This is a genomic window from Acidiphilium cryptum JF-5, from assembly GCF_000016725.1.
GTDB lineage: Bacteria > Pseudomonadota > Alphaproteobacteria > Acetobacterales > Acetobacteraceae > Acidiphilium > Acidiphilium multivorum.
This window is the reverse complement of the sequence record NC_009484.1, coordinates 3,149,680-3,204,924: the sequence shown is the minus strand read 5'-3', so window position 1 is coordinate 3,204,924 and position 55,245 is coordinate 3,149,680. Positions and strand designations below refer to the sequence as shown.

Annotated in this window: 52 protein-coding genes, 1 tRNA gene and 1 other RNA gene (2 of these 54 cut by a window edge); 22 read left to right on the top strand and 32 right to left on the bottom strand. The window is 68.0% G+C overall.

The features are described 5' to 3' along the window. The 9 genes from treS to ACRY_RS17145 form a co-directional block, all read right to left on the bottom strand. On the bottom strand, positions 1-2,875 hold the 5' portion of the coding sequence (treS, locus tag ACRY_RS17185; RefSeq protein ID WP_012040421.1) for a maltose alpha-D-glucosyltransferase. It extends 458 nt beyond the left edge of the window; only the first 2,875 of its 3,333 coding nucleotides appear in the window; the start codon lies at positions 2,873-2,875; the stop codon falls past the left edge of the window. Then, positions 2,872-5,940 (bottom strand): maltotransferase domain-containing protein, encoded by a 3,069-nt coding sequence (locus ACRY_RS17180; RefSeq protein ID WP_012040420.1) that lies wholly within the window; start codon positions 5,938-5,940, stop codon positions 2,872-2,874. Before ACRY_RS17180 ends, treS begins: the two co-directional genes overlap by 4 nt. 152 nt (positions 5,941-6,092) lie before the next feature. Then, entirely contained in the window at positions 6,093-7,574 is a 1,482-nt protein-coding gene (locus tag ACRY_RS17175) for an amidase (protein ID WP_012040419.1), read from the bottom strand. Positions 7,575-7,580: 6 nt separating this feature from the next. Further along, positions 7,581-8,516, bottom strand: coding sequence for a branched-chain amino acid ABC transporter permease (locus tag ACRY_RS17170; protein ID WP_007421722.1), 936 nt, complete (start codon positions 8,514-8,516; stop codon positions 7,581-7,583). Then, the gene (locus ACRY_RS17165; protein WP_007421721.1) at positions 8,516-9,403 is read right to left on the bottom strand and encodes a branched-chain amino acid ABC transporter permease; all 888 of its coding nucleotides are present in this window, start codon (positions 9,401-9,403) and stop codon (positions 8,516-8,518) included. Before ACRY_RS17165 ends, ACRY_RS17170 begins: the two co-directional genes overlap by 1 nt. A gap of 30 nt (positions 9,404-9,433) precedes the next feature. Then, positions 9,434-10,669, bottom strand: a complete 1,236-nt coding sequence (locus ACRY_RS17160) for an ABC transporter substrate-binding protein (protein ID WP_007421720.1) — start codon at positions 10,667-10,669, stop codon at positions 9,434-9,436. A gap of 21 nt (positions 10,670-10,690) precedes the next feature. Then, positions 10,691-11,383: an ABC transporter ATP-binding protein gene (locus ACRY_RS17155; protein WP_007421719.1), complete on the bottom strand. Its 693-nt coding sequence runs from the start codon at positions 11,381-11,383 to the stop codon at positions 10,691-10,693. Beyond that, complete coding sequence (locus tag ACRY_RS17150; protein ID WP_012040418.1) at positions 11,376-12,134, bottom strand: ABC transporter ATP-binding protein; 759 nt, start codon at positions 12,132-12,134, stop codon at positions 11,376-11,378. Before ACRY_RS17150 ends, ACRY_RS17155 begins: the two co-directional genes overlap by 8 nt. Before the next feature lie 159 nt (positions 12,135-12,293). Then, positions 12,294-13,298 (bottom strand): NADP-dependent oxidoreductase, encoded by a 1,005-nt coding sequence (locus tag ACRY_RS17145; protein ID WP_012040417.1) that lies wholly within the window; start codon positions 13,296-13,298, stop codon positions 12,294-12,296. 115 nt (positions 13,299-13,413) lie between these two features. Here ACRY_RS17145 and ACRY_RS17140 point away from each other — a divergent pair, with 115 nt between their 5' ends. The 3 genes from ACRY_RS17140 (at position 13,414) to ACRY_RS17130 (ending at position 15,811) form a co-directional block, all read left to right on the top strand. Continuing rightward, complete coding sequence (locus ACRY_RS17140) at positions 13,414-13,839, top strand: ketosteroid isomerase-related protein (RefSeq protein ID WP_012040416.1); 426 nt, start codon at positions 13,414-13,416, stop codon at positions 13,837-13,839. Positions 13,840-13,947: 108 nt separating this feature from the next. After that, positions 13,948-14,775: a UDP-2,3-diacylglucosamine diphosphatase gene (locus ACRY_RS17135; protein WP_007421715.1), complete on the top strand. Its 828-nt coding sequence runs from the start codon at positions 13,948-13,950 to the stop codon at positions 14,773-14,775. Next, entirely contained in the window at positions 14,759-15,811 is a 1,053-nt protein-coding gene (locus ACRY_RS17130; RefSeq protein ID WP_007421714.1) for a glycosyltransferase family 4 protein, read from the top strand. The genes ACRY_RS17135 and ACRY_RS17130 overlap by 17 nt, the downstream gene beginning before the upstream one ends. A 4-nt stretch (positions 15,812-15,815) precedes the next feature. On the opposite strand, the gene rplT is transcribed toward ACRY_RS17130, so the two are convergent. Then, positions 15,816-16,172, bottom strand: a complete 357-nt coding sequence (rplT, locus tag ACRY_RS17125) for a 50S ribosomal protein L20 (protein ID WP_007421713.1) — start codon at positions 16,170-16,172, stop codon at positions 15,816-15,818. A gap of 13 nt (positions 16,173-16,185) precedes the next feature. Then, complete coding sequence (gene rpmI / locus ACRY_RS17120; protein WP_012040415.1) at positions 16,186-16,389, bottom strand: 50S ribosomal protein L35; 204 nt, start codon at positions 16,387-16,389, stop codon at positions 16,186-16,188. Between the two features lie 264 nt (positions 16,390-16,653). On the opposite strand from rpmI, the gene ACRY_RS20455 reads away from it, so the two are divergent. Next, complete coding sequence (locus ACRY_RS20455) at positions 16,654-19,296, top strand: glycosyltransferase family 2 protein (protein WP_012040414.1); 2,643 nt, start codon at positions 16,654-16,656, stop codon at positions 19,294-19,296. Positions 19,297-19,354: 58 nt separating this feature from the next. Further along, positions 19,355-20,092 carry a phosphonate metabolism transcriptional regulator PhnF gene (phnF, locus tag ACRY_RS17110; RefSeq protein WP_012040413.1) on the top strand — a complete coding sequence of 246 codons (738 nt, stop codon included), beginning with the start codon at positions 19,355-19,357 and terminating at the stop codon, positions 20,090-20,092. 60 nt (positions 20,093-20,152) lie between these two features. Here phnF and phnN read toward each other — a convergent pair whose 3' ends face one another. From phnN to phnG, 9 genes are read right to left on the bottom strand one after another with little or no spacing between them, the layout of a single operon-like run. Next, positions 20,153-20,698, bottom strand: a complete 546-nt coding sequence (phnN, locus tag ACRY_RS17105; protein WP_012040412.1) for a phosphonate metabolism protein/1,5-bisphosphokinase (PRPP-forming) PhnN — start codon at positions 20,696-20,698, stop codon at positions 20,153-20,155. Continuing rightward, positions 20,698-21,363 carry a DUF1045 domain-containing protein gene (locus ACRY_RS17100; protein WP_012040411.1) on the bottom strand — a complete coding sequence of 222 codons (666 nt, stop codon included), beginning with the start codon at positions 21,361-21,363 and terminating at the stop codon, positions 20,698-20,700. Before ACRY_RS17100 ends, phnN begins: the two co-directional genes overlap by 1 nt. Next, complete coding sequence (locus ACRY_RS17095) at positions 21,356-22,477, bottom strand: alpha-D-ribose 1-methylphosphonate 5-triphosphate diphosphatase (protein ID WP_012040410.1); 1,122 nt, start codon at positions 22,475-22,477, stop codon at positions 21,356-21,358. The genes ACRY_RS17100 and ACRY_RS17095 overlap by 8 nt, the downstream gene beginning before the upstream one ends. Further along, the gene (phnL, locus tag ACRY_RS17090; RefSeq protein ID WP_012040409.1) at positions 22,474-23,169 is read right to left on the bottom strand and encodes a phosphonate C-P lyase system protein PhnL; all 696 of its coding nucleotides are present in this window, start codon (positions 23,167-23,169) and stop codon (positions 22,474-22,476) included. The genes ACRY_RS17095 and phnL overlap by 4 nt, the downstream gene beginning before the upstream one ends. Continuing rightward, entirely contained in the window at positions 23,166-23,930 is a 765-nt protein-coding gene (gene phnK / locus ACRY_RS17085) for a phosphonate C-P lyase system protein PhnK (RefSeq protein ID WP_012040408.1), read from the bottom strand. The genes phnL and phnK overlap by 4 nt, the downstream gene beginning before the upstream one ends. After that, the gene (locus ACRY_RS17080) at positions 23,927-24,760 is read right to left on the bottom strand and encodes an alpha-D-ribose 1-methylphosphonate 5-phosphate C-P-lyase PhnJ (protein WP_012040407.1); all 834 of its coding nucleotides are present in this window, start codon (positions 24,758-24,760) and stop codon (positions 23,927-23,929) included. Before ACRY_RS17080 ends, phnK begins: the two co-directional genes overlap by 4 nt. Then, entirely contained in the window at positions 24,747-25,829 is a 1,083-nt protein-coding gene (locus tag ACRY_RS17075) for a carbon-phosphorus lyase complex subunit PhnI (RefSeq protein WP_012040406.1), read from the bottom strand. The genes ACRY_RS17080 and ACRY_RS17075 overlap by 14 nt, the downstream gene beginning before the upstream one ends. 1 nt (position 25,830) lies before the next feature. Then, positions 25,831-26,394 carry a phosphonate C-P lyase system protein PhnH gene (gene phnH, locus ACRY_RS17070; protein WP_012040405.1) on the bottom strand — a complete coding sequence of 188 codons (564 nt, stop codon included), beginning with the start codon at positions 26,392-26,394 and terminating at the stop codon, positions 25,831-25,833. After that, on the bottom strand, positions 26,391-26,843 hold the full coding sequence (phnG, locus tag ACRY_RS17065; protein ID WP_012040404.1) for a phosphonate C-P lyase system protein PhnG: 453 nt from the start codon (positions 26,841-26,843) through the stop codon (positions 26,391-26,393). Before phnG ends, phnH begins: the two co-directional genes overlap by 4 nt. A gap of 624 nt (positions 26,844-27,467) precedes the next feature. On the opposite strand from phnG, the gene ACRY_RS17060 reads away from it, so the two are divergent. Together ACRY_RS17060 and ACRY_RS17055 are read left to right on the top strand one after the other, a co-directional pair. Further along, positions 27,468-27,543 (top strand) — tRNA-Asn (locus ACRY_RS17060). A gap of 65 nt (positions 27,544-27,608) precedes the next feature. Next, the gene (locus ACRY_RS17055) at positions 27,609-28,826 is read left to right on the top strand and encodes a TCR/Tet family MFS transporter (RefSeq protein ID WP_012040403.1); all 1,218 of its coding nucleotides are present in this window, start codon (positions 27,609-27,611) and stop codon (positions 28,824-28,826) included. Here ACRY_RS17055 and ACRY_RS17050 read toward each other — a convergent pair. Further along, positions 28,784-29,872, bottom strand: coding sequence for a glycosyltransferase (locus ACRY_RS17050; protein ID WP_012040402.1), 1,089 nt, complete (start codon positions 29,870-29,872; stop codon positions 28,784-28,786). The two genes, ACRY_RS17055 and ACRY_RS17050, sit on opposite strands and share 43 nt — an antisense overlap. Then, the gene (locus tag ACRY_RS17045) at positions 29,869-31,074 is read right to left on the bottom strand and encodes a glycosyltransferase (protein ID WP_012040401.1); all 1,206 of its coding nucleotides are present in this window, start codon (positions 31,072-31,074) and stop codon (positions 29,869-29,871) included. The genes ACRY_RS17050 and ACRY_RS17045 overlap by 4 nt, the downstream gene beginning before the upstream one ends. Positions 31,075-31,211: 137 nt before the next feature. On the opposite strand from ACRY_RS17045, the gene ACRY_RS17040 reads away from it, so the two are divergent. Genes ACRY_RS17040 through tolB form a run of 9 tightly spaced genes read left to right on the top strand, consistent with a single transcriptional unit; the run spans position 31,212 to position 38,273 of the window. Next, on the top strand, positions 31,212-31,961 hold the full coding sequence (locus ACRY_RS17040; protein WP_035187039.1) for a YebC/PmpR family DNA-binding transcriptional regulator: 750 nt from the start codon (positions 31,212-31,214) through the stop codon (positions 31,959-31,961). Positions 31,962-31,999: 38 nt separating this feature from the next. Further along, on the top strand, positions 32,000-32,503 hold the full coding sequence (ruvC, locus tag ACRY_RS17035; protein ID WP_012040400.1) for a crossover junction endodeoxyribonuclease RuvC: 504 nt from the start codon (positions 32,000-32,002) through the stop codon (positions 32,501-32,503). Next, positions 32,500-33,114, top strand: a complete 615-nt coding sequence (ruvA, locus tag ACRY_RS17030) for a Holliday junction branch migration protein RuvA (protein WP_012040399.1) — start codon at positions 32,500-32,502, stop codon at positions 33,112-33,114. Before ruvC ends, ruvA begins: the two co-directional genes overlap by 4 nt. Further along, on the top strand, positions 33,111-34,154 hold the full coding sequence (gene ruvB, locus ACRY_RS17025) for a Holliday junction branch migration DNA helicase RuvB (protein WP_012040398.1): 1,044 nt from the start codon (positions 33,111-33,113) through the stop codon (positions 34,152-34,154). The genes ruvA and ruvB overlap by 4 nt, the downstream gene beginning before the upstream one ends. After that, on the top strand, positions 34,151-34,651 hold the full coding sequence (gene ybgC, locus ACRY_RS17020) for a tol-pal system-associated acyl-CoA thioesterase (protein WP_012040397.1): 501 nt from the start codon (positions 34,151-34,153) through the stop codon (positions 34,649-34,651). Before ruvB ends, ybgC begins: the two co-directional genes overlap by 4 nt. Before the next feature lie 2 nt (positions 34,652-34,653). After that, positions 34,654-35,370, top strand: coding sequence for a protein TolQ (tolQ, locus tag ACRY_RS17015; RefSeq protein WP_007423683.1), 717 nt, complete (start codon positions 34,654-34,656; stop codon positions 35,368-35,370). Between the two features lie 2 nt (positions 35,371-35,372). Further along, positions 35,373-35,816, top strand: a complete 444-nt coding sequence (gene tolR / locus ACRY_RS17010; protein WP_007423682.1) for a protein TolR — start codon at positions 35,373-35,375, stop codon at positions 35,814-35,816. A gap of 53 nt (positions 35,817-35,869) precedes the next feature. Further along, positions 35,870-36,832 carry a hypothetical protein gene (locus ACRY_RS17005; protein ID WP_012040396.1) on the top strand — a complete coding sequence of 321 codons (963 nt, stop codon included), beginning with the start codon at positions 35,870-35,872 and terminating at the stop codon, positions 36,830-36,832. A 31-nt stretch (positions 36,833-36,863) separates the two neighbouring features. Beyond that, positions 36,864-38,273, top strand: coding sequence for a Tol-Pal system beta propeller repeat protein TolB (gene tolB, locus ACRY_RS17000; protein ID WP_012040395.1), 1,410 nt, complete (start codon positions 36,864-36,866; stop codon positions 38,271-38,273). A 116-nt stretch (positions 38,274-38,389) separates the two neighbouring features. Here tolB and ACRY_RS16995 read toward each other — a convergent pair whose 3' ends face one another. Continuing rightward, positions 38,390-39,499, bottom strand: coding sequence for a lytic transglycosylase domain-containing protein (locus tag ACRY_RS16995; RefSeq protein ID WP_012040394.1), 1,110 nt, complete (start codon positions 39,497-39,499; stop codon positions 38,390-38,392). Positions 39,500-39,672: 173 nt separating this feature from the next. On the opposite strand from ACRY_RS16995, the gene ACRY_RS16990 reads away from it, so the two are divergent. The 4 genes from ACRY_RS16990 to ACRY_RS16975 are packed head-to-tail and all read left to right on the top strand — an operon-like array spanning position 39,673 to position 42,733. Further along, the gene (locus tag ACRY_RS16990) at positions 39,673-41,094 is read left to right on the top strand and encodes a lactate utilization protein B (RefSeq protein ID WP_012040393.1); all 1,422 of its coding nucleotides are present in this window, start codon (positions 39,673-39,675) and stop codon (positions 41,092-41,094) included. Then, positions 41,091-41,795 (top strand): LutC/YkgG family protein, encoded by a 705-nt coding sequence (locus ACRY_RS16985; protein WP_007423231.1) that lies wholly within the window; start codon positions 41,091-41,093, stop codon positions 41,793-41,795. Before ACRY_RS16990 ends, ACRY_RS16985 begins: the two co-directional genes overlap by 4 nt. Beyond that, positions 41,779-42,327, top strand: coding sequence for a Smr/MutS family protein (locus ACRY_RS16980; protein ID WP_012040392.1), 549 nt, complete (start codon positions 41,779-41,781; stop codon positions 42,325-42,327). The genes ACRY_RS16985 and ACRY_RS16980 overlap by 17 nt, the downstream gene beginning before the upstream one ends. Positions 42,328-42,337: 10 nt before the next feature. Beyond that, complete coding sequence (locus ACRY_RS16975) at positions 42,338-42,733, top strand: helix-turn-helix domain-containing protein (protein WP_007424125.1); 396 nt, start codon at positions 42,338-42,340, stop codon at positions 42,731-42,733. Here ACRY_RS16975 and ACRY_RS16970 read toward each other — a convergent pair. Beyond that, a complete protein-coding gene (locus ACRY_RS16970; RefSeq protein ID WP_007424123.1) occupies positions 42,711-43,766 on the bottom strand; it encodes a cyclase family protein in 1,056 nt (351 codons plus the stop codon). The genes ACRY_RS16975 and ACRY_RS16970 overlap by 23 nt on opposite strands. Positions 43,767-43,910: 144 nt before the next feature. On the opposite strand from ACRY_RS16970, the gene ACRY_RS16965 reads away from it, so the two are divergent. Further along, positions 43,911-44,336: a GFA family protein gene (locus tag ACRY_RS16965; RefSeq protein WP_007424124.1), complete on the top strand. Its 426-nt coding sequence runs from the start codon at positions 43,911-43,913 to the stop codon at positions 44,334-44,336. Between the two features lie 51 nt (positions 44,337-44,387). Here the strand turns inward: ACRY_RS16965 and ACRY_RS16960 are convergent, their stop codons facing one another. The 3 genes from ACRY_RS16960 to ACRY_RS16950 form a co-directional block, all read right to left on the bottom strand. After that, positions 44,388-44,630, bottom strand: a complete 243-nt coding sequence (locus ACRY_RS16960) for a hypothetical protein (protein WP_007424122.1) — start codon at positions 44,628-44,630, stop codon at positions 44,388-44,390. A gap of 208 nt (positions 44,631-44,838) precedes the next feature. Beyond that, the gene (locus tag ACRY_RS16955) at positions 44,839-48,048 is read right to left on the bottom strand and encodes an EAL domain-containing protein (protein WP_012040389.1); all 3,210 of its coding nucleotides are present in this window, start codon (positions 48,046-48,048) and stop codon (positions 44,839-44,841) included. A 212-nt stretch (positions 48,049-48,260) separates the two neighbouring features. Next, positions 48,261-49,202 (bottom strand): AEC family transporter, encoded by a 942-nt coding sequence (locus ACRY_RS16950; protein WP_012040388.1) that lies wholly within the window; start codon positions 49,200-49,202, stop codon positions 48,261-48,263. A gap of 64 nt (positions 49,203-49,266) precedes the next feature. Here ACRY_RS16950 and ACRY_RS16945 point away from each other — a divergent pair, with 64 nt between their 5' ends. Beyond that, on the top strand, positions 49,267-50,166 hold the full coding sequence (locus ACRY_RS16945; RefSeq protein ID WP_007424119.1) for a LysR family transcriptional regulator: 900 nt from the start codon (positions 49,267-49,269) through the stop codon (positions 50,164-50,166). A 525-nt stretch (positions 50,167-50,691) separates the two neighbouring features. Here ACRY_RS16945 and gyrB read toward each other — a convergent pair. The 5 genes from gyrB to lexA all read right to left on the bottom strand — a co-directional run. Then, the gene (gene gyrB, locus ACRY_RS16940) at positions 50,692-53,130 is read right to left on the bottom strand and encodes a DNA topoisomerase (ATP-hydrolyzing) subunit B (RefSeq protein ID WP_012040386.1); all 2,439 of its coding nucleotides are present in this window, start codon (positions 53,128-53,130) and stop codon (positions 50,692-50,694) included. A 107-nt stretch (positions 53,131-53,237) separates the two neighbouring features. Then, positions 53,238-53,629, bottom strand: an RNA gene (gene rnpB / locus ACRY_RS18150) — RNase P RNA component class A. Positions 53,630-53,661: 32 nt separating this feature from the next. Beyond that, the gene (locus tag ACRY_RS16935; protein ID WP_007424117.1) at positions 53,662-54,324 is read right to left on the bottom strand and encodes an N-acetylmuramoyl-L-alanine amidase; all 663 of its coding nucleotides are present in this window, start codon (positions 54,322-54,324) and stop codon (positions 53,662-53,664) included. Beyond that, a complete protein-coding gene (locus ACRY_RS16930; protein ID WP_012040385.1) occupies positions 54,321-55,091 on the bottom strand; it encodes a TerB family tellurite resistance protein in 771 nt (256 codons plus the stop codon). The genes ACRY_RS16935 and ACRY_RS16930 overlap by 4 nt, the downstream gene beginning before the upstream one ends. A 53-nt stretch (positions 55,092-55,144) precedes the next feature. Continuing rightward, a protein-coding gene (gene lexA / locus ACRY_RS16925) for a transcriptional repressor LexA (RefSeq protein WP_007424091.1) crosses the window boundary here: on the bottom strand, positions 55,145-55,245 show its end. 595 nt of this gene lie beyond the right edge of the window; 101 of the gene's 696 nt are visible here — the last part of the coding sequence; its start codon lies beyond the right edge, outside the window; its stop codon occupies positions 55,145-55,147.

The window sequence follows — 55,245 nt, the reverse complement described above, 5'->3', positions numbered from 1 at the left end:
GATGAAAGTCGCCATGCACACGGGTCAGCAGGGTTCCGGCGCCCGCCTCGGCGAGGCGCCGCAATCGGGTTTCGATCGCCGTCCGCTCGTCGCGCAGGCGCCGGATCAGGCCTTGCGTTTCCGGCCCGGCCCGGTCGGCCATCTGTTCGACCGCGGCGACGGCGGCGTCCAGCTGGCCTTTCGCGCCCTCGGCCCATGCCGCGATCTCGGCCTCGCCGGCCCGTTCGGGCGCGAAATCGGGTCCGGTGCCGAACTGCGCGAGGACCGAGTGCATCTCCGCGAGGCGCCGTCCGATCACCGAGACGAAGGAGAGATAGCCGGAGAGCGGATCGATCCCGCCGGGGTCGCGGAGTTCGGCGTGAATCGCGCCATCGACCGCGCGCCCGAGGACATCCAGCGTCCACTGCCAGGCATCGCCCTGGTTGCGGACAAACTGCTGGACGACGATCAGTGTGCGCCGTTCGCCATCCGGATCGAGCCGCACGACTTCGCCCAGCAATGCGGGGATGTTCGCAAAGGACGCGTCGGTCAGAAAGCGGCTCATTTCGGTTTCGGGATGAATCCCGCGCTCCGTCCGCCGCAGGATCTTCATGACCGCGGCGTCGCCGACGATCAGGGAACTGTTGGATTGTTCGGCGGAAAAGCGGCGGATTTCCGCATCGTCGAGCGGCGGCAGGTCGTCGATCAGCGCGGTGGGTTCATAGCTGAGCCGGCCCGAGGCGAGCGAGATGCAGGATTTTGTCCTCAATCTGGCGATGATGTCGTGGCAGAAGCGGTCGACCGCAAATGCGTCCGTCAGATAGCCGACCCGGCGGTGCCGGCGAATGCGGGCCAAGGCGAGCTGCTGGACGATACTTGCAACCGGGCCGTCATCCCAAACCACCGCGAGCGGCAGGAGATACACATCCCCCCTCCCCTCGCCCGCGAACTCGACCTCGATTTCGCAGAGCAGGAAATCGTCCTCCGCCGTGCCGAGCATATGGGCATTGGCGATCGTCACGCTCCGGACATGCCTGTCCTTCGCGGCGAACCAGCGCCGCCGCTGGAGATAGGGCGGGAGAATTTCGGTCTCGAGACTGTGCCGGCTGTCGACGGCAACGAGGTCGGCGAGGCCGAGCCGCATGACGAGGGTGATGTAATCGGGCAGCGGCTCCGACGGCTGGATGCGCCAGAAGGGCATCGCCGCTTCGGTCGTCAGGCTGAACCAGTAGAATGCGAACGGCGGCAGGGTCAGCATGTAGGGAAGCTGGCCCACCGGCGGGAACGGCGCGCCGCCGATGAGGTCGAGCGGAATTCGGCCACCGAAGGCCGCGAGGTCGAGTTCGACCGCCTGGGCGGTGCGGGCGAGGTTGTAGACGCAGAGTATCGTTTCCTCTCCGCCGTCCTGATCGGTCCACTCCCGCACATAGGCGAGCACCTTCCGGTTGCCGGGATAGAGAAAGCGCAAGCCGCCGCGCCCGAATGCGCGATGCCGGCGGCGGACGGCGAGCATCCTGCGCATCCAGTTCAGCAGCGAATACGGATCCTTCGCCTGCGCCTCGACATTCAGCGCCTGATAGCCGTAGAGCGGATCCATGATCGGCGGCAGGACGAGGGCGGCCGGGTCCGCGCGCGAGAAGCCGCCATTGCGGTCGGGCGACCACTGCATCGGCGTTCGCACGCCATCCCGATCGCCGAGATGGATGTTGTCGCCCATGCCGATCTCGTCGCCATAGTAGATGACCGGCGTGCCGGGCATCGACAGCAGCAGGCCGTTCATCAGCTCGATGCGGCGCCGGTCCCGTTCGAGCAGGGGGGCGAGGCGGCGGCGAATGCCGAGATTGATCCGTGCCCGGCGATCGGCTGCGTAGGTTTCCCAAAGGTAATCACGTTCCTTGTCCGTAACCATTTCGAGCGTGAGCTCGTCGTGGTTGCGCAGGAACACCGCCCACTGGCAGTTTTCCGGAATCTCCGGTGTCTGGCGCATGATGTCGGAAATGGGGAAGCGGTCCTCCTGGGCGATCGCCATATACATGCGCGGCATCAGCGGGAAATGAAACGCCATGTGGCACTCATCGCCTTCGCCGAAATAGGGGCGGGCGTCCTCGGGCCATTGATTGGCTTCGGCGAGGAGCATCCGCCCGGGCGCATGGGCATCGAGCGCGGCGCGGATCTGCTTCAGGATGGCGTGGGTTTCCGGGAGGTTTTCGTTGTTCGTTCCGTCACGCTCGATCAGGTAGGGGACCGCATCGAGCCGCATGCCGTCCACGCCGAGATCGAGCCAGAAGCGCATGATGCCCAGCACTTCCTGCAGGACACGCGGATTGTCGAAATTGAGATCTGGCTGGTGACTGTAGAACCGATGCCAGTAATAGGCTCCCGCCACCGGATCCCACGTCCAGTTCGATTTCTCGGTATCGAGAAAGATGATGCGTGTGCCGTCGTATTTCCGGTCGGTGTCGGACCAGACATAGTAGTTCCGCGCCGACGAGCCCGGCCGGGCATGCCGTGCGCGCTGGAACCAGGGGTGCTGATCGGACGTGTGGTTGACGACGAGTTCGGTAATGACGCGCAAGCCGCGGCGGTGCGCCGCGTCGATGAAGCGCCGCAGGTCGCCAAGCGAGCCGTATTCGGGATGAACCGCGCGATAGGCGCTGATGTCGTATCCGTCATCGCGGCGCGGCGAGGGATAGAACGGCAGGATCCAGACGGCCGTCACGCCGAGTTCGGCGATATAATCGAGCTTTTCGGTCAAGCCGGCAAAGTCGCCGACGCCATCGTTGTTCTTGTCGAAGAACGATTTGACGTGAACCTGATAGATCACCGCGTCCTTGTACCAGAGCGGATCGAACATGTTCGCCTGGGGTCGAATGATCTGATCGGTCAATGATGTCATTTGCGAATCCTCCAGATGCTGAAGGGTAGTTCGCCCGGGTCGAAATCGACGACCTGCTGCCGCCCGTGCCAGGTGAATGCGACGCCGCGCATGAGATCTTCGAGATGCAGGGCATCCCGCCCGGAAGACCCGTAGCGTTCGAGAGGGAGGTCGATCCTGGTTGTCTGCCACTGGCGGGGATCGAAACTGATTGCGACCAGCACGATGTTCGAGCGATCGGGACTGGCCTTTTCGAAGCACAGGACGTTGTCATTATCGCAATCGATGAAGTGCACGCCGAGGTGGCTTTGCAGGGCCGGGTTCTGCCGGCGGATCCGGTTGAGCAGGGAAATTTCCGCCACGATATTTCCGGACCGCCCATAATCCCAGCTTCTGATCTGGTATTTTTCCGAATCGAGATATTCCTCCGTCCCTGGCGGCGCGGCGGCTTCGCAGAGCTCGAAGCCGTTATAGACGCCCCAGAGGCCGGACAGCGTCGCGGCGAGGGCCGCGCGGATCAGGAAGCCGGGGCGGCTGCATGTCTGCAGGAACGCGGGATTTATGTCCGGCGTGTTGACGAAGAAATGGGGACGGAAATAGTCCCGTGTCGATGACTGCGTCAGTTCGACGAGGTAATTTTTCATTTCGTCAGCGGAATTTCTCCAGGTGAAATAGGTGTAGGATTGCGAGAATCCGATCTTCGCCAGGCGGTGCATGATCTTCGGCCGGGTAAAGGCCTCGGAGAGAAAGATCACGTCGGGATGGTTCCGCCGGATATCGGCGATCAGCCACTCCCAGAACGGGAACGGCTTGGTATGCGGATTGTCGACGCGAAAGATCCGTATCCCCTCGCGGATCCAGAAGAGGACGATATCGCGCAAGGCATGCCAGAGCGCGGGTTGCGCGCCATCGGCGTAGAAATCGACATTCACGATATCCTGGTATTTCTTCGGCGGATTTTCGGCATACTTGATCGAGCCGTCCGGCCGCCAGTCGAACCATTCCGGGTGCTCGGCCAGCCATGGATGGTCCGGAGCGCACTGGATGGCGAAGTCCAGCGCGATTTCGAGGCCCTGCCCGGCCGCCGCAGAGATCAGGCGGCGAAAATCGTCGAACGAGCCGAGCTCGGGATGGATCGCGTCATGCCCACCCTCGGCGCCGCCGATGGCGTAGGGGCTTCCCGGATCGCCGGGATTGGCGACGAGCGTGTTGTTCGGCCCCTTGCGGTTCTTCCGGCCGATGGGATGGATCGGCGGGAAATACAGGACATCGAATCCCATGGCGCGGATTCGCGGCAATGCGGCGATCACGTCGTCGAAGGTGCCATGGCGATCGGCGTCGCCGCTCTGGCTGCGGGGGAAGATTTCGTACCAGCTCGCGAAACCCGCGGCGCGACGCTCGGAATCGATCGGCAAGGCGGGTTCGTGCCGTGCCAGGAAGCGACGCTCCTCGGCATCGCGCATCGCGGCGATGATGGCGGGCGCGGTCAGTTTTCCGACCTGCTCTCCGGGAGCGCAGCGTTCGAGTCCCGCTCGGCATTCGGCCAGAATGGTTCTGGCCTCTTCGCCGGCCCGCGCGATCGCGGCGTCCAGCAACTGCCGGCCTTCAACAAGCTCAAGCCGGACATCGAGGCCGGCCTCGTGTTTCTTCGCGAGCTCGTCGGCGAAGGTGCCGTAGCGATCCACCCATGCCTCGATGGTGAATTCGGCGCGGCCGATCGCGCTCAGCCCGAATTGGGCGCGCCAGCGATCGTTGCCGATGGCCGCCATCGGCGCGCGCCGCCAGGCTGGCTCGCCGGACATCCGCCAGAGCAGGTCGGCCGCGAGGCGGCCGTGGCCGTCGCAAAGGAGATCGGCCTCGACCGTCACGTCTTCACCGGCCATCCGCTTCACCGGAAAGCGCCCGCCATCGACGGCCGGCGCAATCGCCTCGATCGCGATGCGCGGCGCATCGACCGAATGGCGCGGGGATTCCGGTGAATGGTGGGCGGGCAGCGGCGAGGTCGTGAACCAGGCAAGGCCGGCGGCGTTCCATCCCTCGAGCGGGACCGGAACCGGCGCCGCGGCCCGGCCGGCCAGAAACGCATGCAGTTCGTGGCGATCGGGCTCGGCACCCGTTGGGGAGCAGGCGAGCGCCAGTCCGCGGCCATCGGCGCCGAACCGGGCGAACAGGGACGTTGCCGCGTGCGGCGGCGCGAGGCTGAAGGGCCGCCCCGCGAACACCTCGCGCTCGGTCCGACGCAAGCTGTTGAGCGCCGTCACGGCGGCGCGCTGGCGGGGCGGAATGGCGGCGTTCATCACCCAGGCCGTGCCGAGAAAGCCCGCGAGGGCGAGGCGCCAGTCCGCGACGGTTTGCGACGCCGCGAGCGGCGGCACGGCGAAGCTGGCCACGTTGCCCGCGCAGGCGATCCGTTCGAGATCGTCGGCGAGCCAGGCGGCCTCGCCATCCCACCAGCACGACGATGCGGCGATGTGATCGAATTCCCCGCCCACGAGGCCGGCGATCTGCGGCGGCGCCGCGCCGAAGGGGGCGGCGATGGCGGTCCAGCCCGGATTGCGCGCGCGCGCGTCGCGGTTCAGCCGCGCGGCCGCCGCCACCGGCATGCGGTGCGCGCCGAGCAGGCAGAGGCCGTCCAGACCGTGTTCCTGGAGCCGGAGGACCAGGTCGTTCCACCAGGCGTCCGGAACGCCATCCGCGCCGAAGCGGAACGCCAGCCCGTCGGCGGTGTAGGTGAACCAGCCGGGATGGCGCCGCACCAGCGCCGCGCCCGGCGCGACCTGATCGAGCCGGAGTTCGAGGCACATCGCGAGCCCGTGCCGCCTGGCCTCGCCCGCAAGCCGGGCGAGTGCCGGCATGGAGGGCCCGCCATCGGGCGCAATCAGCAGGGGGTCGAGCTCGGAGGCGGCGTCGCGCGACGGATCGGTGGCGAACGGCCCGCCGATCAGGATGGTATCGAACCCCAGATCCGCCGCATCGGCGATTTGCGTCGCGACATCGTCGAACGTCGCGCTCGCCAGGGGATCGATGCGGCGGATCGAGACGGGGGCGGGCGCCCGGTTCGCAGTCGTCGCGGCCGGCTCGTTCATGCGGCGCAGCTCCACTTGGCATCAGGCGAGGTTCGGTGCCCGCGGCGGCGCGATTCTGCCCGCGGGGACGGAAGCCGGCCCTCTGGTCATGTTACAGCCCTTCCGATGTGGGCCGGCAGAGGGAGCTGGTCAACCCACGAGACGGCCCGCCGTCAGATCGGCGGCGGTCGGCGTCCGGCCCAGGGGGCGGCCTGTTCGAGCTGCGCGGCGAGGCGGAACAGCGTCGCCTCGTCGCCGGAGCGGCCGATGAACTGCATGCCGATCGGCAGGCCGTCCGGCCCGTGATGCAGCGGCACCGACATTGCCGGCACGAAGGTCAGGTTGGCGAGCTGGGTGAAGGGGGTGCGTTCGAGGTTGCGGAAGGCCAGATCGTCGACCACGCCGGAGCGGATCAGCAGCCCGCCGGCGCGCGCGCGGCTGATCAGCCGGCTCAGCGCCTGGATGGCGGGCGGGGAGTCGAGCTCGCCGATCCGCGCCGGACCGAGTGCGGTGGTCGGGGTGAGGTAGAGATCGTAGGTTTCGTGGAAGGCGCCGAGGGCGCGGGCGAAGCCGTTCCACTGCTCGCGCAGCTCGGCATAGGCGCCGGCCGACATGGCGCGGCCGATCGCCGCGATGGCCCTGGTATCCGGGTGGAAATCGGACTCGCGGCAGCCGTGCCGGCGTTTCAGCGTGGACAGCATCGCGGCGACCTGGCCGTAATACATGCCCATGTAGCAGCGGGCGAGCAGGGTGCCGTCGATCGCGGGTTCGGCCTCCTCGACGATGTGGCCGAGCGACTCGAGGAGGTGCGCGGTGGCGCGGGTCGCCTCGGCGATCTCGGGGGCGACGCGGCCGCCGATCGGCGAGCGGAGCGAAAAGGCGATCCTGAGCTGGCCCGGCGCCGCGCCGAGTTCGGCGACGAAGGGCCGCGCCGGCGGGGCGATGACGAAGGGATCGCCGGGCGCCGGGCCGGCCAGGCAATCGAGCATGGCGGCGGAATCGCGGACGCTACGGGTCACGACATGGTCGGCCACCGCGCCGTCCCACACCTCGCCGGCCAGGGGGCCGGCGGTGACCCGGCCGCGCGAGGGCTTGAGCCCGAACAGGCCGCAATAGGCGGCGGGGATGCGGATCGACCCGCCGCCATCGGAGGCGCCGGCCATCGGCACGTAGCCGGCGGCGACGGCCGCACCGGCGCCGCCGGAGGAGCCGCCGGGCGTGTGCGCGGGATTCCACGGGTTGCGGGTGGCGCCGTGCAGCCGGGTTTCGGTGATCGCCTTCAGGCCGAGTTCCGGCGAGGTGGTGGTTCCGGCGATCACCAGCCCGGCGCGCAGGCAGCGCTCGACGTAATAAGCGGAACGGGCGGCGACGTTATGGCGCATCGCATGGGCGCCCATCGTCATCGGCGCGCCTTCGTAGTCGTGACCCAGATCCTTCAGCAGGAAGGGCACGCCGGCGAAGGGGCCGTTGAGGCCGGCGGCGATCTGCCGCCGGGCGCGGTCGCGCAGGTCGGCGGCGATGGCGTTGTATCGGCCATCGCACGAGTCGATTCGCGCCAGCGTCGCGTCGAGCAGTTCGTCCGGCGAGAGTTCGCCGGCGCGGATCAGCCCGGCAAGCGACGTGGCGTCATGATCGCGCAGTTCGTCAGTCGGCATCCCGCATTAAAGGGACAATTTGAGCCAGGAGGCAACTTCGCCGGCAACGCCGCGGCGGAACGCCAGCACGCAGGCGATGAAGATCGTTCCCTGGATCACCGTGACCCAGTCGCTGAAGCTGGCGAGGTAGTATTGCATCGCGACGATGATCGCCGCGCCGACCAGCGGGCCGAAGACGGTGCCGATGCCGCCGACCAGCACCATCAGGACGACGAGGCCGGATGTCACGTTGCCGACATCGGTGAGCGTCGCGATGCGGACGACCAGGGCATTCAACCCGCCGGCCACGCCGCCGAGGGCGGCGGCCAGGACGAAGATGATCCACTTGTAGTGCTCGACCTTGTAGCCGAGCGATATGGCGCGGTTCTCGTTCTCCCGGATCGCCTTCACCACCTGCCCGAAGGGCGAGTGGATCACCCGGTGCACGAAGAGGAACCCCAGGATGAACACCGCGAAGACCAGCCAGTAGATCTGCTTGTCGGCATGCAAGGGGATGCTGCCGAAGAGCGCGCCGCGCGGGATGTTCTGGATGCCGTTCTCGCCGCCGGTGAAGCCGGTGTCCTGCACGGCGAAGAAATAGACCAGCTGGGCGAGCGCCAGCGTGATCATCGCGAAATAGATGGTCTGCCGGCGGATGGCGAGCCAGCCGAACACGACGCCGATCGCGGCGGCGGTGAGGCCGCCGAGGAGAAGGCCGACCTCGGTCGAGGCGTGCATCGTCTGGATCATGTAGCCGGCGACATAGCCGCCCATGCCGAAGAACGCGGCCTGGCCGAGCGACAGCAGGCCGGTGTAGCCCATGAGCAGGTTCGCCCCCATCGCGAACAGGGCGAAGCACATCACCTGCATGACGAAGATCGGGTAGACGACGAACGGGGCGACCGCGAGAAGCGCGGCCATGAGAAGAAAGCCCACGGCCTGGGCACGGGTGAAACCGAACATCACGCCACCCTTCCGAACAGGCCGGCCGGACGGGCCAGCAGCACCACGGCCATCACCGCGAACACGACCACCGACGACGCCGCCGGGTAATAGACCTCGGTGAAGCCCTGGATGATGCCAAGACCGAAGCCGGTGAGGATGGCGCCGCCGATCGATCCCATGCCGCCGATGACGACGACGGCGAAGACGGTGTTGATCAGGTCGGTTCCCATGCCCGGGTTCACCGAATAGAGCGGCGCCGCCAGCACGCCGGCGAGCCCCGCGAGGGCGACGCCGGCGGCGAAGGTGAGCGCGATCACGCGCGGCACGTTCACGCCGAAGGCCTGCACGAGCGAGGGGTTCTCCGTCGCGGCGCGCAGCAATGCGCCGAGGCTCGTCTTCTCGATCACGAACCACACCGCGACGCAGATGACGATCGCCGCGACGACCACGAAGCCGCGATAGACCGGCAGATACATGAAGCCGAGATCCAGCGTGCCGGAGAGGATGCCCGGCGCGGAATAGGACACGCCGGAGCTGCCATAGGCGTTGGTGAACAGCCCTTCGAGCACGAGGGCGAGGCCGAAGGTCAGCAGCAGGCCATAGAGAATGTCGAGCTTGTAGGTGAAGCGGATCAGCGTGCGTTCGAGCCCGAGCCCGAACGCACCGACCATGACGGGGGCGAGCACCATCGCCGGCCAGTAGCCGATGCCGAGATAATGCAGCAGCCCCCAGGTCACGAAGGCGCCGACCATGAAGAGCGCGCCATGCGCGAAGTTGATCACGTTGAGCAGGCCGAAGATGATCGCCAGCCCGAGCGACAGCATCGCATAGAACGAGCCGTTGATGATGCCGAGCAGCAACTGCCCGAACAGCAGCGGCGCCGGCTTGCCGAGGATCATGAGCATGACGTGGATCTCTTCATGGCAGGCTGTGCCTCAGGCCTTGACCAGCGGGCAGCCTTCTGCCGCCATCGGCATGAAGGCGTCCTTCGCGGGGGTGGTCGCGAGGAGTTCGTAGTAGTCCCACGGCTCCTTGCTCTCGGAGGGCGACTTCACGCGGAACAGGTAGGCGTCGCACATGAAGCGGCCATCCTCGCGGATGTACTTCTTGCCGTAGGCGTCGTCATCGGTCGGCATCTTCTTCATCTGGGCGATGACGGCGGCGCCGTTCTTGACGTCCTTCATGTTGTTCATGGCCTCGACGGCCTTGAGGAAGTGCAGCGTGCCGGAGTAGCAGCCGGCCTGGCCCATCGAGGGGTAGTTGTTCGGCGTGCGGGGCTTCACGCGCTTCATGAAGGCGCGCGTGCGGTCGTTCAGGTTCCAGTAGAAGCTCTCGGTCAGCGTCAGGCCCTGGGCGATATCGAGACCCATGCCGTGGACGTCGTTCAGGAAGATCAGCAGACCGGCGATCCGCATCTTCTTGTTGAGGCCGAACTGGTGCGCCTGCTTGATCGAGTTGACCGTGTCCTTGCCGGCGTTGGCGAGGCCGAGCACGTCGGCGCCGGAGGACTGGGCCTGGATCAGGTAGGAGGAGAAGTCGGTCGTCTGCGGGAACGGATAGTTGATGTTGCCCAGCACCTGGCCGCCCATCTGCTTGACGACCGCCGCGGTCTGGTCATGCAGCAGGTGGCCGAACGCGTAATCGGCGGTGATGAAGAACCACTTCTTGCCGCCAGCCTTGACGATGGCGCCGCCGGTGGAGTGCGACAGCATGTAGGTGTCGTAGGTCCAGTGCACGGTCTGCGCGTTGCAGAACTTGCCGGTGATTTCGGACGACGCCGAGTTCGTGTTGATGTAGGCGCGGTTCTTGTCGTGCGCGACGCCCTCGATGGCGATGCCGATCGCCGAGTTCGGCACGTCGATCACGAGGTCGGCGCCCTCATCGTAGAAGCGGCGCGCGAGAGCGGTGCCGACGCCGGGATTTTCCTGGTGATCGCCCTTGATCACCTCGACGTCGTAGCCCTTCTGCTTGGCGCCGAAATCGGCGATCGCCTGCTCGACGCAGGCCACCGAGGTCGGGCCGCCGATGTCGCGATAGGGACCGGAGAAATCGCTGATCACCGCGATCTTGAGCTTCTTCGCCGAGGCCGCGCGCGCCCGCGCGCCCGGCAGGGTGGCGGCGGCAACACCGGCGGCGGCGCCGCCGAGAAGGTTTCTTCTGGTCAGGTCCATGGATGTTTCCTTCGTTGGGGTTCAGATACCAAGTCGCCGGTTGAGCGACTCGGCGCGGGCCGCGAGTTCATGGGCCGGGATCATGTCGACGACCTGGCCATGCTCGACGAGGTAGTGCCGGTCAGCAAGTTTGGCGGCAAAACGGAAATTCTGTTCGACAAGCAGAACGGTGAAACCGCGGCGCTTGATCTCGGCGATCATGTGGCCGATCTGCTGCACGATGACCGGCGCGAGGCCTTCGGTGGGCTCGTCGAGCAGCAGCAGCTTCGCGCCGGTGCGCAGGATCCGGGCGATCGCCAGCATCTGCTGCTCGCCGCCGGAGAGTTTCGTTCCGGGGCTCTTCGCGCGTTCGCGGAGGTTGGGAAACAGCTCGTGAATATCGGCGACACTCATGCCGCCGGGGGCGACGACCGGCGGCAGCATCAGGTTTTCCTCGACCGACAGGCCCGCGAAGATGCCGCGATCCTCCGGGCAGAAGCCGATTCCGGCCCGGCCGATCGTGTCCGGACGGGCGGCGATCAGTTCCGCGCCGCGGAAGCGGATGCTGCCGGACCGCTTCGGCACCAGGCCCATGATCGCCTTCAGCGTCGTGGATTTTCCGGCGCCGTTGCGGCCGAGCAGGGTGACGCACTCGCCCTCGCGCACCTCGAATTTCATGCCGTGCAGGACATGGCTTTCGTCGTACCAGGCGTTGAGATCGGCAACTTCAAGCATCGGCATGCTCCGAGCCGAGATAGGCGGTGATCACCGCTTCATCGGCGGAAACGCTGGCATAGTCGCCCTCGGCCAGCACCCGTCCGCGCGCCAGCACGGTGATCCGGTCCGAGAGGCCGGAAACGACCGAGAGATTGTGCTCGACCATGAGGATGGTCCGGCCGCTGCGGATCTGGCGAATGAGGGCGACGATCCGCGCCACGTCGGATTCCGTCATCCCGGCGGTCGGCTCGTCGAGCAGCATCAGCTTCGGATCGAGCGCCAGCGTCGTCGCAATCTCGAGGGCACGCTTGCGGCCGTAGGAAAGCTCGGCCGCGGGGACATCGACACTGTCCGAAAGGCCGACATCGTAGAGGAGTTCGTGCGCGCGGTCGTTGAAGACCGAAAGCGCGCGTTCGCTGCGCCAGAAATCGAAATTGCCGCCGCGCGACCGGGCCAGGGCGACGCGGACGTTCTCCAGCGCGCTCATGTGCCCGAACACCGCCGAAATCTGGAAGCTGCGGACCATGCCGCGACGCGCGACGTCCGCCGGCTTGAGCTCGGTGATGTCGCGCCCCTCGAACACGATGCGTCCGGCACTTGGCTGCAGGAATTTGGTCAGCAGGTTGAAGCAGGTGGTTTTGCCGGCCCCGTTCGGACCGATCAGGGCATGAATACTGCCCCGTTCGATCGACAGATCGACGTCCTGCACGGCCATGAAACCACGGAATGCCTTGGACAGGCCACGAGCTTCGAGAATATTGTCAGCCATTGCACAGGCGATCGCCTGCCGCCGCAACGGCGGGGGCCGAGATCAAGATGAAAGACATTTTCCCCTCGTCGGCCCCAGCGGGGCCAGTCACTAAATTGTGACGGCCTCGTGGCATATCGGCGGCATCAGTGCAAGTCCCCAATACCGCCGATCGTCATTTCAGACCTTCAGGACGAGCTTTCCAAAATTTTCGCCGGTGAAAAGTTTCAGAAGCGTTTCGGGAAAATTGTCGAGTCCGTCCACGATGTCTTCGCGGCTCTTCAGCTTGCCCTCTTTCAGCCAGCCGGCCATCGCCCGCATGCCTTCGGGATAGCGGTCGGCCCAGTCGAACACGATCATGCCCTGCATCCGCGCGCGATTGACGAGCAGCGAGAGATAGTTCGCCGGCCCGCGCACCGGCGTCGTGCTGTTGTATTGCGAGATCGCGCCGCAGATGACGATCCTCGCGCGCAGGTTGATGCGGGCCAGGCAATCGTCGAGGATCTGGCCGCCGACATTGTCGAAATAGACGTCGATGCCGTTCGGGCAGGTTTCGCGCAGACGGTCGGGCACGCTTTCGGTCTTGTAGTCGATCGCCGCATCGAACCCGAGTTCGTCGACGATGTAGCGGCATTTGTCTTCGCGGCCGGCGATGCCGACCACGCGGCAGCCCTGGATCTTCGCGATCTGCCCGACCAGCGCGCCGACGGCGCCGGCGGCGGCGGAGACCACCACCGTCTCGCCTTGCTTCGGCTCGCCGACGGCGAGAAGGCCGAAATAGGCGGTCATGCCCGGCATGCCGAGGGTGGAAATGAACAGCGGCTTCGGCGCCAGGGACGGATCGACCTTCAGGCAGTCCTTCGCGGCGAGGGTCGCGACGCTCTGCACGCCGAGCGGGCCGGTCACCACATCGCCGGCGGCGAAGCCCTCGGCGCGGCTTTCGATCACCGTGCCGATCGCGCCGGCGCGCATCACCTCGCCAAGCCCGACCGGCTTGATGTAGGACTTGCCCTCGTTCATCCAGCCGCGCATCGCGGGGTCGAGCGAGATGTATTCGACGCCGACCATGACTTCGCCGGCTTCCGGCGGGCGCGCCGGCTCGACGAGGAATTCGAAATCATCCCGCTTCGGCAGGCCGACGGGGCGGCGGATCAGACGGAACTGGCGGCTTTCGGGCTGGCTCATGTTTCGCTCCAATAAGTTTACGTATAGGGTAATCTCTGGCCGAGGGGCCGGCAAGGGGATGCGGCCTTGAAGCCCGCCGCAAAGTCTGGAATGTATCCGCTCCTTTCAGGAATGGATGACCATGCACAGCACGCCAGCCGAAGCGACCCGGGCCCTCATCGAAGCCTATTACGCCGCGTTCAATGAGGGGCGGCCGCAGGGTATGCTCGACCTGCTGAGCGAGGATGTCGCGCACGACATCAACCAGGGCCAGCGGGAGGCCGGCCGTGCCGCCTTCGCCGCCTTTCTCGATCACATGAATGTCTCGTATCGCGAGCGCCTGACCGACATCGTCGTCTTCGCCAGCGCCGACGGGCGGCGCGCCGCGGCGGAATTCGTGGTGCATGGCGAATATCTGAAGACCGATGCCGGGCTGCCCGAGGCGCGCGGCCAGCGCTACGTGCTGCCCGCGGGCGCCTTCTTCGATGTGCGCGACGGCAAGATCGCGCGCGTCACCAATTATTACAATTTGCAGGACTGGACGGCCCAGGTCGGCGGTTGATTTCGCCCGCCTTTATCGGCGCAGTGCGTCATGTCGTTGTAAAGATCGAGGCCCTGTCACCGGACTTTCATTAGGCGCGACGCGCCGGCACGCCGTAGTGAGCGCGCCATGACAGTCCCCGGCGCGATCATCCGCTATCGCAGCGTGTTCATCTCGGACATCCATCTCGGCACGCGCGGCAGCCGGGCGGATTTCCTCGCCGATTTCCTGCGGCGGACCAGCGCCGAGCACATCTACCTCGTCGGCGACATCATCGACGGCTGGCGGCTGCGCCGCGGCTGGTACTGGGACCGCCACCATGACGACGTGATCAACCTGCTGCTCCGCCATGCGCGGGCCGGCGCGAAGATCACGTATGTGCCGGGCAATCACGACGAACTCGTGCGGCGCTATCTTCATCTCGGGCTCGAAATCGCCGGCGTGCGGTTCGCCGAGGAGGCGGAGCACGTCACCGCCGCCGGCGAGCGGCTGCTGGTGATCCACGGCGACCAGTTCGACTCGGTCGTGCGCTATGCGAAGCTGCTCGCGGTTCTCGGCGACTGGGCCTATACCGGGGCGCTGGTTCTCAACCGCTGGTTCAACATCGCCCGCGCGCGGTTCGGCTACCCGTACTGGTCGCTCTCCGCCTATCTCAAGCGCCAGGTGAAGGAGGCGGTGAAGGCGATCGACCGGTTCGAGGTCGCGCTGGCCGCCGAGGCCTCGGCGCGCGGCTTCGACGGCGTGGTCTGCGGCCATATCCATCATCCGGAAATGCGCGTGGTCAACGGCGTGCGCTACATCAACGACGGCGACTGGGTGGAAAGCTGCACGGCGCTCGTCGAGCATCACGACGGAAGGCTCGAACTGCTCGACTGGGCCGCGCTCAACCGGCTCTCCTTCCTCGCTCCCCGCGGCGAGACCGCCCAGCCCGGCGCAATGGATGCGGCACCTGCCTGATCCCGCCGGAATCATGATCGTCACCGACGCCTGGCACGCCCAGGTGAACGGTGTCGTGCGGACACTCTCGATGCTGGCGGATCAGCTTGCGCGGCTCGGCCAGCGGGTGCTCGTCGTCGGGCCGGACCGGTTCCTCACGCTGCCCTGCCCGTTCTATCCCGAAATCCGCCTCGCGGTCGCGCCGGGCCGGCGGCTCGGCCGGATTGTCGACAATTTTGCCCCGGACGCGCTGCACATCGCCACCGAAGGGCCGCTCGGCGTCGCCGCCGCGCGCCTGGCCCGCCGCCGGGGCTGGCAGTTCACCACCGCCTATCATACCCGCTTTCCCGACTATCTCGCGGCGCGGACCGCCCTGCCCCGGCGGCTCTCGTATGCATGGCTCCGCCGCTTCCATCTGCACGGCGCCGGCACGATGGTGGCGACCGTTTCGCTCGCCGACGAACTCCGCGCGCGGGGGTTTTCGAACACGCTGCTCTGGTCGCGCGGCGTGGATGCCGACCTCTTCAACCCCGGCCGGGCGATCGACCTGCCCTATGAACGGCCGATCTTTCTCTCGGTCGGGCGGCTCGCGGTGGAGAAGAACCTGCCCGCCTTTCTCGATCTCGACCTGCCGGGCACGAAGCTCATCGTCGGCGATGGCCCGGCCCGGCCGGCGCTCGAACGGCGCCATGCGGGACCGCGGACGGTGTTTCTGGGCACGCGGCACGGCCCGGACCTGGCGAGCCTGTTCGCCAGCGCGGATGTTTTCGTGTTTCCGAGCCGGACGGACACGTTCGGCCTCGTCGTGCTCGAGGCGCTGGCGAGCGGCACTCCCGTCGCGGCGTTTCCGGTGGCGGGGCCGGCCGACATCATCGGGGGCGCGACGCCGCCGGTCGGTGTTCTCGATGAGGATCTGGGATCGGCGGCGCTGGCCGCCCTGAAGCTTGACCGCGCCGACTGCCGGCGCTTTGCCGAACGCCACAGCTGGGCGTCCTGTGCCGCGCTGTTCATGCGGCACCTGGTGCCGATCCGCGGGCGCGGACCGGCACCGGATTAGCCGATCAGCCGCGCACGGCCTTCGCGGCCTCGACGATCGCGGTGAAACCGGCCGGATCGTCGAACGCCATGGCGGCGAGCACCTTGCGGTCCAGCTCGATATTCGCGGCCTTGAGGGCGGCAATGAACTGGCTGTAGGTCATGCCCTGCTCGCGCACGGCCGCGTTGATGCGCTGGATCCAGAGGGCGCGGAACTCGCGCTTCTTGTTCCGGCGGTCGCGATAGGCGTAGCGGAGCGCCTTTTCGAGACGCTCGAGCGCAATCCGGTAATTGGTCGACGAACGGCCGACAAACCCCTTGGACTGCTTGAGAACCTTCTTGTGACGGGCGTGGGTCGTCACACCCCGTTTGACGCGTGCCATTGTCTATCGCTCCTCAATCCAGACCGTAGGGAGCCCACTGCTTGACGGTCTTGCCGTCCTGCTCGGGCAGCGCCATCGTGCCGCGATTGGTGCGCTTCATCTTCTGGGAGCGGTTGATCAGGCCGTGGCGCTTGTTGCCGTGGCCGGCCATCACCTTGCCGGTCGCGGTGATCTTGAACCGCTTCTTGACCGACGACTTGGTCTTCATCTTCGGCATTTCATACTCCTTCTCGTCCATACCCGACGCCTGCCGGGCGCGCGGCGTGCGGCCGGGCATGCCAAAATGGCCCGGGCTCGCGACCTGATCGCGCTGGAAGGGGGCGGTATAGGCAATCGTGCCGGGCTTGGCAACTCGCCGGCCGCACCCCCGGCCGATCGCTTGCCGCCGGACTGTCCGGCGGTTAGAAAACATGCATTGTCGAATCCGCATTTGAGGCCGCGCCGTGCCGCGGCGCACGACATTTCAGACAAGGAGATTTCCATGGCCAGATTGCCGGCCAGCGGAGCGGGACGCGCGAAGTCCAAACCCTCCGCGCCGCGCGCGGCGCCCGCGCCGACCATGCCCGCGTCGACCATTCTCGGGTTTCTCGACAGGATCGAGGATGCGACGCTGGCCGGATGGGCGGTGGATACGGCCGATATCGACCGGCCGCTGGCGCTGCGCGTGCTGATCGACGGGCAGGTCGCCGATGTGATCCAGTGCGATCTCGACCGGCCGGACCTGCGGCGGCTGAGCCTGCCGAACACGAAGGTCGGCTTCCAGTTCGCCATCCCGGCCATGCATCAGGACGGGCTTCGCCACGTCCTCACCCTGGCCACCGTGGATGGCCGCCCGGTCGGCCTGCCGGGCCGGGGCGGCTTCGTGCTGCCGGAGCTGCATTTCTGCCTCGCGCGGCAGGTGCGCGTGGACGGCGTGCTGGACGGGCTGGTGGACGGGCTGATCCAGGGCTGGGTGCTGCAGGTCGACGAGCGGACGGGGCAGAAAGCGGGCGGCGCCCGCGTCGTGGTGTCGACGAACGGCCAGCCGGTCGCCGAGCTGATGGCCGACCAGTTCCGGGCGGACGTGGCGGAGGCGCTCGGCGCCGACCCGGCCTGCGGCTTCTCGTGGTCGCCGCCGCCGGAGCTTCGGCGCAGCGGCGGAACGCTCAGCTTCGACTTCCACGTGATGCCCGGCCGCGTCGCCCTGCGCGGCAGCCCGGTCGAGCTGCGCATGCCCGGCTCGGCCGAGCGCGAGCGCATCGAAGGGCTGATCGAACAGGCGGACGACCTGTTCCGCTACGCCTACCGGCTGCGGCGCGAGCTCAAGGCGGTGCTGCCGGCCGAGGGCCATTCGCTGGCGAGCTACCGGAGCTGGGCCGCGCGCAGCCAACCCCTCGCCGAGGCCCGGATCGCCGCCCGCTACGGCGCGCGCGCCGACGCGCCGCTGGTTTCGGTGATCTGCCCGGTCTACCGGCCCGATCACGGCGCGTTCGTGACCGCGGTGGATTCCGTGCGCGCGCAGACCTACCGGAACTGGGAACTCATCCTGGTGGACGATGGCAGCGGCGATGCGCGCCTCACCGCGCTGATGAAGCGCCTCGCCGACGCCGATCCGCGCATCCGCGTGCAGATCCGCAAGGCCAATGCCGGGATCGCCGCCGCGACCAACCGCGCGATCGAGGCGGCGACGGGCGATTTCATCGCCTTCTTCGATCATGACGACGTGCTGGAACCCTGCGCGCTCGACGCGATGATGCGGGCGCAGGCCGCGACCGGGGCGCGGCTGCTCTATTCCGACGAGGACAAGATCGACCGGCGCGGCGCGTTTTCCGAGCCCAATTTCAAGCCGGACTTCAATTACCGGCTGCTGCTCGACCTGAACTATATCTGCCATCTCGCCGTCGCCGAGGCGGCGCTGGTCCGCGCCGCCGGCGGGCTCGACCCGCAGCTGGACGGCGCGCAGGACCACGACCTGCTGCTGCGCCTGGTCGAGCGGCTCGGCGCGCACGAGATCCACCACGTGCCGGAAATCCTGTATCACTGGCGGATCACCGCGCAGTCGACCGCCGGCTCCGGGGCGGCCAAGCCGAAGGCGGCGCTGGCCGGCGCCGCCGCCGTCGCCGCGCATCTGAAGCGGCGGGGCCTGGCGGCGCGGACCGAACGGCGGGGCGGGCTGACCTGCTATCGCACCAGCTTCCGCATGAGCGAGGACCCGGGCGTTTCGATCCTGATCCCATATCGCGACCATATCGGGATGACGCGCGCGTGCGTCGAGGCGATCCGGGACGTGACGCGGGGGACGCGCTACGAGATTCTTCTCCTCGACAACTGGTCGCAGGACGAGGAGGCGGAGGGCTTCGCCGTCGAGCAGGGCAACCTGCCGGACACGAGGGTGATCCGCATCGCCGAGCCGTTCAATTACTCGCGCATCAACAATCGCGGGGTGGAGGCGGCGCGGCATCCGTTCCTGCTGTTCATGAACAACGACGTGTTCGTGAGCGACCCGGAATGGCTGCGCACGATGCTGAACGAGGCGCTGGCCGATCCGGGCGTGGGCGCGGTCGGCGCGAAACTGCTCTATCCGAACGAGACCGTGCAGCATGCCGGCGTGGTTCTGGGTGTCGGCGGGATCGCCGATCACAGTTTCCGCGGACTGCCGGCCGACAAGCCGGGCTACATCGCCAATGCCATCGCCTGCCGCGAGGTTTCTGCGGTGACCGCCGCGTGCATGCTGGTCCGCCGCGAGGCGTTCGCGGCGGCTGGCGGCTTCGACGAGGACGGGCTGAGCGTGGCGTTCAACGACGTCGATCTCTGCATGAAGATCAGGCAGGCGGGATACCGCATCATCTTCAGCGCCGACACGGTCTGCGAACATCGCGAGAGCCTGAGCCGGGGCGACGATTTCGACGAGAGCAAGCTGGCGCGGTTCATGCTGGAAAACGAGACGATGCGCGAAAGATGGGACGAAGCGCTGAAACGCGACCCGTTCTACAATCCGCATTTCAGCCGCGAGGGCGGCGTGTATCGCGACCTGCGGGTGATCGACCCGGCGGACGTCCGGCGTGTTTCGCCGCCCGCGCCCGCCCGGTTCCCGGCCGCGCCGGCGGCGGCGGCACCGAAGCCCCGGCGGCGGCAAGCGGGCTGATGCCGCCTGAGGCCGGCCATCTCTGGATTCGGGCCGCCGTTTCCGGCATCTGCTAGGCATGGATTTCGAACGCAAACGGGGTGAGGCGCTCTGGAGCCAGATCGCCAACGCGCTGGCCCGCGACATTCGCGAGGGGGTCTACCCGCACGACACGAGGTTGCCGACCGAGGCGCGGCTCGCCCAGGGCTACGGCGTCAACCGCCACACCGTTCGCCGCGCGCTGGAGGAACTGGCCAAGGCGCGCATCATCCGCACCGAGCATGGACGGGGGTCGTTCGTGGCGGAGGAGGTGCTGGATTACCGGATCGGCCAGCGGCCGCGATTCTCGGAATGGGTGCGCGGCCACAACCGCACGCCGCTCGGCGATATCCTGATGCTGGAGGAAACCGCCCTCGACACCCTGCCCGAAGCCACCGCCGCCGCCGAGGCGCTGCGGCTGGCGCCGGCGCAACCGGTGATCCTGCTGGAGCGCATCGGCTCGGCGGATTCGACGCCGATCTCGCTGTCGCGGCACATTTTCCCCGCGCGGGCACTGCCGGGACTGCTGGAGGCGCTGCGGCACAGCGGGTCGATCACCGCGGCGCTGGCCGCGCTCGGGATCGCCGACTACACGCGCAAATGGACGCGCGTCTGCGCCCGCCAGCCGGATGCGCGCGAGGCGCGGCTGCTGCGCATGGCCCGCAGCGACGCCCTGCTGGCCACGGAATCCCTGAACATCGCGGAGGGCGGGGCGCCGATCGAATTCGGCCTGTCGATCTATCCGGCGCCGCGCGTGCAACTGGTGTTCGAGCCGTAGAGTATCGTTATCCGATCCAACAGGATCGGAAAGTGCTCTAGCGGCGGGGCGCCCGCCGCATCACGGCAGGCAGGGCAGGTCGCGGCAGCGGAGCAGGATGCCGAGAAACGCCGCCCCCGCCGCTTCCGGCGTGGTTTCGTTGGCGACGACGGCATCGGCCTCGACCGGGGCCGCGGCGCGGGCCAGCCGCGCGCCGATTTCGGCCGCGGTTTCGCGCCGCCGGACCGCGAGCCGCGCGGCGAGGATGGCGGGCGCCGCCGTCACCGCGACGACGAAACAGGGAAAGCGGCGCCGCGCATCGGCCACGATCGCGCGGGAGACGTTGACCACGACGATCCGCCCGGCGTCGAGATCGCCGACGATGCTTGCCGGAATGCCGTAGCTCAGGCCATGCGCCGACCAGGAGAGGGCGAAGGCGCGGCGCTGGAACTCATCGTCGGAGACCGGTTCGTGATCCTCCGCCGGATCGGGCGGCCGGGTGATGACGCGCCGGGGGAACACGATGTCCGGCGCATGCCCGAGGCGGCGCCTGGCCTCGCGCAGCACCGTGTCCTTGCCCGCGCCGGACGGGCCGACGACCAGCACGAGGCGGCCCGATCGCGGCATCAGGCGCCGAAGCGCAGGCGGCGGGCCAGACGGAACGGCGCCCCCGCGCCCTCTTCCACGAAGACGGCGATCCCGGTGACGCGCCGCGCCGCGGCCAGGGTCTCGCCGAAATGCGCGGCGGCGGCGGGGACGAGCGGATTGTCGGCGATCCGGTCGGTCAGCGTCATGTGGAAGCGGAACGCATCGAACACCAGCGGATAGCCCCACCGCTCGATATACGCGCGCTCGGCGGCGGGGCGGCCTTCGGCGCGCCGCGCCCGCGCCGCCGCGTCCTCCGGCACGCGGTGGTGATCGAGTTCGGCGACGCAGGCATCGGCGAGGTCGCGCATCGGCGGGCACGCCCCGGCGAGGCACAGGGCGAGGAAGCCGTGCAGGTTGGCGATGTCGAGGGGCGGCAGGTCGAAGGGCCGCATCCGCGCGGCCAGCGCCGCCGCATCGGCGATGAAGGCGTCGAGCCCGTGCCGCAGCGCCATCGGCGGCTTCAGCGTCGCGTGGAAGCCGTAGCGCCGTGGCGACTCCGTCATGCCCTCGAGTCCGGCGACCGGCGGCTGGGGCAGGCGCTCTCCGCTCAGCGGATCGCGGCCGAGCCAGGCGCAGCCCCGCGACCAGAGCGGATCATCCGGTTCGGGAACGTAGTAGACGGCGGCGCGGTGGGGTTCAGGCAATGCGCACGCCCTCCCGCCAGACGGACCGGACCACCGGCAGACCCTCGTAGACCCGCACCTGCACGAGATCGGCCCGCAGTCCGACGGCGAGCCGGCCGCGATCGTCGAGCCCGGCGATGTCCGCCGCCCCCGCGGTGACCAGCCCGATCGCGGCGGGCAGCGGCAGGATCTCGCGCGCGGCGAGGCAGAACACCGCTTCCAGCATGGACGCCGGCACGTAGTCCGAGGCCAGCGCATCGAGCAGGCCCTCGCGGACCAGGTCGAGCACCGCGACATTGCCGGAATGCGACCCGCCGCGCACGATGTTCGGCGCGCCGGCGATGCTGCGCATGCCGCGCGCGCGGGCGGCCCGCGCGGCGGCGAGCGAGACGGGAAATTCGGCGATCCCGATCCCTTCCTCCGCGTTGCGCGCCACATCGGCCTCGGTGTGATCGTCGTGGGAGGCGAGCGGAATGCCCCGCTGCCGCGCCTCGGCGATCACGAAGGCGCGGTTCGGGCCGTGATAGGCGTGATGATTGTCCTGCAACTCGGCGATGATGGTGTCGAGCTCGCCCTCGGCGACGCCCTCGTCGCGCCGCATCTGCCGGTAACGCTCGACATCCGCATACTGCCCGCTCAAACCGGGGCTGTGATCCATCAGCGAGATCAGCCGCACGCGATCGTCGTCGATGGCGCGGGCCAGCATGCCGGGCATTTCGGGCGCGGGGAGTTCGCAGCGCAGATGCAGGAAGTGCTCGCTCTTCAGGGCGCCGAGCGGCAACAGGGCGCGCAGGTCGACAAAGGCGTCCTCGAAGGTCTGATTGCGGGCCTTGCCGAAGCCGATATCGCCGAGGCAGAGGGCGTCGAACACCGTCGTGATGCCGGCCGCAGCGCATTGCGCGTCATGCGTCAGCAGGGCGGACCGCGACGGCCAGCGCGCGTTGTTGCGCGGCTGGGTCTGCCGTTCCAGATTGTCGGTGTGCAGGTCGATGATGCCCGGAATCAGGTAATCGCCCTCGAGGTCGACATCCGCGCCGGAGCCGCCGAATGCCGCGATCCGGCCCTGCGCGACGGACAGGCTGCCGTCGCGGATTTGGTCGGGCAGCACGAGCCTTGCATTGGTGAACGTCGTCATGCGCTTTCCTTCAGGGGTTCGAGCGACAGCGTTTCGTCCGCCACGGCGTCGCGGACGTGCCGGTCGTGGAATATCCCGAGCAGGGCCGCGCCGCGAGCCTTCGCCTCGCGCATCAGCCCGATCACGATGTCCCGGTTGGCGGCATCGAGCGAGGCGGTCGGCTCGTCGAGGAGGAGGATCGGCCACTCGCAGGCGAAGGCGCGGGCGAGGTTCACGCGCTGCTGCTCGCCGCCCGAGAAGGTCACCGGCGGCAGGGCATGCAGGGGGGTTGGAATGCCGAGCCGGTCCAGCATCGCCCCCGCCCGCGCGGCGGCGGCCTCCGCGGCGGCGCCACGGTCGAGCAGGGGCGCGGCCACGACGTCGCGCGCGGCGAGGCGCGGCATGGCGCGCAGGAACTGGGAGACATAGCCCAGCGTCTCGCGCCGGATCTCGATCACCCGCTCCGGCGGCGCATCGGCCATGTCGATCATGGCGCCGCGATGGCGGACGCGGATCGATCCGGCACTAACCCGGTAGTTTCCGTAGAGCGCGCGCAACAGGGTCGATTTTCCGGCACCCGAAGGGCCGGTCAGCGCGACGCACCGGCCGGCGCGCAGCGTCAGCCCGGCGCCGCGCAGCACCGGCAGCCGGGTTCCGTTCTGCAGGTGCAGCACGAAGGTTTTCTCAAGCCCGGCGGCGTCGAGCACGATCATGCGGGCAGCACCGAGGAGACGAGGAGCTGGGTGTATTCATGGTGCGGATCGTCCAGCACCTGATCGGTCAATCCGGTCTCGACGATGCGGCCGTGGCGCATCACCACGAGCCGGTCGGCGAGGAGGCGCGCCACGCCGATATCGTGCGTGACGAGGAGGACCGCGAGGCCGAGCCGGCGCACGAGGCCGCGCACCAGGTCGAGAATCCGCGCCTGGACGGACACGTCGAGCCCGCCGGTCGGCTCGTCCATGAAGACGAGTTCCGGCTCGGTCACCAGGGTCGCGGCGATCTGCAGGCGCTGGAGCATGCCGCCGGAGAAGGTGCGGGGCAGATCGTCGAGCCGCGCCGGATCGATCTCGACGGTTTCGAGCCAGCGCGCGGCGGTGGCGCGGATATCGCCGTAGTGCCGGGCGCCGGAGACCATCAGCCGCTCGCCGATATTGCCGCCCGCCGTGACCGAAAGCCGGAGCGCCTGCCGCGGGTCCTGCTGGACGAAGCCCCAGCGGGTGCGCTGCAGGTGCCGCAGCCGCGCCTCGCCGCGCCCGGCGATCGGCGACAGGCCCTCGCCCTCGTCATACAGCACGGTTCCCGAATCGGGCGCGATGCGGCCGCTCAGGACGTTCAGGAGGGTGGACTTGCCGGACCCGCTCTCGCCGACGATCGCCACGATCTCACGCCGGCGCAGCGACAGCGAAACATCGTCCAGCGCGGCGACCGGGCCGAACCGCTTGCGGAGGTCCCGCGCCTGCAGCAGCGTCATGGCGCCGTCTCCCGCCGCGACTCGCAGCAATCGGTATCCGAGCAGACGAACATCTTGCCGCCGCGATCGTCCGAGACGATCTCGTCGAGATAGGTCTCCCGCGCGCCGCACAGCGCGCAGGCGGCATCCGCGCGGCGGGGGTCGAAGGGATGATCCTCGAAATCCAGCGAGCGCACGGCCGTGAACGGCGGCACCGCGTAGATGCGCTTCTCGCGCCCCGCGCCGAAGAGCTGCATGGCCGGGTTCATATGCAGCTTCGGGTTGTCGAAGGCCGGAATCGGCGATGGCGACATCAGATAGCGCTCGTTCACCATGACCGGATAATCGTAGGACAGCGCGACGCGGCCATGGCGCGTGATCTCTTCGTAGAGCCTGACATGCATGGCCCCGTAATCCGCCAGCGCGTGCATCTGCGCGGCCGCGGCGCGGCTCGGTTCGAGCCGGTAGAGCGGCTCGGGTATCGGCACCTGGTAGACGATGATCTGTCCTTCCCGCAGCGGCGTCTCGGGAATCCGGTGCCTTGTCTGGATCACCGTCGCCTCGGCCGTGCGGGTCGTGGTGCGGATGCCGGCGGTGCGGGCGAAGAACCGCCGGATCGACACCGCGTTCGTCGTGTCGTCCGCCCCCTGGTCGATCACCTTGAGAACGTCGTCCGGGCCGAGGAGCGACGCCGTCAGCTGGATGCCGCCGGTGCCCCAGCCATAGGGCAGCGGCATCTCGCGGCTCGCGAAGGGAACCTGATGGCCCGGTATCGCCACGGCCTTGAGGATCGCGCGGCGGATCATGCGCTTCGTGTGCTCGTCGAGATAGGCGAAATTATAGCCCTGCATCGCCGGCCCCCGCTGCGGCCCGCATGGCGCGGATCGTTTCCAGCTCGCTCTGGAAATCCACGTGATGCGGCAATTTGAGATGTTCGACGAAGCCGGTCGCTTCGATGTTGTCACAGTGGGATACGACGAATTCGACGTCCTGCGCCGGCGATGCGGCATCCTCGCCCAGTTCGTCCGCGCGCATCGCCCGGTCGACCAGCGCCATCGCGATCGCCTTGCGGTCGGCATGGCCGAAGCAGAGCCCGTAGCCGCGCGTGAATTGCGGCGGCGCCGCCCGGCTGCCGATGAACTGGTTCACCATCTGGCACTCGGTGAGCGTGATGTCGCCGATCTCGATCGCGAAGCCGAGTTCCGGCGGCACGATGCTGACCGGCACCTCGCCGACCCGGAGTTCGCCGACGAAGGGGTGATTGTTGCCGTAGCCGCGCTGCGTCGAATAGCCGAGCGCGAGCAGGAAGCCCTCGTCGCCCCGGGCGAGGGCCTGAAGGCGCACCCCGCGCGGGGCCGGGAAGGCGACGGGTTCCATGGTCAGGTCGCCGGCAGGCCGTTCGCCGGAGCCATCCGGCTCGATCAGCGATTCCGCGCCCAGAAGATCGGTCACGCGCGGCACCGGCGCGGGCGGCGGGACAGGCTCCGCACGCGGCTCCGCGGGCGGCGGGTCAGGCGCATCCGGCGACAGATCGAGCAGGCGATGGGTGTAGTCCGTCGTCGGCCCCAGGCGCTGGCCGCCCGGCAGGTCCTTGAAAACGGCGGAGATCCGGCGCTTCAGCAGCATTGCCGCGGTGTCGACCGGCTCCGAATCGACCAGGCGCGGCAGCGTCGTGCGATAGGCGCGCAGCAGGAACGCCGCCTCGATCAGGTCGCCCTGCGCCTGGCGGATCGCCCGCGCGGCCAGTTCGCGGTCGTACAGGGCGCCCTCCGCCATCACGCGGTCGACCGCGCGGCCGAGCTGGTTGGCGATCTGGTCGAGCGCCAGAGGCGGCACCGACGGATCGCCGCGGCGCTCATCGGCCGTCCAGCGATGCGCCGCATCGATGGCCGCCTCGCCGCCCTTGACCGCCACATACATGTCAGGCCTCCTCGATGGACAGGCTGCGCGGCAGGGCAATCACGCGGTGGCCGGCGCAGAGCAGGACGTCGATGCCGCAAGGCGCGCGGCGCATCTGCGCCCGCCATTCGGCCACGAAGGCGCCATCCACCGGCAGCGGCACCGTCACCGGCGCCGCCAGGCCCGGCCCGGCCAGCCGGCAGCGGCGGCCGGCATCGAGGGCCGGAACATCGAGGATCAGGGTTGCGCCGTCTTCCGGAACCTCCTCGCTGCCCTGTCGCAGAGACGCGAGGGCCGGCCGCGCGGCGGCGACGCAGAATGCGGCATCCGCCGGCGCGGCGAGCGGCGCGCCGGTGTGGAACGCCAGCCAGTCCCGCGCGGGGGCTTGTGCCGGAAGGGCGACGCCCGTCGCGGGATCGGCGAGGGTCAGAAGAACGGCGGCGGCGGCCGGCGAAAGCCCGGCGGGCGGTTCAACCACGTGGGGCAGCGCAACGATCCGGCCCGGGGCGCCAAACGCGGTGAGCAGGGCGCGAAAACAGGCCTGTGCCGCCAGAGGCGATGCGAAACCGGGCTCAAGGCGGGTCATGGCAGATCGCCCCGCATCGTCGAGAGGGTGAAGAAGCGCACTTCCGTCGCCGCGGCGCGGGCCTCGGCCGCCGCCCGGCGCGCAGTCTGCGCCGCCGCCAGCGGCACGACGACCGCTTCATGGTAGAGCGGATGAAGCGCCTCGTCCTGCAATACCGCGTCCAGCCTGGCGATCAGTTCGACGAGATCGCGGTCACGCCCCGCCGCGTAGCCGTGGCCGATGCGGCCCGCCTCGTCGCGGATGCTGCAACGGGCGATCGTCATCTCTCCGAGATTGAATGGGGGGCCGCCGCCGCCGATCCGCCCGCGCACCATCGACATACCGATTTCCGGGCCGCGCAGCCTCACGAAGCCGGCCAAAGGCGGCACGGCGGCGAGGCAGGCCGCCAGTTCAGCACATGTCGCCCGGGCGAGGACGCCAAGCCATGCGGCGCGGGACATATCAGGCATCTCTCATAAATAGATATCTATACAAGTTGTTGGCCCAGAGCCTAGCTCCGTCCGCCCCGGTTTGTCCATCCGCCTTGTGTGACGTCCTCGCGAAACCTGCGGCCCGATACCGCCCGGACCTGCGCGCCAGCCGGCATGACCGGACGCTCCGGCATCCGGCCCTTTGCAGAGCGCATGCTGTTGAGTATACACTTTGTCCGTTGGCCCTCTGTCGGAATGGTAGACGAACGCGACTCATCGTAAATTGGGTGCCCGGGTGGAAATGCCCGGCGTAGAACCGCTCAAAGTCGGGGAAGGCTTCACTGCTAATCCCGAGCCAAGCCCGGAAACGGGAAGGTGTAGAGACTGGACGGGCGGCACCTAAACCTCCGGCGAAAGCCGGGGTATGGTGAAGGGACAGTCCAGACCACGAACCCGCATGGGGCGGCGAAAGCCGAAGTGGTACGAAAATCGCGCGCCCTTGCGGGCATCCCGGTTCGAGTCCGGGGAGGGCCACCACCTTTTTTCTCCGTCTCTTCTTCATCGCCACCTCTCGCCGGCGGCCGGCCCGTCGATCGGGCAGGGCCGATATGAACAGACCCTGTTGCCATTCTCCACGGGCTTGGCTATGAGGCGCTTCACGGTTCCCGGATAGCTCAGCTGGTAGAGCAAGCGGCTGTTAACCGCTCGGTCGTAGGTTCGAGTCCTACTCCGGGAGCCAGACTTCCCCTTCCGGTTCGAATCAGTCTACCCGCCCTCTGCTGAACGGGATGGATCGATCTCACCATGGGGTTCATTTTCGCGGTTCTCGTCATCGATTCGATCGGTTTCGGCCTCATCGCGCCGATTCTGCCCGATCTCGTCGAGAAGCTGTCCGCAACACCCGCCTCGCACGCGGCCCTCTGGGTCGGCGTGCTGAGCATGACCTTCGCGGCGACGCAGTTCTTCGCCGCCCCGGTGCTCGGCCAGCTGAGCGACCGGTTCGGCCGCCGCCGCCTCATTCTCGTTTCCCTCGCCGGGAGTGCGGCGAACTATCTGCTCCTCGCCTTCGCGCCCAACCTGCTCTGGCTGTTCGTCGGCCGGCTGATCGCCGGTGCGACGGCCGGCAACGTCTCGGCCGCCAGCGCGTATATCGCCGACATCACCCCGCCGGAACGGCGCGCCCAGCGCTTCGGCCTGATCGGCGCCGCGTTCGGGCTCGGCTTCACCACCGGGCCGGTGATCGGCGGGTTTCTCGGCGCGATCGATCTGCGGTTGCCCTTTCTGGTCTCGGCCGGGCTGGTCGCGGTGAACGTGGTCTACGGTATTTTCGTCCTGCCCGAATCGCTGCCGCCGGAGCGGCGGCGGCCGTTTCGCCTGCGGGAAGCGACACCGCTCGGCGCCATGCGGCTGCTCACCACCGTGCCGCGCCTCTGGCGCCTCGCCGCGGCGTGGAGCGTGCGATGGTTCGGCCTCGGGGCGATCCAGGCGGTTTTCGTACTCTATGCCTCGTTGCGCTTCGGCTGGGGGCCGCGCGAGAACGGCATCTTCTTCGCATGCACCGGCATCGCGTCGACGCTCGTGCAGTTCGGTCTGGTCCGCCGGGCCGTGACACTGCTTGGCGAACGCGGCGCCGCCTTTGTCGGCTTCGCCTGCAACGCGGCCGCCTACATGATCTTCGGCGTTGCGCCGACGGCTTCGTGGCTGTTCGCCGGGGTGGGGCTGATGGCGCTGGGCTCGATCGCCAATCCGGCGATCCGCAGCATGCTCTCGCGCGCAGCACCGGCGGACCAGCAGGGGCGGATGAACGGCGCGCTCTCCTCGATCGAGGGGCTGACCGCGATCGTCGCGCCGCTGACCGGGGCTGTCGTGTTCGAGGCGTTCAGCGGCGTCCTGCCGTGGCGGTTTCCGGGCGCGCCGTTCGTGATGGTGGCGGTGATGCTGGCCGGCGCCGCAATGCTGGTCTGGTCGGTGAAGCCGGTTCAGGCCGCGCCCGAAATCGCGCCCAGCCCGGCGCGCAACTGAGCCGCCATCGCCGTCCATGCCGCCATCGGATCGGCGGCGGGCGTCAGCCCCGGCGTGAAGCGCCGGTCGCGCCAGCGCCGAAGGGCATCGGCCAGCGCGCCGGCATCCGGCGGACAGAGGATCGCCTGCGGCGCGTCGCGCAGTTGCTCGGCAAGGCCGCCGACATCGGTGGCGATCACCTGGCGGCCCAGGGCGAGCGCCGCCGCCGCCACGCCGGACTGGCTCGCCTGCCGGTAGGGCAGCACCAGCGCATCCGAATCGCCGATCAGTTGCGCCAGTTCGGCCTCGGGAATCCAGCGCCGGTCGACCACGACATGCGGCATCGCGCCGAGGTGACCGAGTTCGGCGGAATCCGGGCCATCGCCCGCCACCTTGAGCATGAACCCGGGATCGGGGCCGAGATCCGCCATCGCCTGGCACAGCAGGTCGAGCCCCTTGTAGGGCAGCAGCCGGCCGAACATCAGCAGCCGCGGCCGGCCGCCATGGGCGAAGGGCGCGGCCGGCATCGCGCCGTCGCCCACCGGCATCGGCGGATGCGTGAGGGTGAGAACCCGCTGGCCGGGGCGGACCGCGCCGGCATTGTGCAACTCGTCGGTCACCGCCTGGCTGAGCGTGGCCAGCAGCCCCGCGCCGCGCAGCAGCCGCGCCTGATCCACCAGCCGGAAGCTCAGGCTTTCGCCGGGGTGCGAGACCGCGTCGTGCACGATGATCCCGTAAGGCACGCGCAGATTGGCGACCATCAGCCGGTCGAGCACCGCGGGCATGGCGCAGAGCGCCACATCCGGTGCGAGACGGTCGAGTTCCGCCCGAACGCTGCGCCCGGCGAGGGGCAGGGTGAGTAGCCGCGCCAGCGCGCCGGCGGCGCTCGAATAGGTCGGGTAGCGCCAGGCGCAGTCCGGCGCATCCGCCGCACCGAGGATTTCCGCCTCGGCCGAGAGCGACAGCACCGATTCGGTCGCCGGCAGGCGGCCGAGTGCCGCATGGAGCAGGGCGGCGAAGCGCGGCCCGGCGCCGCGCCGTCCCCATTGCCAGGTGAGAATCCTCATCGGATGCCGGAGGCGGCGAGCGCGTCGCGCACTGGCGCGTCTCCCAGCGCGCGCATCGCGGTCTCGCGCCCGCGCGCGGCGAGTGCGGCCCGCGCGGAGGGATCGTCGGCCAGTTGCCGGAGCAGCGCCGCCGCATGCCCGGTGTCCGGCTCCGCCCAGCGGCTACCCTCCAGCCGATAGGTGCCGCGCGGATCGTGCACCGGCACCAGATCGTATTTCACAAGGCCAGCGCTGTCCGCGTCCATGAAGCTCATGTTGCCGGACCAGCCGGTCGTCACCACCGGGCGGCCGAGCAGCATCGCGGTGGCCGGGATGAGGCCGAACCCCTCGGCGCGATGCAGCGACATCACGATGTCGCTCGCCGCGATGAGGCCGCGCAGGGCGGGCTCGGGAATGGTCTCGTCGATCACCCGGATGTTCGGCGCATCCGCGACCATCGCTCGGATCTCCGCGAGGTCCTCGGGATACAGCGAGGTGCCGGACAGTTTGAGCACGAGGATCCGGTCGGGGCGGTCGCCGAAGGCGGCGCGGAAGGCGCGGATGGCCCCTTCGGGGTTCTTGCGCACGCGGCTGGACGCGAGATTGAACACGACGAGCACCACCAGGGCGCCGTCGGGCAGGCCGAAATCGGCGCGCCCGCCCTCGATGCGCGGCGGCGGCAGGGCGGCGAGCGGATAGGGCACGACGCGCACGCGCCCCGGCGCCAGGGGCTCGAACGCCTCGGCGCAGAAGGCGGACGGCGCCCAGATCTCGTGGACGAATTTGGCTCCCACGTGCCAGGCGGCCGGCACCGCCGGCAGTTCCCACACGAAGAGACCGATGACCCGGCGGCCCCGCATCAGCGCGCGCGGCCAGCGGGCGAGGCCGACGGGCAGGATCGGCGCGTTCACCACCGCGAGCATCGCGGCCTCGGCGGGCGGCAGCGCGCCCGGCGCGGGGGTGACGCTGGGCAGGCCGAGCTGGAGCGTGCCGCGCCCCACGCCGATCTGGCGGAACACCGTGTCCATGATCCGGCTGGTCTCGGCGAGACCGTTCGCCCCGTCGATATCGCCGGCCACCACGATGCCCTCGCTCGCCGCCGGCGGCACGCGATCCGGCCGGCCGGCGATGAGGCCCGCCACCCGCGTCATCGCGCGGCGGCGCGTCTCGGCGGGCAGCAGCCGCCATGCGCGATGCGCCAGCCCCAGCGACGCACTCTCCATCCATCCCCCGATCATGACCGCAAAAACGGGTCGCCGAAGGGGCATATCAAATTCGGGCCGGACATGGTATCGCCGGCCGCGACCAAACTTCCGGGACGCGCGCGGGCGCGCACCGGCGATGAATCATGGATTTTCTGATGGCCGGACATTCGCAATTCAAGAACATCATGCACCGCAAGGGCGCGCAGGATGCGCGGCGCGCCAGGCAGTTCGCCAAGCTGATCCGCGAGATCACCGTCTCGGCCAAGACCGGCCTGCCCGACCCGGCAGCGAACCCGCGGCTGCGCGCGGCCTGCGCCGCCGCCCGCCAGGCGAACATGCCGCGCGACACGATCGAGCGGGCGATCAAGAAGGCGGCGGGCGGCGCCGGCGGTGACGATTACGTGGAGGTGCGCTACGAGGGTTACGGCCCGTCCGGGATCGCGATCATCGTCGAGGCGCTGACCGACAACCGCAACCGCACGGCCTCCGACGTGCGGGCGGCCTTCTCGAAACATGGCGGCGCGCTGGGCGAGACCAATTCCGTCGCCTTCATGTTCGACCGGATCGGCCTGATCCGCTATCCGACCGCGGCCGCCAGCGCGGACGACATGCTCGAAGCCGCGATCGAGGCCGGGGCGGACGACGTGCAGAGCACCGACGAGGGCCACGAGATCATCTGCGCGGTGGAAAACTTCTTCGCCGTGCGCGACGCGATGGAGCAGAAATTCGGCGAGCCCGAAGCCGCGAAGCTCGACTGGCGGCCGACCACCACCACGCCGCTCGACGAGGAGGCCGCCCGCAGCGTGATGAAGCTGATCGACGCGCTCGAGGAGAGCGACGACGTGCAGAGCGTCTACGCCAATTTCGAGATTCCCGACGACGTGATGCAGGCACTGTCCGCCTGACCGGACGGGGGGCGCGGAATCCTTTATAGTCCGTGAGCATGCCGATTCGCGCGCGCATCATCGGGATCGATCCCGGCCTTCGCTTCACCGGCTTCGGCATCATCGAGGCCGATGGCAACCGGCTGCGGCATGTCGCCGACGGGGTGATCGCGACCGACGGCGCGGCGGCGGTGGCGGAGCGGCTGCATACGCTCGACGCCGCCCTCGCCCGGCTGCTCGCGACCTATGCGCCCGACCATGCGGCGGTCGAGGAAACCTATGTCAACCGCAACGCGACCGCGACGCTCAAGCTCGGCTATGCCCGCGGCGTCGCCCTGCTCGCCCCGGCGCGGGCGGGAATCGCGGTCGCCGAATACGGCGCCAAGACGGTGAAGCGCGCCGTGGTCGGCACCGGGGCCGCGGAAAAGGACCAGGTCGCCCTCATGGTGCGCCGCCTGCTGCCGGGGGCGGCGATCACCCGCGCCGATGCGGCGGATGCACTCGCCGTCGCCATCTGCCATGCGCATCATCTCGCCACCGCCAGCCGGGTGCCGGCGGCATGATCGGGCGGCTCTGCGGCACGGCCGAGCAGATCGAGGACGGGCGCTGCCTGATCGATGTGAGCGGCGTCGGCTACGTGGTGTTCTGCTCCGCGCGCAGCCTGGCCGCCTTGCCGGCGCCGCCGGCGCGCGCGACGCTGCTCGTCGAAACCCAGGTCCGCGAGGATGCGATCACCCTGTTCGGCTTCATCGATGCCGCCGAGCGCGACTGGTTCCGCCTGCTCACCACCATTCAGGGCGTGGGCGCGAAAGTGGCGCTCAACCTGCTTTCGGCGCTGCCGCCGGACCAGCTCGCCAGCGCCATCGCCGCGAGCGACCGGGGGGCGATCACCCGTGCGCCCGGCGTCGGCCCAAAGCTTGCCGCAAGGCTGATTTCCGAGCTGCGCGAGCGGATTGCCGCAATGCCGACCGGCTCGGCCTTCATCCCGACCGGAACGGCCCCGCCCGTCGCTCCGCCGCAGGGGAAGCTGGCCGACGCGCTTTCGGCCCTGGTCAATCTCGGCTACCGCCGTGCCGAAGCAGAGGCGGCCCTTTCCGCGGTGCAGGCGGAGGCCGGCGAGGACGCGGCGCTGGATGAGCTGATCCGCGGCGGGCTGCGGCGGCTCGCCCGATGAGCGGCGCGGAAGACCGGGCGCTGCTCTCCGGCGCGCGCGATGCCGAGGACGGGCCGGAAGCCGCCCTGCGGCCGCAAACTCTCGCGGAATTCACGGGGCAGAAAGCAAGCCGAGAAAATCTTGCGATATTCATCGCCGCGGCGCGCGGCCGGGGCGAATCGCTCGACCATGTGCTGCTGCACGGCCCGCCGGGGCTGGGCAAGACCACGCTGGCGCAGATCATCGCGCGCGAGATGGGGGTTGGTTTCCGGGCGACCTCGGGGCCGATCATCCAGAAATCGGGCGATCTGGCGGCCATCCTGACCAACCTGCAACCGAGGGACGTTCTGTTCATCGACGAGATTCATCGCCTGCAGCCCTCGATCGAGGAGGTTCTCTATCCCGCGATGGAGGATTTCGTGCTCGACCTGATCATCGGCGAGGGGCCCGGGGCGCGATCGGTGCGGATCGACCTGCCGCGGTTCACGCTGATCGGCGCGACCACGCGTTCCGGCCTGCTCGCCAATCCGTTGCGCGACCGGTTCGGCATTCCGCTCCGGCTCGTCTTCTACACGCCGGAGGAACTGACCCTGATCGTCACCCGCGCCGCCACGCTGCTGGAGATGGACATCACGGCGGATGGCGCGGCGGAAATCGCCCGCCGCTCGCGCGGGACACCGCGGATCGCCGGCCGGCTGACGCGGCGGGTGCGTGACTTCGCCGCCGTCGCGGGCACGGCGAGGGTCGACCGCGCGGCGGCCGACGCGGCGCTGACGCGGCTCGACGTCGATCAGCGCGGGCTCGATGCGATGGACCGGCGCTATCTCCGCCGCATCGCCGAGCACCACAATGGCGGGCCGGTCGGTATCGAGACCCTGGCCGCGGCACTGTCCGAACCGCGCGACACGCTCGAAGACGTGATCGAGCCCTTTCTCATCCAGGAGGGGTTCGTGATCCGCACCCCGCGCGGTCGAATGCTCGGGCGCGAGGCCTGGGCGCATCTCGGCCTGCTGCCGCCCACCGCTGCTCCCGGCCAGTCGGATCTGCCGTTCGACCCATGAACGACGTCTCGAACATGCTGGAAAATGCGCTTCGCGGCGGCGAGCACCGGCTCGACGTGCGGATCTATTTCGAGGATACCGATGCGGGCGGCATCGTCTATCACGCCAATTATCTGCGTTACGCCGAGCGGGCGCGGTCGGAAGCCCTGCGTTCGCTGGGGGTGCCACACGCGGAAATGGTAGATGTCCACGACCGGATGTTCGTAGTGCACCGCGCGGAAATCGACTATGAGCGGCCCGCGCGACTCGATGATCTGATCACCGTCGTGACCCGTGTGCGGCAGGTTGCCGCCGCGCGTGTCGCGCTGGACCAGACGATCCGGCGCGACGCCATTACGCTGGTGCGAATCAGGCTGCAGCTCGCCTGCGTCGATCGGGCGAGCGGGAGAGCGGCGCGCCTGCCGGCGGAGATGCGCGCCGCCCTCGTGCGGATGCACGATGACGCTGTCGCGGGCGGCAAAACAGAAGACGGCCTGGCGGCCGTGGAAGGGGACTGAACGTGGATCAGGCTGTGAATACTGCCGGGCTCGCGGCGCCTGGCACCAACCTCTCGCTGCTGGGCATGTTCCTGCATGCGGGTTTCGTGGTGCAGGTCGTCATCGTGCTGCTGCTTGCGGCCAGCGTCTGGGTGTGGGCGATCATCATCGAGAAGTCGCTCAGCATCCGCCGCGTCAACCGCGAGGCCAACGCGTTCGAGGACAAGTTCTGGTCCGGCCGCAGCCTGGATGAGCTTTACGACCAGGAAGGCGCGGAACCGGGCCATCCGATGGCGGCCGTTTTCGGCGCCGCCATGGGCGAATGGCGCCGTTCCAGCCGGATCGCGGGCGCCGACGTGGTGCGCTCCAGCGTCGCCGAACGGATCGACCGGGCGATGGGCGTCACGACGATGCGGGAAATGGAACGCCTTGAACGCTACATGGTGTTTCTGGCCTCGATCGGCGCGGTGGCCCCGTTCGTCGGCCTGTTCGGCACGGTCTGGGGCATCATGCACTCGTTCTCGGCGATCGCGGCGATGCACAACACCAATCTCGCCGTTGTCGCGCCCGGCATCGCCGAAGCGCTGTTCGCCACCGCGATCGGCCTCGTCGCGGCCATTCCGGCCGTGCTTGCCTACAACAAGCTGTCGACCGATCTTGCCCGCCTGGCCGCGCGCCTCGAGGCCTTCGGCGCCGAGTTCAGCGCGATCCTCTCCCGCCAGGCCGAGGAGCGCACCTGACCATGGCCGGCGGTCTGCTCGATCGGAAATCCGGCGGAAGGCGCGGTCGTTACCGGCCCATGGCGGAAATCAACGTCACCCCCCTCGTCGACGTGATGCTCGTCTTGCTGATCATCTTCATGATCACGGCGCCGCTCATCACCTCCGGCGTCACCGTCAATTTGCCGCACGCCAACGCGAAGCCGGTCAATACCGACGCGACGCCGATCACCATCTCGGTGAAGGCTGATGGCTCGGTGTATCTGCAGAACTCGTCGGTCCAGCTCGACAATCTGGTTTCGACGCTGCAACAGATCGCCAAGCACAACACCGACCGCCGCATCTTCGTGCGTGGAGACACGGCAGTGCCCTACGGCACGATGCTGAAGGTGATGGCCACGATCACCAATGGCGGGTTCACCAAGGTCGCGCTGCTCGCCCAGCAGCCGACGGCCACGAAACGCTGAGCCAGCCGGAACGGGATCACCGGCAGGCGGATGGATTGAGACGGGATCGACCCATGGAACCTGAGCTTCGGCGCGGTGCGATCGTCTCGGGAATCGCTCATCTGGCGATCATTCTCCTGCTCGTCGCCGTCCTGCCGACGGAGAAGCTGAACGCCCCGCCTTCCGAGGCAGTCGATGTCACGCTGGTTGGCAACGCGGCGCCGCAGCAGGCGCTCCACAAGGGCAAGGTGGCGGCGCCGGCGGACACGAAGGTGGTCCACAAGGCCCATCTTGCCGTCCAGAAACCCAAGCCTCAGCCGAAGGTCGCGCCGCCGCCCCCGCCCCCGCCGCCGCCGCCCGCGCCCCACGCGGCGCCGAAGCTGCCGCAGCCGCCAGTGCCCCCGCCCCCGCCCCCGCCGCCAACCCCGGCACCGACACCGATTCCCACTCCGCCGCCGCCGCCGCCGCATCCGCCGCAGAAGCAGACGCCGCCGAAGCCGGCGAAGAAACTGCCGCTGCCCCCCAAGAAGACGCCGCCGGCGCCCGCGGAAAAGAGCCCGACCAGCCAGAAGCACGAGGTGAAGACCCCCGTGCCGATGAGCCAGTCCGTGCTCAACACGCTGGCGAAGCTGCGCGCGCTGCAGAAGCAGAAGAAGCCGCCGACCGCGCGCTACAATCCCGAGCGCGGCGGCGCGCCGAATGGCGGCGGGACGAAGATGAGCACGGCGAATTCCGGCCTTTCCGCCTCGCAGCGGGATGCGATCGGCAACGAGGTCCGCCCGTGCTGGGGCATCGACGCCGGCGCGCCGGGCGTGCAGAAATTCAGCGTCCTGCTACAGGTCGTGACCGATGCGGGCGGCGTCGTGCGGGAAGCCCGGGTGGCGCCCGCCGACCAGGGCAAGATGAGCGATCCGCTCTTCGCCGCCTTCGCCAACCGCGCCGTCGATGCGGTTAAGAACTATCAATGTGCCAAGCTGCCGTTGCCGTCCTATATGCTCGGCTCGGTGCACACCTTCATCTTCAGGTTCACTCCATAGCGTTCGAAGCGTTTCAGGATAGAGGTTCTTCATGACGATCCGCCGTCCGTCGCCCGCCCACCATCCGCGCGTTCCCGGAACCCTGGTCGAGCGGCTGCCGCCGCTGTCCCGCCGGTTGATGATCGGCGCCGGAGCCGCGGGGCTGCTGCTGCCCGGGCTCGCCCGCGCGCAGAATGCCGCGAACGGCCCGAGCGATGCGATCAACGTCTCCGGCGCGCATAACGCGCCCATCCCGATCGCCCTGCCGGCCTTCACCGATGCAAGCGGCAATACGTCGGATATCGGCGCCCAGATCACCCAGGTCGTCACATCGGATCTCGACCATTGCGGCTTGTTCAGCGCGATCGATCCCACCAGCTTCGTGCCGAATTCGGTGGTCAACAGCGTGCCGGTCTGGAACAACTGGAGCATTCTGGGGGCGCAGGCGCTTGTGACCGGCCAGGTGACGAGCCCGGGCGCGGGGCAGATCCGCGTCGAATACCGGCTCTGGGGCATTTCGCAGCAGAAGCAGTTGCAGGGGACGGCCTATACCACGGCATCGGGCAACTGGCGGCGGATCGCCCATATCATCGCCGATGACATCTATCAGCAGATGATCGGCGAAAAGGGCTATTTCGACACGCGGGTTGCGTTCATATCCGTCTCGGGCCCTCCGACCAGCCCGATCCGTCGCATGGCGCTGATGGATTACGACGGCGCGAATGTCCGCTTCCTCACCTCGGGCCGCAACATGGCGCTCTCGCCGCAGTTCAACCCGACGCGGCAACAACTCGCCTTCGTCAGCTTCGAGAACAATCGCCCGCAGGTCTATCTGTTCGACCTGCAGACGGGCGCGCGCACCAATATCGGCTCGTTCGGCGATATGAGCTTCGGCCCGCGTTTCAGCCCCGACGGCTCCGCGCTGCTGTTCTCGATATCGAAGGGCGGCGGCGCGATGATCGTGAAATACGACCTGGGAAGCCGGCGAATGACCCAGCTGACCGACGCGAACTCGATCAACGTCACCCCGTGCTACAGCCCGGATGGCACCAAGATCGTGTTCAACTCGGACCGCGACGGCTCCGGCGACCAGCAGCTTTTCGTCATGAATGCCGACGGATCGAACGTCCAGCGGATTTCATACGGCCATGCGCGCTATGCGGAGCCGGATTGGTCGCCGCGCGGCGATGCGATCGCCTTCACCCGCCTCGACTCGAGCGGTTTCGGCATCGGCGTGATGAAGCCGGATGGCTCGGGCGAGCGGTTGCTGTCGCAGGGCTATCTGGAAGAGGGGGCAACCTTCTGTCCCAACGGCCGGGTGATCATGTTCTACCGGCAGAGCCCGCTCAGGGTCGGGAACGTATCCCATCTCGTCACGATCGGCGTCGACGGTTTCAATGAGCGCATCACGCCGACGCCAACGAATGCCGAGGACCCGTCCTGGGGGCCGCGCCTTTCATAAACTCCGGGCGGGGGCGCCTGACCGGGTCGGATCGCCTGCTTGCGTGATATGGCAAATGGGGCCGGTTTCCCGGACAGGAGACCTCCGGACCGCATGGCGCAGGGTTCCCGGTCCGTTCAGGAAGACGGGCCTGCAATCGGGATTGGCGCGCGGCGATAGGCCGCGAGATTCCGGCCCGCCATGCCGCCGGCAATGGCGCCGGGCACGGCAATCCGTGACGCCGGGCCACCTGGCTGTGCGGTTGCGGGCAGAAGCGTCGGCGAACCGTGCAACGGCGCGAAGGCAAACGCGCCGGGTGCGAAGCGGCGAATTGCCACGGCACCCGGCGCGGGCTTCGACATCTGCGGCAGCGCCTTGCCGGCGGGCGAGGCGCCCGCGGATCCCGGCCCCCACACACGAGGCGCCGCCGATGGCTGCGCGACCGGCGCGAGAGGCGGCGTCATGGCCGTCTGCACCAGCGGCAGGCCGCTCGGTTGCCCGCCGGTCTGTCCCTGCCAACGGGCAAGAACCTGCCTCGCATAGGGTGCGCCGATCGACGGCGTCTGCGAGTGATAGGCGGCGATCGCCTGCTCCCAGGTGCCCAGTTGCGCCTTCAGCCGGGTGAGGAAATCCGCCGCATAGAAGACGTTCGCCATCGGGTCGAACGCCTGCACGAGGTTGGTGAACGCGTGGGGGTGCTGCTGGATGTTCACCTGCATGCAACCGATGTCGAGCGAGGTCACGCCCTGCTGCAGAAACGACTGCGCCGCGGCGATCGCTTCGGCCTCGGTCTGGTACATGTGGCCGGCGCCATTTGCATCGATGGTCCAGGGCCAAGGCGCCAGCTGGCCGGTCACACGATCACGGCGGCCGCTTTCGACGGTTCCGACGGCACGCAGCAGCCCGACCGGAGTGTGCTTGTCGGACTCCGCCATGATGACGGCGGCCTGACAGAGCAGCGATGGATCCACGACCGGCGCCGACGCAGGCAACTCGCCGGTCGGCAATGCGCTGGCCGGCCGAATGCCGGACAGGGCGAATACCGCAAATGATGCGACAAGGGTTTTGGTCAGGCGCCGCTGCATGCGCGCAATATCCGGCAGAACGGTTAATTTGCCGTTATTTTCGCGCGCTTCATCGACCCTGGAGCTGACACGACGTCGGCAACGGCAAGCGCCGCAAAGCTTGCGATGCTGCACTGCAAAAAAGTTCTTGCATATCCCCGCTCGGATGACTATAAAAAGCATCAGCAACACAGCGATCCGTTCGCTCTGTTTGCTTTCTTGGACGTTTCCTCCCTAAACTTGGCGGCACGCAAGTGCCGCCATTTTTTTTGATCCATCAAGAAATCGGCTCGTGCGGCTGGGGCCGTTCACTTCGGCGCTTCCATTCTCTAAAGTCGCGAACGAAGGAGTGCCCGATGCTGAATACCAGCCCCGATTTCAAGGAAAATTCCCGCCGCGCGATGCAGGACGCGGGATTGCAGAAGGCGCTCGACCGCGCCCGCAAGCCCTTCGCCCAGACCCGCGCGGCCGCGGTCGCCCGGCTGCCCGAGTTCGAGACCCTGCGCGAAACCGCGAAGGGCATCAAGAACCATACGCTCGCCCATCTCGATTTCTACCTGGAGCGTTATGCCGAGCAGGTCGAGGCCCATGGCGGGCAGGTTCACTGGTGCCGCACCGCCGAGGACGCGCGCAATGCCGTGCTCGACATCTGCCGCCGGGTGGGGGCGAAAACCGTCACCAAGGGCAAGTCGATGATCTCCGAAGAGATCGGGCTGAACGAGCACCTCGCGGAAAACGGCGTCCGCCCGGTCGAGACCGATCTCGGCGAATACATCCTGCAGATCAGGGGCGAGGCGCCGAGCCACATCATCGGCCCGGCCTTCCACCTCAACCGCGAGGACTGGGAAGCCAGCTTCCGCGCCGCCCATACCCATCTGCCAGCCGACCGCGTGTTTCACGAAAAGCGCGACATCCAGGCCGAGGCCCGCGCGGTGCTGCGCGAGCAGTTCATCGCCGCCGATGTCGGCATCACCGGCGCCAATTTCCTGATCGCGGAAACCGGCAGTTCGGTGATCGTCACCAACGAGGGCAATGGCGACCTGACGCAAACCCTGCCGCGCGTGCATATCGTGCTCGCCAGCCTGGAAAAGATCGTCCCCACCCTTGAGGACACCGTCTCGCTGCTGCGGGTTCTGGCGCGCTCGGCCACCGGACAGGAATTCTCGGTCTACACCACCTTTTCCACCGGCGCGAAACGCCCCGGCGACCCCGACGGGCCGGAGGAATATCACGTCATCCTGCTCGACAATGGCCGCTCGAACATGGTCGGCACCGAGTTCCGGGACATGCTGCGCTGCATCCGCTGCTCGGCCTGCATGAACCATTGCCCGGTCTATCTCACCGTGGGTGGCCACGCCTATGGCTCGATGTATTCCGGCCCGATGGGCAGCGTGCTGACCCCGGCCATCTTCGGCGCCGACCAGGCGCATCTGCTGCCCACCGCCTCGACCTTCTGCGGCAAGTGCGAAAGCGTCTGCCCGATGAAGATTCCGCTCACCGGCATGATGCGCCACTGGCGCGAGCGGGCCTTCGAGCGGCATCTCGCACCGGCGACCACGCGCTATGGCATTCGCGGCTGGGGGTTCGTCGCCCGGCGCCCCGGGCTCTACCGCAGCGTGTCGCGCCTCGCGGCATGGGGACTCGGGGTCATGGGGCGCAAGCGCGGCCGCTTCGGCTGGCTGCCGCTCGCCGGCGCCTGGACCGCCGCGCGGGACATGCCCGCCCCCGAGGGCGAAACCTTCTTCGCACGCTATGCACGGGAGCAGCGCAGCCGATGAAACAGGACAACCAGGCCCAGCGCGCGGCGATCCTCGGCACGATACGGCGCGGCCTCGGGCGCGGCGCGCTGCCCGCCGACCAGGCGGCGATGCTCCGCACCCGGCTCGATGCCCACCCGCGCCACACGATCCCCGCCCGCGTCGCGCTCGACCATGACGCGCTGATCGAGCTGTTCATCGCCAATGCGACCCGGGAATACGCGACCGTTCAGCGCCTTGCCGACATGGCGGACCTGCCCGCCCATATCGCGGGCTACCTGCGCGAGCAGAACCTGCCGGCGGAGTTGGTGATCGCGCCGCATCCCGATCTGGAGGCGGCGAACTGGAACGATGCCCCGCTGCTCGCCCATCGCTTCGGCCGCGCGCAGCCGAGCGACATGGTTTCGGTGCAGCGCGGTTTCGCGGCGATCGCCGAAACCGGCACGCTAATGCTGCCTTCCGGCCAGCGCTCGCCGACCACGCTCAACCTGCTGCCGGATACCGAAATCGTCGTGCTCCGCGAGTCCGACGTGGTCGGGCCGTATGAAGACGCGTTCGACCGGCTGCGCCAGGCCGGCGGCATGCCGCGCAACGTGATGCTGGTCACCGGGCCGTCGCGCTCCGCCGATATCGAACGCACGCTCGAACTCGGCGCGCATGGCCCGCGACGGCTGCACATCGTGCTGCTCGGCGGCGCAGGCGGGGATGGCGCGCAGGGCTAAACCCCTCCCGGCCGCCGATCTCGAGGTCTGGACGCGCTATCTGCGCCATGTCCGCCCGCTGCGCGGCGTGCGCGTGCCTGAGCCGCCGCCTCCGGACAAGCCCGGCAGCGTCCGGCCCGAGCCCGAGGGCGTGCGCGTCGTTGCTGCGCCGGCACCGCCCCCGGCCTTGCCGCAGCGCCGCCCGGGCGTGGCGATCGGCGTGGCGCCGCCGGGGCTCGACCGCGCGACCTGGGCGAAATTCCGCGCCGGGCGAATCGCCCCCGAACGCACGCTCGACCTGCACGGGATGACGGCGGCCGCGGCACATGTCGCCGTGAACGCGCTGATCGCGGGCGCGGTGTCGCGCGGGATGCGCTGCGTCGAGATCGTGACCGGCCACGGACGCCGGACCGGTGGCGAAGGTGTGCTGCGACGCGAAGTGCCGATCTGGCTCAACGACCAGCCCCTGCGCCCGATGATCCTGGCGGTCTGCCATCCGCATGCGGCCAATCAGGGCGCGCTGCGGGTGCTGCTGCGGCGTCTGCGGTCGTGAGGCGGGGCAGATGACGCCGTTCGGCGCCCGGCTGCGCGCGCTGCGGGCCGAACGCAAGATGACCCTGCGCGCCATGGCCGATGGGCTCGGCGTTTCGGCCGCCTACCTCTCGGCGCTGGAACACGGCCGGCGGGGCGCCCCCTCGCCGGGACTGATTCACCAGATTTGCGAACGGCTCGACCTGATCTGGGACGAGGCGCACGAACTCGCCGATCTCGCCCGCGACTCCCGCCCGCGCATCAGCCTGCACACGGGCGGGCTGACGCCGGCGCAGACGGCGCTCGCCAACCGGTTCGCCCGGCAGTTGCGCCACCTTCCGGACGAAACGGTCGCGGCGATCGACGCGCTGCTGCGTGAAACGCCGGCCAGGCCGGCGCCTTCGCTCAGACGGTCGCGATCGGAGTGACCGGCGACCCGACGGCGCCTGGCAGCCGCAGCGGCGGCGCCGTCAGCAGAAAGCGCGTCCGGCCATGCTCGCGCAGCCAGGTGGCCAGCGGCGTCAGGTGCCACAACTCGCCGAGATGGATGCCGTTCTTGAACAGGCAGTGCTCGTGCAGCGGCAGGATCGAGCAACATTCATGCCGGGCTTCCGAGGCCGGGAAGGCCTCGACCGCGTAATTGTCGGCGATCAGGACCGCGAGGCCGCTGTCGCTGATCCATCGCAGGAGCCGTTCGTCGCGGCCATCGAGTACGGCGCAGCTTTCGTGCAGCACGGCCCGGTCGGGCGAGCGGTCCATCTCGAGCACGCGCTGGGCAAAGCCGGTATGGAGGCACACCATGTCGCCGGTCTCGATCGCGATCCGGTCGGCGTCGATCACCCGCATCAACGCGTCATATCCGACCAGAACGCGGGCATCGCCGTAATGGGCGCGCAGGTCGATCATCACGCCCCTGCCCTGCACCCCGTGCGCCGCCATCCGCTCGATGCCCAGGGCGCCGGCGTGGGACGTGCTGTGCAACGCCATGTCCGACTGCACGCCCGCATCCCGGGTTTCGGTCGGGCCGACGATGTCTTCGCCGGCGCGGAAGCCGTTGTAGAAGACCTTCTCGGCCACGCCGTCGCCATCGGCGTCGAACAGGCCGCCGACATGGCTGAGCGCATCCCACTGGGTCGAGTATTGCAGATGGAGAATCGCGAGATCGTCGTTGAACACGTCGGTGCGCGCGCTTTCGGCGCCTGTGAGCGTGCAGTTGAAATTGGGTCGGTCGCCCCGCAGCGTCGGGCGCAGGACCGGCGGATGACGCCGTTCGTTCAGCAGGTTGCCACCCGGAAAATCGAGCGGCAGGCTGAGGCAGAACACGAGCCCCTCCCGGACCTCGGCCATTCCCTGGAGAACCTTTTCCCGGGTGATCAGGTTGAGCCGCCCCCGTTGATCGTCGGGTCCGAAATCGCCCCAGTTCGATCCCTCCGGCCGATGGCGCCAGCGCGGTTCCGTCATGTCATCCTCCCCTACGCGTTCCTTGCTGCCGGAGGTGACTCTCCGGCGCGGCCCATCATGCATGCCCGGACGATCCTGTCAGCACTCTTGCCGATCAGCGCACCGTGCGGCACCATCGGGCCGCAATTTGAGGAGACATCGAATATGACGATCCATAAGGGGGCCTGTTTCTGCGGTGCCGTCGAAATCGAGGTCAGCGGGGAGCCGGAAGGCATGGGCATCTGCCATTGCCGCTCCTGCCGCTCCTGGTCCGGCGGGCCGGTCAACGCGTTCAGCCTCTGGAAGCCTGAAGCCGTGACGGTCACGAAGGGTGAGGAGAACATCGCCACCTTCGCCAAGACCCCGATGAGCGAGCGCAAGTTCTGCAAGCTGTGCGGCGGCCACATCATGGCGGACCATCCGCCTCTCGGCCTGGTCGATGTGTTTTCGGCAACGATTCCGACGCTCGAGCACAAACCCGCGCTGCATGTGAACTACAGCGAAACCGTGCTGCCCATTCGTGACGGCCTGCCGAAATTTGCCGATTTTCCGGCGGAATTCGGCGGCTCCGGCAACATCATCGCCGAGTGACCGATTGCCATGGGGCCGGTGCGACCGGCCCCCTCAGTTCACGGTAGCGGATTAAAAGCGGAAGACGCGCAGGACGCTCGGCCCGCCGGAAAATTTTCCGCGCGCCATCTGGAAGCGCAGATAGAGGTAGGCGGCCACCCCGAACACAAACAGCAGCGGCAAGGTGAACACGGCCAGCCAGAACACAATGGCGGCAAATCCCAGCATCAGGCCGAACGCCGCAACGCGCAGCGCAATGACCGCCAGCGATGGATACCGCCCTGGCGGATCGCGAAATTCGCCGGAAATCGTCATATCGATGGTCGGAGCATGGTGCTGCGTCATAGCGCTAAGGTGGCGCGGCAGACGCCTTTCGGCAAGCGCAATCGGCTCACAATGACATGAAGGATTGGCAATCGTCGCAATGACGTGACCGGCAGAGACATTGGCCCATCAAGGGGCCGGCTTGTGCGCCGCGGGGGCGCCTCACCGCCGTTCCGCCCTGGCCCGCGAAATCAAGGCCTCAATACAATGCGACATATGACGGCGCTGCCGGCCTGCTTTCGGCAGGCAGACGAAACCCTGCGATCCATCCCGGCATTTCCTCCGCCCGCATCGGACGAGCGATGCCGTACCCCTGGCCGAACTCGGCGCCAAAGCGACGAGCCATGTCGATGAGTGCGGACGTTTCCAACCCTTCGACCGTCACCGGGATATCCAGCCGCCGCGCAAGTTCCACCAGCGCCTCGACCAGTTTCATGGAACGATGGTCATTCTCGGATATGCCCCGGACCAGGCCCTGATCGATCTTCACCATGTCAAAAGGAAGGTTCCGAAGCCGCATCAAACTGCCGTAACCCGCTCCCAGATCATCCAGCGCCAATTGCACTCCGGCACGATGCAGGGCTTCGATCGCCCGGAGGCCCGCATCGCCACCGCCGATTTCCTGGTCTTCCAGCAGTTCGAGCGTCAGATCTTTCGGATCGAAATCGTGCGTCTCAAGCGCCGCCCGGATCCATCCCGAACAATCGGGATTGCGGAGAGACGTCGGCGGCAGGTTCACCGAAAGATCGACCACGATGCCGAGGCTGCGATACTCTCGAACCGCCTTCATCGCCATATGCATGCCCTCGATGAAAAGCCTGTCGAGATCCTGCTGGCTCAGGATCGGCAGGAACTGGCCCGGGCTGATCAACTGCCCTCCCGGAAGTTCCAGCCGTGCCAAGGCCTCGACCTTGACCACCCGCCCCGTTCGCAGGTCGACGATCGGCTGCATGAACATCTGCAAGCCCCCGTCGAACAGACGGCTCCGCCACCTCTGGCGGTCGGCGGCAGGGAGGAGCGCCAGCGACTCATCGCGCGCCTGCTCAATGCCGCGTGCGGCGATCAGGCCGAGCGCCTCCAGGGAGTCGCGCAATACCGGCGCAGAGAACTGATTGGCTATCCGGCCGTAAAGAACCAGAATGGCACGCACGCGACCGCCGGTCTCCGTGATCGGCAGCGCCGCGGCGCTTTGAATTCCCGCCTCGGCGAGGGGCCTGTCATTTGCGTCAGTGTCACGAGCGCCAAGGAACTCCTCCGCCGCGCCATGGACCGGCTCTCCCGAAAGCCAGGCCTCGGCAATGGGATGCCCATCGAGTTCCTTGAGGCTGCGCCCGTCCAGACGCAGCCGCGGTTGCCGTTTCATGGTTGCACGATGAGCCGCGCTTTCCGCTTCGATAACGAGCAGGCCGTCGACACCTTCGGTGTATATGGCGCTGAAGGCGACGAAGGGCCAGGTTTCCATCGCGCCGATGATCGAGTCGCAGACATCGACGCCGCGCGTCTGCCCGCGCGTTTCCAAGGCCAGTGCGCCGAGTGTCCTGTGAATTTCATGGCGCAACCGCGCCGCGGCATCCTGCTGGGTCTCCATGTCGAATTCGCAACGTTGCAGGATGATATCCAGATATATCTGGCGCTGGCTGACGCGCCCCGGAATCTGCTGGCTCAGTACCGCAATGCGCTGGTAGAGGCCGCTGGTCGCACTCGTCAGCGCACTGATATCGATCCCCAGCGCGACATGCATGCGGCCGACCCGCAACGCCTCGTCCCGATGGCGCTCGCGCGTCAATTCCGGATCGAGCAACATTGCGACATGGCGCCGGAGTCCATTTTCGAGCCTTCTGGCACGTTCTGTGCCGAGCGACTGGATGATGGGGACATTCCGCGCGTCCGCCGCGAAATCGTCGAACACTCCGGCGGCCAAATCGGGGATCAGATGATTGAGAAAGCGCCATCCCCATCCGAGCATGGCATGGTATTCCGGCGAATAGGGGTCGAGATCCCGGCGCCGGATACCGTATTGGCGTTGAATTTGGCCGAAAATGGACACCTCGGCCCGGCCGAGCAACGCCGCCGCCGATCCCGTATCGGCCGGGTAAAGGGCGCTTCCGAGAGAGAGTTTCAGGGTCTCCGCAACCCCTGCCGATATGTCGAACGGCGTTTCGACAACCGCCAGCGCCGCATCGATCCGCGCATGTATCTCGCGCTCCAGGATGCCGACATGAACGAATGCGAAGGAATCCGCGCCGACACGGGCCAGAAGCCGAGCATCCGGCAGCGCCCTGAGGCGTTCGGCAAGGGCGCGCAGAATCCTGCCGCCCGCCTTCCGGCCGTGCCTGGCATTGATTTCCGTGAAGCCCTCGATATCAATCACGATGACAGCCAGTTGGCGGCCGGGGCCGAGGGCATCGCAGAGCCCGGGGATCCGTTCCTCGAACATCGCACGCGTGCTCAGACCCGTGGCCTCGTCCGTCGTTCGGACCCGCTCGATTGCCTCGGCGGCCCGCTGCTCGCGGCGGCGGCCTCGATCGACAAGCAGCACCAGAAGCGCCATAACCCCGACAAAGAGCGCCTCGACGGCCCAGCGGAGACGACCTGTCCGGACCCAATCGTCGAAGACGACATTTCGGGGCCAACCCGCGGCAATTTCCAGCGGCAGGCCCGGCACCGGCACGATGCCGGCTCGACCGCGGACGAGAGGTCTGCCGCCGGCCTTCCCGGCAATGCCCGTGTCCCGCTTGTTAAAATCGCTGAAATCGAGCCGGCCGGATCGCCAGGTGGCAAGCTCCCTGTGGTTTCTCAAATCGATCACGGAGAGCGCAAGCGGTGTGCGCAAGCGGTTCGGAAAGGCGAAAAGCCGATCGAGCCTGTAGGGTGTGCCAACGAAATACCGCGTTCGTCCGTCTGGACCCGATGCGCGATACCGCATCGTTATGGCGTAACTATGCACGCGGGAGGCAAAGCGCGGCCGCCCCAGCAGATATCCGGCATGGGCTGGCAGGGGTGTGAACCCCGATGCCATCGTGATCGGTCGCTTCGGTTGCCTGATCGTCGACCAGATGATGCGGTTACCGTCCGGCGACTGCACGTTGAACGCATAAAGGCTCGGATGCAGTGCCATGAAGCGGAAAAGAGCGTGCATCGTTCGCGGCGATGGAGATATCGTCCCGTCCGGCTGCGGGGCAAGAAGGCTGATGGCGATGAATTCCAGTTCGGTAAACTGGTTGAACAGGCGCCGCGCGATCGTGCCTGCATATTCCGTCGCGACCGTCTTTGCCTGCGCCCGGATGCCGTTCGCAACATCCTCGAATTCGAACCGCTCGAATGCGCCACAGATCAGAACGACGAGTGCGACAGCAATCCAGAGAAAGCCAACCGCGCCCCTCGACCAGGCGGCCTTGTTAGTACGCATGCATCACAAACTTCCCGATATCGGGGTTATTCTGATCGAAAAATATTAATGCGTAGTATAGGCAGGTATGCTGCCTTTTCCGGTCCCCGGTTCGGCGGCGGCGGGGATTGGTACCCGCCGAAAGGCCTGGCACCGCCGGTCATGAAATCTGCCGTTGATGTCCGCCGTCGCCCGGACCGTTCACGGTCTGGCGGCACGGCGGCCTGCCCCCCTCAATGCGTGACGTAGAGGTAGCCCGAGACGCTGAGCAGCGAGAGCACCGTGGAAGCGAGAATGACCTTCGATGTCATTCCCGCCTCCCGCCGATAGTACTCGGCCAGCATGAAAGGCCCGGTGCCGGTCGGCAATGCCGCCAGAAGGACTGCCGTATGCGAGAGAGCGGCCGGCAGTTCGAATACGAAACTGGCCAATACCCAGGTCAGCGCCGGCTGGAGGACCAGCTTGAATCCGACGAGCAGGCAGGCGGGCGCCGCATCTGGCTTCGTATCCCGCTGCTCCGCAAGGAAAAGGCCAAGCGCCACCAAAGCGCACGGTGACGCCGCGCCGCCCAGCAGTTTCAGGAACGTCTCGGCGGCGGATGGAATCGCAAGCCCGGCGATCGGCACGACGGCGCCTGCCATTGGTGCGACCAGAAGAGGATTCCGCCCGAGCGACCGCACGACTTTCAGGACCATGCGGGCCGGGCGCTGCTCCGTTTGCAGGCCGATTTCGATCAGCACGATCGCGGCTCCGAACAGGACGCAGACGGTGATCATCGTCGCGACCAGGGTCGGCCCGAGCGCATTGCGGCCGATGGCGACCGCCACCAGCGGAAACCCGATGAAGCCGACATTCGCATAGCCCGCATTGAGTCCGTCGATCACCGCATCGGCCAGATGCAATGGCCGCTTCAGGCTCACCAGGATCGTCAACGCGAAGACGGCAAGGCATCCGAGTGCGAACACGGCGATAAAGCCCGGCTGCCAGATCTCCGACAAACGGGCATGCGCGACGATATCGAACAGCAGCGCCGGCAATGCGAGATACACGACGAAGCGGTTGAGTTCGGTCGTCGCATTCGAACCGAGCACGGCGAGGCGCCGCGCCAGCCAGCCGGCGAAGATCAAGGCAAAGACCGGGATGACGATGATGAGGGTCGACAGCATGGCGGGCATGTAGACTCATCGATTGATACTGTCTAATACCGATTATCGTCCTGATTGATGCTTATTCGGTATCATGCCCGATATCCGCCAGCTGCGTTACTTCATCGCACTCGCCGAGACGCTCCATTTCGGGCGCGCAGCGGAGCGGTTGAACCTTACCCAACCGCCGCTCAGCAGGCAGATCATGGCCCTTGAGAAGGATCTTGGGGTGCGGCTCGTCGATCGGCATTCCCGCCATGTGCGCCTGACGCAAGCGGGCCTTCGCTTTGTTGCCGAGGCGCGCGAGATCGTGACCCTCTTCGATCGGGCGTGTCGCAACGCACGCCGCGCGGCCTCCGGCGAAATCGGCGAACTCTCCCTCGGCTTCATGATGCATGCCGCCCAAACCATCGTTCCGAAACTGGCCCGCCGGGTCATGACCGACCTGCCGGGCGTGGAATTGCGTTTGCGGGAGGTGATGCCGAACATATTGGTCAGCGATCTGATGGCGGGGCAACTCGACCTCGGCGTCATGTTTCCGCCGCCGCCGGTGCGCGGGCTCGAAGTCCGGCCGGTTTATCGGGAGCGGCTTTGCGTCGTCCTTCAGGCCGGGCATGAACTGGCGGCGCGGAGCCTGATCTGCCGCGACGATCTGGTAAACCTGCCGCTGATCCTCACGCCCGCCGAAACCGCGCCCGCCTTGCGCAACGTGATTGAAGAGTATTGCCACGCGGGGGGATTCAGACCGACGATCCGGGTAGAGACCCAGTTGCAGACGACAATCGTCAGCCTCGCGGCCGAAGGGATCGGCGCCGGCCTCGTGCCGGTTTCGGTGAGCAGACTGGCCCCTTCGGGCGTGCAGTTCTGTGAATTGGAGGAGGCGCCGACGATTGATCACGTCCTTGCCTGGTGTGCGGCCAACATGAATCCGAGCCTGAAACTGTTCCTGGCGATGACTTTCCCCGAATCAGGTGATCCGGCCATCCATCGTTGAGAGGCTACAATCGCCCCTGCCGGCACAAAGGCGGATGTCGCGGCATCTTCCGACCGGTTCGAATGTCGTGCGTTGTGGCCTGGACGTCCCGTCATGCCGGCAGAACGATTGCCGGACTGAAGGCGCGGCCGCGACCTGGCGCCCTGGCCTATTGTTCGCCGGGCGCCACTGCGGAATAATGTTTCGCGGCCTGTGTATCACCGAACACGGCGCCATACACGACAGCCGCGATAAAACTCGTGGAAATCACGAGCACGATGGCGATCCCGAATAACTGTCCCCGCGACAGACGCTGCATGATGGGCTGAATTATAACGTCAGTCCTTTCCGATCAGACAGTCCCCGGGCAATCACATCTTGATCATCCACGACATGCTGGCCGACAGCACCGTCGAACGGGCTTCGCCCGCCCGAAATTCCATTCCGCCAGACAGCCACAAGCGCAAATGCGCCAATGCATGTCACGGAATGCATTCCGGATACCATCAGCACTCCCGGCAGCGGACCGGACCGCTCCAGCCGCGGTCACACGTCGAGATTGGCGACCTTGAGCGCATTGCCGACGATGAATTCCCGGCGCGGTTCGACGACATCGCCCATCAGGGTCGAGAAGATCTGGTCGCTGTCCTCGGCGTCGCCAATCCGCACCTGCAGCAGGCGGCGGGTCGTGGGATCGAGCGTGGTCTGCCAGAGCTGGTCGGGATTCATCTCGCCCAGCCCCTTGAACCGCTGGATCGACAATCCCTTGCGCCCGATGCCGAACAGGGTTTCGATCAGGCTGGACGGGCCGCGGACCGGCTGCGCCGCGGTTCCGTGCGCCAGTTGCGGCGCGGTCGCGAAGCGCGCCTCGAGGCGGCCGGACCGCTCGGCGAGCCAGCGCGCATCGGATGAGCGCAGCATCGCGAGATCGATCGTGTGCCGCTCGGCAACGCCGCGCACGGTCCGCGCCATGGTGACACCCTGGGCATCCACCGCGACCATCCAGCCGCGTTCGTTCGGCAGCGAAATCGCATCGAGCCGCGCCGCGAGCACGGGCGCGAGATCGCCGGCGGCCTCGGGCGTCGCCCCGAGCAGTCCGGCGATGGCGGCCTGTTCGACATAGGCCACCGGAATATCCCGCGCGAGATCGGCGATCCGCCGCGCCGCCTCGCGCATGAACGGCAGTTCGGCCGCGAGGTCCACACCCTCGATCGCCACCTCGGCCAGCGCGCGCTCGAAGAGGTAGGCCTCCATCGCGTCGTCGTCCTTCAGGTAGCGCTCCTCGTTCCCGCGCTTGACGCGATAGAGCGGCGGCTGCGCGATATAGAGGTGCCCGCGCTCGATCAGCTCGCGCATCTGGCGGAAGAAGAAGGTGAGCAGCAGCGTGCGGATATGCGAGCCGTCGACGTCCGCGTCGGTCATGATGACGATGCGGTGATAGCGAAGCTTCGAGATGTCGAACCCGCCCTGCTCCGGCTCGGCCGGGCCGATGCCGGTGCCGAGGGCGGTGATCAGGGTGCCGATTTCCGCGGAACCCAGCATCCGGTCGAACCGCGCCCGCTCGACATTGAGGATCTTGCCCTTCAGCGGCAGGATCGCCTGGGTCTTGCGGTCGCGCCCCTGCTTGGCCGAGCCGCCCGCCGAGTCACCCTCGACGATGAAGATTTCCGACTTCGCCGGGTCGCGTTCCTGGCAGTCGGCCAGCTTGCCGGGCAGGGTCGAGATGTCGAGCACGCCCTTGCGGCGGGTGAGTTCGCGGGCCTTGCGCGCGGCCTCGCGGGCGGAGGCGGCGTCCATCACCTTCTGGGCGATCAGCCTGCCTTCCTTCGGGTGCGTCTCGAACCAGTGTTCCAGCGCATCCGCCACCGCCGCCTGCACCAGCGGCTGCACCTCGGAGGAGACGAGCTTGTCCTTGGTCTGCGACGAGAATTTCGGGTCCGGCACCTTCACCGAAAGCACCGCCGTCAGCCCCTCGCGCATGTCCTCGCCGGAGAGCGAGAGGCTGTCCTTCTTGCCGAGGCTCTCCGCGTATTTGGAAACCACGCGCGTCAGCGCCGAGCGGAAGCCGGCAAGGTGGGTGCCGCCGTCGCGCTGGACGATGTTGTTGGTGAAGCAGAGCATCGTCTCGTGATAGGTGTCGTTCCAGGCGAGCGCGAACTCGACCTTGATGCCGCCGGGCGCATCGTCCTTGAACGCGGTAACCGGCGGCGAGAACAGCTGTGTCTTCGCGCGGTCGAGCCAGGAGACGAATTCGACGAGGCCGCCCTCGTACCGGAAATGCGCCTCCTGAACGGCGCTGTGCCGCTCGTCGCGCAGGTTGATCGTCAGGCCGGAATTGAGGAAGGCAAGTTCCCGCAGCCGCCGCTCGTAGATCGCGAAATCGAACTCGGTGCGGGTGAAGGTCGCGGCCGAGGGCCTGAACGTGACCGAGGTGCCGGTGCCGTGCTCCGACGCGCCGACCACCGCGAGCGGCGCCACCGTGTCGCCGTTCTCGAAGCGGATGAGGTGCTCCTTGCCGTCCCGCCAGATGCGCACCTCCATCCATTCCGACAGCGCGTTCACCACCGCCGCGCCAACGCCGTGCAGCCCGCCGGACACCTTGTAGGAATTCTGGTTGAACTTGCCGCCGGCGTGCAACCGCGTCAGCACCACCTCGGCCGCCGAAATCCCCTCTTCGGGATGAATGTCGGTCGGGATGCCGCGGCCATTGTCGGTCACCGTCATCGAGCCGTCGCCGTTGAGCACGACATCGACCCGGTCGGCAAAGCCGGCCTGCGCCTCGTCCACCGCGTTGTCGATGATCTCGAAGCCCATGTGGTGCAGGCCGGATCCGTCATCGGTGTCGCCGATATACATGCCGGGCCGCTTGCGCACCGCATCGAGGCCGCGCAGCACGCTGATCGAGGCGGCGTCATAGACGCCATCGGGCGCGGCGGCCGGGTCTTCGGAAGCGGGTACGGCGGTCGAATCGGCGGTGCTGGTCATGCCGGTCAAGCACTCCATTGGGCGGGAAATCTGACCTCACTCATAGCAGAGCCGGCCCCGATTGCCTAATCACGCGCGGGCATGGCCGGGCGGCGCGCGGGGGCAAAAATGCCAGACGGTCTGTAAGCCGGGTTCTGTCCACACCCTCGCGGATGCTGGACGGCCATTCATCTGGGACACGCATCGCTGCGTGCCTCGCGCGACCAACCCGGGCGACGAGGCGGAATCCCTCCGCGGCCATGATCGCTCATGCCGCCGGTCGCCCCTATTCGGTCTTGCTCCCGGTGGGGTTTTCCCTGCCGCCCCCGTTGCCGGCGGCGCGGTGCGCTCTTACCGCACCTTTTCACCCTTGCCGGCAGGCCGAGGCGTACCGGCGGTATGTTTTCTGTGGCACTTTCCCTGGGGTCGCCCCCGCCGGCCGTTAGCCGGCACCGTCATTCCATGGAGCCCGGACTTTCCTCCGCGCCGCGAGCGGCACGGCGGCCGTCCAACCGTCTGGCCCGCGCTTCTTGGGCGATCGCCGGCGCCCGGTCAATGGGCGCCGAACAGGGCGCGGATCGCCGCGGCGCGGGCGCGCGTGCCGGCATCCGCCACACCATCGACCCGTTCGGGCCGGAACCGCCGCTGGAACGCGGCCACGACCGCGGCGCGGTCGAGCGCCACGTCATAGCCGATCGCGGCGAGATCGGCGGCGAGATCGTCGCCCGCGGCACCCGCCGCCGCCGACCACAGGCCGATCCCCGCGGCGGCGAGTTGCGGCCAGGGAAACAGCTCGCCAGGGTCCTGCTTGCGGTCCGGCGCGATGTCCGAATGGCCGACCACGTTCCGCGGCGGGATCGGATGGCGGCCGAGAATGCCAAGGCAAAGCTCGATGACCGCCGCGACCTGTTGCGGCGGGAACGGGACATAACCCCATTCATGGCCGGGATTGACGATCTCGATGCCGATCGACCGGTCGTTCAGCCCGCGCGCGCCGCGCCAGAAGCTGATCCCGGCATGCCAGGCGCGGTCCCGCTCGGGGACCAGCGCGTGAAGGCCGCCCGCCTCGTCGACGACATAGTGCGCCGAAACCTTCGCCGCCGGGTCGCAGAGCCGTTCGATCGCGGCCGCCGCGCTGCGCATGCCGGTATAGTGGAGCACCAGGTGATCGACCGGCATTCCCGCCGGCCGCGCGTCCCGGTTGGGCGAGATCACGCGCCGCGCTCGCGCTTGATGGCGTCCCAGGCGGCGTTGATCCGGGCGACGCGTTCGGTCGCGCGGGCGATGAACTCCGCCGGCACGCCGCGCGCGGCAAGCTGGTCCGGATGGTTCTCGCGCATCAGGGCCTTCCAGTGGGCGCGGATCGCCTCGGTGCTGGATGTGCGGGCGATGCCCAGCACCTGATACGGATCCTCACCGAGATTGCCGCCCGAAGGGTTCGCCGCCCGGGCGCGGGCCGCCTCGCCCAGGCCGAACAGCGCGCCGATCCGCGCCAGCATGTCGGCTTCGCGCGCGTTCACCGGCCCGTCCGCCCGGGCGATGGCGAACAGAGCGCCGAGCACTTGCTCGAGGGCAAGGCGGTTGTCGGCGAAGCTCTCGCCGAGCTGGCGCGCATAGGGCTCGAAGCCGGACGCATCCTCGCGCGCCTGGTCGAACAGGTGCCCGATCGTCGGGATCGCCGCATCCTCGATGCGGAACTGCCGTTTGAACGCGTCGATCTCGGCGCGGACCACCGGCCCGTCGCATTTCGCGAGCTTGGCGGCGAGAACGGTGGCGCCGATGGCGAACACCTGTTCGCGCCGGCCGAGCAGGGCGGCAAAGCGGGCGGAGTCGAGCGGCAGGGCGCGGCCGAGCCGGGCGCCGAGCGAGCCGAGATCGCCGGTATCGGCGGCATGGCCCAGCGCTGCGCCGGCCACGGCGCCGAACGGCCCGCCGACGGCGAACCCCGCGACGCCGCCGATGATCTTCCCCCACACGCTCATGCGCGCAATATCGGCCCGGTTGGCCGGCGGGTCAAAGGGGGGGTGGAGCCGGCTCAGTAGCGCCGGAACAGCGCGACCAGCCGCCCCTGGACCTTCACCCGCTCGGCCGGGAAGATGCGGATCTCGTAGCGCGGGTTGGCCGGCTCCAGCGCCG

What these genes read in the sequence shown, in the direction of transcription:
- ACRY_RS16995 (WP_012040394.1), bottom strand. Translation starts at nt 39,499, where the DNA reads ATGCTTTTTATAGTCATCCGAGCGGGGATATGCAAGAACTTTTTTGCA.
- ruvC (WP_012040400.1), top strand. Translation starts at nt 32,000, where the DNA reads ATGCCGATTCGCGCGCGCATCATCGGGATCGATCCCGGCCTTCGCTTC.
- ACRY_RS16930 (WP_012040385.1), bottom strand. Translation starts at nt 55,091, where the DNA reads ATGAGCGTGTGGGGGAAGATCATCGGCGGCGTCGCGGGGTTCGCCGTC.
- ACRY_RS17055 (WP_012040403.1), top strand. Translation starts at nt 27,609, where the DNA reads ATGGGGTTCATTTTCGCGGTTCTCGTCATCGATTCGATCGGTTTCGGC.
- ACRY_RS17040 (WP_035187039.1), top strand. Translation starts at nt 31,212, where the DNA reads ATGGCCGGACATTCGCAATTCAAGAACATCATGCACCGCAAGGGCGCG.
- ACRY_RS17080 (WP_012040407.1), bottom strand. Translation starts at nt 24,760, where the DNA reads ATGCAGGGCTATAATTTCGCCTATCTCGACGAGCACACGAAGCGCATG.
- phnL (WP_012040409.1), bottom strand. Translation starts at nt 23,169, where the DNA reads ATGATCGTGCTCGACGCCGCCGGGCTTGAGAAAACCTTCGTGCTGCAC.
- ACRY_RS17175 (WP_012040419.1), bottom strand. Translation starts at nt 7,574, where the DNA reads ATGCCGACTGACGAACTGCGCGATCATGACGCCACGTCGCTTGCCGGG.
- ACRY_RS16980 (WP_012040392.1), top strand. Translation starts at nt 41,779, where the DNA reads ATGGCGCGCAGGGCTAAACCCCTCCCGGCCGCCGATCTCGAGGTCTGG.
- ACRY_RS16990 (WP_012040393.1), top strand. Translation starts at nt 39,673, where the DNA reads ATGCTGAATACCAGCCCCGATTTCAAGGAAAATTCCCGCCGCGCGATG.
- ACRY_RS20455 (WP_012040414.1), top strand. Translation starts at nt 16,654, where the DNA reads ATGGCCAGATTGCCGGCCAGCGGAGCGGGACGCGCGAAGTCCAAACCC.
- ACRY_RS17170 (WP_007421722.1), bottom strand. Translation starts at nt 8,516, where the DNA reads ATGTTCGGTTTCACCCGTGCCCAGGCCGTGGGCTTTCTTCTCATGGCC.
- ACRY_RS17140 (WP_012040416.1), top strand. Translation starts at nt 13,414, where the DNA reads ATGACCATGCACAGCACGCCAGCCGAAGCGACCCGGGCCCTCATCGAA.
- ACRY_RS16955 (WP_012040389.1), bottom strand. Translation starts at nt 48,048, where the DNA reads ATGCGTACTAACAAGGCCGCCTGGTCGAGGGGCGCGGTTGGCTTTCTC.
- ACRY_RS17005 (WP_012040396.1), top strand. Translation starts at nt 35,870, where the DNA reads ATGGAACCTGAGCTTCGGCGCGGTGCGATCGTCTCGGGAATCGCTCAT.
- ACRY_RS17155 (WP_007421719.1), bottom strand. Translation starts at nt 11,383, where the DNA reads ATGCTTGAAGTTGCCGATCTCAACGCCTGGTACGACGAAAGCCATGTC.
- ruvA (WP_012040399.1), top strand. Translation starts at nt 32,500, where the DNA reads ATGATCGGGCGGCTCTGCGGCACGGCCGAGCAGATCGAGGACGGGCGC.
- phnG (WP_012040404.1), bottom strand. Translation starts at nt 26,843, where the DNA reads ATGCCTGATATGTCCCGCGCCGCATGGCTTGGCGTCCTCGCCCGGGCG.
- ACRY_RS16970 (WP_007424123.1), bottom strand. Translation starts at nt 43,766, where the DNA reads ATGACGGAACCGCGCTGGCGCCATCGGCCGGAGGGATCGAACTGGGGC.
- ACRY_RS17050 (WP_012040402.1), bottom strand. Translation starts at nt 29,872, where the DNA reads ATGAGGATTCTCACCTGGCAATGGGGACGGCGCGGCGCCGGGCCGCGC.
- ACRY_RS16960 (WP_007424122.1), bottom strand. Translation starts at nt 44,630, where the DNA reads ATGACGATTTCCGGCGAATTTCGCGATCCGCCAGGGCGGTATCCATCG.
- ACRY_RS17165 (WP_007421721.1), bottom strand. Translation starts at nt 9,403, where the DNA reads ATGCTCATGATCCTCGGCAAGCCGGCGCCGCTGCTGTTCGGGCAGTTG.
- rplT (WP_007421713.1), bottom strand. Translation starts at nt 16,172, where the DNA reads ATGGCACGCGTCAAACGGGGTGTGACGACCCACGCCCGTCACAAGAAG.
- ACRY_RS17145 (WP_012040417.1), bottom strand. Translation starts at nt 13,298, where the DNA reads ATGAGCCAGCCCGAAAGCCGCCAGTTCCGTCTGATCCGCCGCCCCGTC.
- tolR (WP_007423682.1), top strand. Translation starts at nt 35,373, where the DNA reads ATGGCCGGCGGTCTGCTCGATCGGAAATCCGGCGGAAGGCGCGGTCGT.
- ACRY_RS17095 (WP_012040410.1), bottom strand. Translation starts at nt 22,477, where the DNA reads ATGACGACGTTCACCAATGCAAGGCTCGTGCTGCCCGACCAAATCCGC.
- ACRY_RS16950 (WP_012040388.1), bottom strand. Translation starts at nt 49,202, where the DNA reads ATGCCCGCCATGCTGTCGACCCTCATCATCGTCATCCCGGTCTTTGCC.
- ruvB (WP_012040398.1), top strand. Translation starts at nt 33,111, where the DNA reads ATGAGCGGCGCGGAAGACCGGGCGCTGCTCTCCGGCGCGCGCGATGCC.
- ACRY_RS17180 (WP_012040420.1), bottom strand. Translation starts at nt 5,940, where the DNA reads ATGAACGAGCCGGCCGCGACGACTGCGAACCGGGCGCCCGCCCCCGTC.
- ACRY_RS16985 (WP_007423231.1), top strand. Translation starts at nt 41,091, where the DNA reads ATGAAACAGGACAACCAGGCCCAGCGCGCGGCGATCCTCGGCACGATA.
- ybgC (WP_012040397.1), top strand. Translation starts at nt 34,151, where the DNA reads ATGAACGACGTCTCGAACATGCTGGAAAATGCGCTTCGCGGCGGCGAG.
- ACRY_RS17160 (WP_007421720.1), bottom strand. Translation starts at nt 10,669, where the DNA reads ATGGACCTGACCAGAAGAAACCTTCTCGGCGGCGCCGCCGCCGGTGTT.
- ACRY_RS16975 (WP_007424125.1), top strand. Translation starts at nt 42,338, where the DNA reads ATGACGCCGTTCGGCGCCCGGCTGCGCGCGCTGCGGGCCGAACGCAAG.
- ACRY_RS16965 (WP_007424124.1), top strand. Translation starts at nt 43,911, where the DNA reads ATGACGATCCATAAGGGGGCCTGTTTCTGCGGTGCCGTCGAAATCGAG.
- ACRY_RS16945 (WP_007424119.1), top strand. Translation starts at nt 49,267, where the DNA reads ATGCCCGATATCCGCCAGCTGCGTTACTTCATCGCACTCGCCGAGACG.
- ACRY_RS17130 (WP_007421714.1), top strand. Translation starts at nt 14,759, where the DNA reads ATGCGGCACCTGCCTGATCCCGCCGGAATCATGATCGTCACCGACGCC.
- ACRY_RS17075 (WP_012040406.1), bottom strand. Translation starts at nt 25,829, where the DNA reads ATGTATGTGGCGGTCAAGGGCGGCGAGGCGGCCATCGATGCGGCGCAT.
- ACRY_RS17135 (WP_007421715.1), top strand. Translation starts at nt 13,948, where the DNA reads ATGACAGTCCCCGGCGCGATCATCCGCTATCGCAGCGTGTTCATCTCG.
- phnN (WP_012040412.1), bottom strand. Translation starts at nt 20,698, where the DNA reads ATGCCGCGATCGGGCCGCCTCGTGCTGGTCGTCGGCCCGTCCGGCGCG.
- phnH (WP_012040405.1), bottom strand. Translation starts at nt 26,394, where the DNA reads ATGACCCGCCTTGAGCCCGGTTTCGCATCGCCTCTGGCGGCACAGGCC.
- rpmI (WP_012040415.1), bottom strand. Translation starts at nt 16,389, where the DNA reads ATGCCGAAGATGAAGACCAAGTCGTCGGTCAAGAAGCGGTTCAAGATC.
- ACRY_RS17045 (WP_012040401.1), bottom strand. Translation starts at nt 31,074, where the DNA reads ATGGAGAGTGCGTCGCTGGGGCTGGCGCATCGCGCATGGCGGCTGCTG.
- tolB (WP_012040395.1), top strand. Translation starts at nt 36,864, where the DNA reads ATGACGATCCGCCGTCCGTCGCCCGCCCACCATCCGCGCGTTCCCGGA.
- ACRY_RS17150 (WP_012040418.1), bottom strand. Translation starts at nt 12,134, where the DNA reads ATGGCTGACAATATTCTCGAAGCTCGTGGCCTGTCCAAGGCATTCCGT.
- gyrB (WP_012040386.1), bottom strand. Translation starts at nt 53,130, where the DNA reads ATGACCAGCACCGCCGATTCGACCGCCGTACCCGCTTCCGAAGACCCG.
- phnK (WP_012040408.1), bottom strand. Translation starts at nt 23,930, where the DNA reads ATGACGCTGCTGCAGGCGCGGGACCTCCGCAAGCGGTTCGGCCCGGTC.
- phnF (WP_012040413.1), top strand. Translation starts at nt 19,355, where the DNA reads ATGGATTTCGAACGCAAACGGGGTGAGGCGCTCTGGAGCCAGATCGCC.